Annotated in this window: 52 protein-coding genes, 1 tRNA gene and 1 riboswitch (2 of these 54 running past the window's edge); of the genes, 18 read left to right on the top strand and 35 right to left on the bottom strand. The window is 40.5% G+C overall.

Translation table 11 applies throughout. The features are described from left to right. From ACTF5Q_RS04535 to ACTF5Q_RS04525, 3 genes are all read right to left on the bottom strand, one after another. A protein-coding gene (locus ACTF5Q_RS04535) for a sarcosine oxidase subunit alpha family protein (protein ID WP_438953487.1) crosses the window boundary here: on the bottom strand, nucleotides 1-1,612 show its 5' portion. The gene continues 1,400 nt to the left of window position 1, outside the view; 1,612 of the gene's 3,012 nt are visible here — the first part of the coding sequence; it begins with the start codon at nucleotides 1,610-1,612; its stop codon lies beyond the left edge, outside the window. Nucleotides 1,613-1,673: 61 nt separating this feature from the next. Continuing rightward, complete coding sequence (locus ACTF5Q_RS04530) at nucleotides 1,674-2,003, bottom strand: sarcosine oxidase subunit delta (protein WP_154033728.1); 330 nt, start codon at nucleotides 2,001-2,003, stop codon at nucleotides 1,674-1,676. 11 nt (nucleotides 2,004-2,014) lie between these two features. Beyond that, nucleotides 2,015-3,262: a sarcosine oxidase subunit beta family protein gene (locus ACTF5Q_RS04525; protein ID WP_438953486.1), complete on the bottom strand. Its 1,248-nt coding sequence runs from the start codon at nucleotides 3,260-3,262 to the stop codon at nucleotides 2,015-2,017. A gap of 178 nt (nucleotides 3,263-3,440) precedes the next feature. Here ACTF5Q_RS04525 and ccmI point away from each other — a divergent pair, with 178 nt between their 5' ends. Genes ccmI through ACTF5Q_RS04510 form a run of 3 tightly spaced genes read left to right on the top strand, consistent with a single transcriptional unit; the run spans nucleotide 3,441 to nucleotide 5,370 of the window. Next, nucleotides 3,441-4,655 carry a c-type cytochrome biogenesis protein CcmI gene (ccmI, locus tag ACTF5Q_RS04520; protein WP_438953485.1) on the top strand — a complete coding sequence of 405 codons (1,215 nt, stop codon included), beginning with the start codon at nucleotides 3,441-3,443 and terminating at the stop codon, nucleotides 4,653-4,655. Then, complete coding sequence (gene ruvX, locus ACTF5Q_RS04515; RefSeq protein WP_438953484.1) at nucleotides 4,655-5,131, top strand: Holliday junction resolvase RuvX; 477 nt, start codon at nucleotides 4,655-4,657, stop codon at nucleotides 5,129-5,131. Before ccmI ends, ruvX begins: the two co-directional genes overlap by 1 nt. A gap of 8 nt (nucleotides 5,132-5,139) precedes the next feature. After that, nucleotides 5,140-5,370: a DUF1289 domain-containing protein gene (locus ACTF5Q_RS04510; protein WP_438953483.1), complete on the top strand. Its 231-nt coding sequence runs from the start codon at nucleotides 5,140-5,142 to the stop codon at nucleotides 5,368-5,370. Here the strand turns inward: ACTF5Q_RS04510 and ACTF5Q_RS04505 are convergent. The 19 genes from ACTF5Q_RS04505 to mraZ form a co-directional block, all read right to left on the bottom strand. Continuing rightward, nucleotides 5,367-6,143: a hypothetical protein gene (locus ACTF5Q_RS04505; protein ID WP_438953482.1), complete on the bottom strand. Its 777-nt coding sequence runs from the start codon at nucleotides 6,141-6,143 to the stop codon at nucleotides 5,367-5,369. The two genes, ACTF5Q_RS04510 and ACTF5Q_RS04505, sit on opposite strands and share 4 nt — an antisense overlap. A 69-nt stretch (nucleotides 6,144-6,212) precedes the next feature. Further along, a complete protein-coding gene (locus tag ACTF5Q_RS04500; protein WP_438953481.1) occupies nucleotides 6,213-7,010 on the bottom strand; it encodes a 3-deoxy-manno-octulosonate cytidylyltransferase in 798 nt (265 codons plus the stop codon). 188 nt (nucleotides 7,011-7,198) lie between these two features. Continuing rightward, the gene (gene lpxC, locus ACTF5Q_RS04495; protein WP_438953480.1) at nucleotides 7,199-8,149 is read right to left on the bottom strand and encodes a UDP-3-O-acyl-N-acetylglucosamine deacetylase; all 951 of its coding nucleotides are present in this window, start codon (nucleotides 8,147-8,149) and stop codon (nucleotides 7,199-7,201) included. Nucleotides 8,150-8,264: 115 nt separating this feature from the next. Beyond that, entirely contained in the window at nucleotides 8,265-9,872 is a 1,608-nt protein-coding gene (gene ftsZ / locus ACTF5Q_RS04490; RefSeq protein ID WP_438953479.1) for a cell division protein FtsZ, read from the bottom strand. 173 nt (nucleotides 9,873-10,045) lie between these two features. Then, complete coding sequence (ftsA, locus tag ACTF5Q_RS04485) at nucleotides 10,046-11,383, bottom strand: cell division protein FtsA (RefSeq protein WP_438953478.1); 1,338 nt, start codon at nucleotides 11,381-11,383, stop codon at nucleotides 10,046-10,048. A 2-nt stretch (nucleotides 11,384-11,385) separates the two neighbouring features. Beyond that, nucleotides 11,386-12,258, bottom strand: coding sequence for a cell division protein FtsQ/DivIB (locus tag ACTF5Q_RS04480; protein ID WP_438953477.1), 873 nt, complete (start codon nucleotides 12,256-12,258; stop codon nucleotides 11,386-11,388). After that, nucleotides 12,246-13,166, bottom strand: a complete 921-nt coding sequence (locus tag ACTF5Q_RS04475; protein WP_438953476.1) for a D-alanine--D-alanine ligase — start codon at nucleotides 13,164-13,166, stop codon at nucleotides 12,246-12,248. Before ACTF5Q_RS04475 ends, ACTF5Q_RS04480 begins: the two co-directional genes overlap by 13 nt. Before the next feature lie 50 nt (nucleotides 13,167-13,216). After that, a complete protein-coding gene (gene murB, locus ACTF5Q_RS04470) occupies nucleotides 13,217-14,137 on the bottom strand; it encodes a UDP-N-acetylmuramate dehydrogenase (RefSeq protein WP_438953475.1) in 921 nt (306 codons plus the stop codon). Nucleotide 14,138: 1 nt separating this feature from the next. Continuing rightward, nucleotides 14,139-15,542, bottom strand: coding sequence for a UDP-N-acetylmuramate--L-alanine ligase (gene murC / locus ACTF5Q_RS04465; protein ID WP_438953474.1), 1,404 nt, complete (start codon nucleotides 15,540-15,542; stop codon nucleotides 14,139-14,141). Nucleotides 15,543-15,544: 2 nt separating this feature from the next. Beyond that, complete coding sequence (locus ACTF5Q_RS04460; protein WP_438953473.1) at nucleotides 15,545-16,678, bottom strand: UDP-N-acetylglucosamine--N-acetylmuramyl-(pentapeptide) pyrophosphoryl-undecaprenol N-acetylglucosamine transferase; 1,134 nt, start codon at nucleotides 16,676-16,678, stop codon at nucleotides 15,545-15,547. Nucleotides 16,679-16,681: 3 nt separating this feature from the next. Next, nucleotides 16,682-17,842 carry a peptidoglycan glycosyltransferase FtsW gene (locus tag ACTF5Q_RS04455; protein ID WP_438953472.1) on the bottom strand — a complete coding sequence of 387 codons (1,161 nt, stop codon included), beginning with the start codon at nucleotides 17,840-17,842 and terminating at the stop codon, nucleotides 16,682-16,684. Between the two features lie 127 nt (nucleotides 17,843-17,969). Then, the gene (gene murD / locus ACTF5Q_RS04450) at nucleotides 17,970-19,391 is read right to left on the bottom strand and encodes a UDP-N-acetylmuramoyl-L-alanine--D-glutamate ligase (protein ID WP_438953471.1); all 1,422 of its coding nucleotides are present in this window, start codon (nucleotides 19,389-19,391) and stop codon (nucleotides 17,970-17,972) included. A 67-nt stretch (nucleotides 19,392-19,458) separates the two neighbouring features. Next, nucleotides 19,459-20,541: a phospho-N-acetylmuramoyl-pentapeptide-transferase gene (gene mraY, locus ACTF5Q_RS04445; RefSeq protein ID WP_438953470.1), complete on the bottom strand. Its 1,083-nt coding sequence runs from the start codon at nucleotides 20,539-20,541 to the stop codon at nucleotides 19,459-19,461. A gap of 32 nt (nucleotides 20,542-20,573) precedes the next feature. Beyond that, nucleotides 20,574-21,962 carry a UDP-N-acetylmuramoyl-tripeptide--D-alanyl-D-alanine ligase gene (locus ACTF5Q_RS04440; RefSeq protein WP_438953469.1) on the bottom strand — a complete coding sequence of 463 codons (1,389 nt, stop codon included), beginning with the start codon at nucleotides 21,960-21,962 and terminating at the stop codon, nucleotides 20,574-20,576. Beyond that, nucleotides 21,959-23,446, bottom strand: a complete 1,488-nt coding sequence (locus ACTF5Q_RS04435) for a UDP-N-acetylmuramoyl-L-alanyl-D-glutamate--2,6-diaminopimelate ligase (protein WP_438953468.1) — start codon at nucleotides 23,444-23,446, stop codon at nucleotides 21,959-21,961. The genes ACTF5Q_RS04440 and ACTF5Q_RS04435 overlap by 4 nt, the downstream gene beginning before the upstream one ends. A 40-nt stretch (nucleotides 23,447-23,486) precedes the next feature. Continuing rightward, nucleotides 23,487-25,283 carry a peptidoglycan D,D-transpeptidase FtsI family protein gene (locus ACTF5Q_RS04430; protein ID WP_438953467.1) on the bottom strand — a complete coding sequence of 599 codons (1,797 nt, stop codon included), beginning with the start codon at nucleotides 25,281-25,283 and terminating at the stop codon, nucleotides 23,487-23,489. After that, the gene (gene ftsL, locus ACTF5Q_RS04425; RefSeq protein WP_438953466.1) at nucleotides 25,276-25,635 is read right to left on the bottom strand and encodes a cell division protein FtsL; all 360 of its coding nucleotides are present in this window, start codon (nucleotides 25,633-25,635) and stop codon (nucleotides 25,276-25,278) included. Before ftsL ends, ACTF5Q_RS04430 begins: the two co-directional genes overlap by 8 nt. Beyond that, entirely contained in the window at nucleotides 25,628-26,629 is a 1,002-nt protein-coding gene (rsmH, locus tag ACTF5Q_RS04420; protein WP_438953465.1) for a 16S rRNA (cytosine(1402)-N(4))-methyltransferase RsmH, read from the bottom strand. Before rsmH ends, ftsL begins: the two co-directional genes overlap by 8 nt. After that, the gene (gene mraZ / locus ACTF5Q_RS04415; RefSeq protein ID WP_438953464.1) at nucleotides 26,622-27,131 is read right to left on the bottom strand and encodes a division/cell wall cluster transcriptional repressor MraZ; all 510 of its coding nucleotides are present in this window, start codon (nucleotides 27,129-27,131) and stop codon (nucleotides 26,622-26,624) included. Before mraZ ends, rsmH begins: the two co-directional genes overlap by 8 nt. Nucleotides 27,132-27,681: 550 nt before the next feature. Further along, nucleotides 27,682-27,882: riboswitch (cobalamin riboswitch) on the top strand. A gap of 108 nt (nucleotides 27,883-27,990) precedes the next feature. Here mraZ and ACTF5Q_RS04410 point away from each other — a divergent pair. The 9 genes from ACTF5Q_RS04410 to ACTF5Q_RS04370 are packed head-to-tail and all read left to right on the top strand — an operon-like array spanning nucleotide 27,991 to nucleotide 35,590. Then, nucleotides 27,991-29,793, top strand: a complete 1,803-nt coding sequence (locus ACTF5Q_RS04410) for a TonB-dependent receptor plug domain-containing protein (protein WP_438953463.1) — start codon at nucleotides 27,991-27,993, stop codon at nucleotides 29,791-29,793. A gap of 46 nt (nucleotides 29,794-29,839) precedes the next feature. Then, nucleotides 29,840-30,607: an ABC transporter substrate-binding protein gene (locus ACTF5Q_RS04405; RefSeq protein ID WP_438953462.1), complete on the top strand. Its 768-nt coding sequence runs from the start codon at nucleotides 29,840-29,842 to the stop codon at nucleotides 30,605-30,607. Then, entirely contained in the window at nucleotides 30,604-31,581 is a 978-nt protein-coding gene (locus tag ACTF5Q_RS04400; RefSeq protein ID WP_438953461.1) for a FecCD family ABC transporter permease, read from the top strand. The genes ACTF5Q_RS04405 and ACTF5Q_RS04400 overlap by 4 nt, the downstream gene beginning before the upstream one ends. Next, a complete protein-coding gene (locus ACTF5Q_RS04395) occupies nucleotides 31,578-32,330 on the top strand; it encodes an ABC transporter ATP-binding protein (protein ID WP_438953460.1) in 753 nt (250 codons plus the stop codon). Before ACTF5Q_RS04400 ends, ACTF5Q_RS04395 begins: the two co-directional genes overlap by 4 nt. A gap of 27 nt (nucleotides 32,331-32,357) precedes the next feature. Then, nucleotides 32,358-33,170 carry a cobalamin-binding protein gene (locus ACTF5Q_RS04390; protein ID WP_438953459.1) on the top strand — a complete coding sequence of 271 codons (813 nt, stop codon included), beginning with the start codon at nucleotides 32,358-32,360 and terminating at the stop codon, nucleotides 33,168-33,170. Between the two features lie 4 nt (nucleotides 33,171-33,174). Further along, nucleotides 33,175-33,807, top strand: a complete 633-nt coding sequence (locus ACTF5Q_RS04385) for a MotA/TolQ/ExbB proton channel family protein (protein ID WP_438953458.1) — start codon at nucleotides 33,175-33,177, stop codon at nucleotides 33,805-33,807. Beyond that, the gene (locus tag ACTF5Q_RS04380) at nucleotides 33,800-34,186 is read left to right on the top strand and encodes an ExbD/TolR family protein (protein ID WP_438953457.1); all 387 of its coding nucleotides are present in this window, start codon (nucleotides 33,800-33,802) and stop codon (nucleotides 34,184-34,186) included. The genes ACTF5Q_RS04385 and ACTF5Q_RS04380 overlap by 8 nt, the downstream gene beginning before the upstream one ends. Nucleotide 34,187: 1 nt before the next feature. Beyond that, nucleotides 34,188-34,574, top strand: a complete 387-nt coding sequence (locus ACTF5Q_RS04375; protein ID WP_438953456.1) for an ExbD/TolR family protein — start codon at nucleotides 34,188-34,190, stop codon at nucleotides 34,572-34,574. Further along, a complete protein-coding gene (locus ACTF5Q_RS04370) occupies nucleotides 34,571-35,590 on the top strand; it encodes a TonB family protein (protein WP_438953455.1) in 1,020 nt (339 codons plus the stop codon). Before ACTF5Q_RS04375 ends, ACTF5Q_RS04370 begins: the two co-directional genes overlap by 4 nt. Nucleotides 35,591-35,655: 65 nt before the next feature. Here ACTF5Q_RS04370 and ACTF5Q_RS04365 read toward each other — a convergent pair whose 3' ends face one another. After that, nucleotides 35,656-37,995, bottom strand: coding sequence for an ATP-dependent helicase (locus ACTF5Q_RS04365; protein WP_438953454.1), 2,340 nt, complete (start codon nucleotides 37,993-37,995; stop codon nucleotides 35,656-35,658). A 268-nt stretch (nucleotides 37,996-38,263) separates the two neighbouring features. Between ACTF5Q_RS04365 and ACTF5Q_RS04360 the strand changes: the two genes are divergently transcribed. Then, nucleotides 38,264-41,701: a pyruvate carboxylase gene (locus ACTF5Q_RS04360; protein WP_438953453.1), complete on the top strand. Its 3,438-nt coding sequence runs from the start codon at nucleotides 38,264-38,266 to the stop codon at nucleotides 41,699-41,701. A gap of 98 nt (nucleotides 41,702-41,799) precedes the next feature. Then, nucleotides 41,800-41,874, top strand: a tRNA-Gly gene (locus ACTF5Q_RS04355). Nucleotides 41,875-41,953: 79 nt separating this feature from the next. Here ACTF5Q_RS04355 and ACTF5Q_RS04350 read toward each other — a convergent pair. From ACTF5Q_RS04350 to ACTF5Q_RS04300, 11 genes are all read right to left on the bottom strand, one after another. Next, a complete protein-coding gene (locus ACTF5Q_RS04350) occupies nucleotides 41,954-42,580 on the bottom strand; it encodes a hypothetical protein (RefSeq protein WP_438953452.1) in 627 nt (208 codons plus the stop codon). Between the two features lie 47 nt (nucleotides 42,581-42,627). Beyond that, nucleotides 42,628-44,121 carry a mannitol dehydrogenase family protein gene (locus ACTF5Q_RS04345; protein WP_438953451.1) on the bottom strand — a complete coding sequence of 498 codons (1,494 nt, stop codon included), beginning with the start codon at nucleotides 44,119-44,121 and terminating at the stop codon, nucleotides 42,628-42,630. Next, a complete protein-coding gene (locus tag ACTF5Q_RS04340) occupies nucleotides 44,121-44,894 on the bottom strand; it encodes an L-iditol 2-dehydrogenase (RefSeq protein ID WP_438953450.1) in 774 nt (257 codons plus the stop codon). Before ACTF5Q_RS04340 ends, ACTF5Q_RS04345 begins: the two co-directional genes overlap by 1 nt. Further along, a complete protein-coding gene (locus ACTF5Q_RS04335; protein WP_438953449.1) occupies nucleotides 44,891-45,895 on the bottom strand; it encodes an ABC transporter ATP-binding protein in 1,005 nt (334 codons plus the stop codon). Before ACTF5Q_RS04335 ends, ACTF5Q_RS04340 begins: the two co-directional genes overlap by 4 nt. Before the next feature lie 11 nt (nucleotides 45,896-45,906). Then, a complete protein-coding gene (locus tag ACTF5Q_RS04330) occupies nucleotides 45,907-46,737 on the bottom strand; it encodes a carbohydrate ABC transporter permease (RefSeq protein ID WP_438953448.1) in 831 nt (276 codons plus the stop codon). A gap of 12 nt (nucleotides 46,738-46,749) precedes the next feature. Continuing rightward, on the bottom strand, nucleotides 46,750-47,616 hold the full coding sequence (locus tag ACTF5Q_RS04325; RefSeq protein ID WP_153691197.1) for a carbohydrate ABC transporter permease: 867 nt from the start codon (nucleotides 47,614-47,616) through the stop codon (nucleotides 46,750-46,752). 106 nt (nucleotides 47,617-47,722) lie between these two features. After that, the gene (locus tag ACTF5Q_RS04320) at nucleotides 47,723-49,027 is read right to left on the bottom strand and encodes an ABC transporter substrate-binding protein (RefSeq protein WP_153691196.1); all 1,305 of its coding nucleotides are present in this window, start codon (nucleotides 49,025-49,027) and stop codon (nucleotides 47,723-47,725) included. A 116-nt stretch (nucleotides 49,028-49,143) separates the two neighbouring features. Next, nucleotides 49,144-50,175 (bottom strand): LacI family DNA-binding transcriptional regulator, encoded by a 1,032-nt coding sequence (locus tag ACTF5Q_RS04315; protein WP_438953447.1) that lies wholly within the window; start codon nucleotides 50,173-50,175, stop codon nucleotides 49,144-49,146. A gap of 178 nt (nucleotides 50,176-50,353) precedes the next feature. Continuing rightward, the gene (locus ACTF5Q_RS04310; RefSeq protein WP_438953446.1) at nucleotides 50,354-51,505 is read right to left on the bottom strand and encodes a hypothetical protein; all 1,152 of its coding nucleotides are present in this window, start codon (nucleotides 51,503-51,505) and stop codon (nucleotides 50,354-50,356) included. Then, nucleotides 51,505-52,287 carry an outer membrane lipoprotein-sorting protein gene (locus tag ACTF5Q_RS04305; RefSeq protein WP_438953445.1) on the bottom strand — a complete coding sequence of 261 codons (783 nt, stop codon included), beginning with the start codon at nucleotides 52,285-52,287 and terminating at the stop codon, nucleotides 51,505-51,507. The genes ACTF5Q_RS04310 and ACTF5Q_RS04305 overlap by 1 nt, the downstream gene beginning before the upstream one ends. Before the next feature lie 19 nt (nucleotides 52,288-52,306). Then, nucleotides 52,307-54,628, bottom strand: coding sequence for an efflux RND transporter permease subunit (locus ACTF5Q_RS04300; RefSeq protein ID WP_438953444.1), 2,322 nt, complete (start codon nucleotides 54,626-54,628; stop codon nucleotides 52,307-52,309). A 298-nt stretch (nucleotides 54,629-54,926) separates the two neighbouring features. Here ACTF5Q_RS04300 and ACTF5Q_RS04295 point away from each other — a divergent pair, with 298 nt between their 5' ends. The 3 genes from ACTF5Q_RS04295 (at nucleotide 54,927) to ACTF5Q_RS04285 (ending at nucleotide 56,126) form a co-directional block, all read left to right on the top strand. Further along, a complete protein-coding gene (locus ACTF5Q_RS04295) occupies nucleotides 54,927-55,364 on the top strand; it encodes a hypothetical protein (protein ID WP_438953443.1) in 438 nt (145 codons plus the stop codon). 124 nt (nucleotides 55,365-55,488) lie between these two features. Further along, complete coding sequence (locus ACTF5Q_RS04290) at nucleotides 55,489-55,815, top strand: nuclear transport factor 2 family protein (protein WP_438953442.1); 327 nt, start codon at nucleotides 55,489-55,491, stop codon at nucleotides 55,813-55,815. A 122-nt stretch (nucleotides 55,816-55,937) separates the two neighbouring features. Further along, on the top strand, nucleotides 55,938-56,126 hold the full coding sequence (locus ACTF5Q_RS04285; protein WP_438953441.1) for a hypothetical protein: 189 nt from the start codon (nucleotides 55,938-55,940) through the stop codon (nucleotides 56,124-56,126). A 9-nt stretch (nucleotides 56,127-56,135) separates the two neighbouring features. Here the strand turns inward: ACTF5Q_RS04285 and ACTF5Q_RS04280 are convergent, their stop codons facing one another. After that, nucleotides 56,136-57,311, bottom strand: a complete 1,176-nt coding sequence (locus tag ACTF5Q_RS04280; RefSeq protein WP_438953440.1) for an iron-containing alcohol dehydrogenase — start codon at nucleotides 57,309-57,311, stop codon at nucleotides 56,136-56,138. Nucleotides 57,312-57,482: 171 nt separating this feature from the next. Between ACTF5Q_RS04280 and speB the strand changes: the two genes are divergently transcribed. Next, nucleotides 57,483-57,671: the 5' end (the start) of an agmatinase gene (gene speB / locus ACTF5Q_RS04275; RefSeq protein ID WP_438953439.1), read on the top strand. 762 nt of this gene lie beyond the right edge of the window; 189 of the gene's 951 nt are visible here — the first part of the coding sequence; the start codon lies at nucleotides 57,483-57,485; its stop codon lies off the right edge, out of view.

Below are 57,671 nucleotides of genomic sequence, written 5' to 3'. Positions count from 1 at the left end.
GCTCGACATCGCTTATTTTGACATCATTTTGGAAGTCTAAAAACGTTTTATTTCGTAACTTTCTTTTAGCTTTTCTGGGCGTAAGCCAAAATGGTTCAACAGGATTCTCAAGGTGTGGCTTCACCTTAGGCACATTAGATCGAATTTGTTTTCCTCCAAATTTTCTACCAATGGACAATCCTAATTCAGTAGCTTCTTTTACAATTTCATTGAGTTGAGTATTGCCAGAAGCAGCTCCAGCTGTTTCCATAAAACCTTCGCCATTTTCATTTGTAGGTGGCCGAGACTTATCGGGACAAAACATTGAGCTTTCATCATTCCACTCCAATTTGCCCCCACAATGCGACCACAAGTGAACTACTGGTGACCATCCACCTGACATCGCAACCGCGTCACATCCTATTCTCTCTGTAGTTTCGCCTTCACCAGAACTTAAACACACATTTACGCCCAGAACTCTTTTTCTGCCAATGACCCTGGAAATCACCTTGCCATTCTCGACACGTATTCCAATTGCGCGCGCTCTAGCAGCTGCCTCACCACCCCCATGTTCTCGTGCATCCAGTATAACAGGGACTTCCAAACCACTTTCTTTCAGAAAAATAGCGGTTTTGTATGCATCATCATTATTGGTAATAACAACCGTTTTTTGCCCAATAGATACCCCAAAATTGATAGCATAATCCCTTACTGCTGATGCCAGTAGAACTCCGGGAATATCATTACCTGCGAAACTAACTGGACGCTCAATTGCACCAGTGCAACATACAATTAGCTTAGATCGAATTTTCCATAATCTGTGCCGCGGCCCATCCTTGTTTGCTTTATGATCATTTAACTGCTCGTACCCTAAAAAATAACCATGATCATAAACTCCCACACCAGTCATACGAGTTCTCAGCGACACATTTGGCATGGAAGCCAACTCTTCTAAAACCTTATTGACCCAACTATTTACAGGAGCATCATCTATTTCGTCTTCATCAATCTGAGCGCGCCCACCCCAGCTCGCGAGCTGTTCGATTAGAAGTACTTTAATCCCACTTCTACCAGCAACTAAAGCAGTCTGAAGACCCGCTATTCCACCTCCAACAACCACAACATCGTAGAAAGCGTGAAAATGCTCATAGGTGCTCCCGTCTTTTTCCTTTGGTGCTTGGCCTAGACCGGCCGACATTCTAATTAATGGCTCGTATATATACTTCCAAAACGGACGTGGATGAATAAACATCTTGTAGTAAAAACCAGCGGGCAAAAATCGAGCTAGCCAACTATTTATCTCACCAAAATCAAATTCCAGCGCCGGGAAATGGTTCTGAGACGTCGCGGTCAGACCTTCAAAAATATTCGTCATAGTACCACGTTGATTGGGTTCAAAAAAATGGTCTTTCCCTAAATTTACTAAAAAATTTGGTTCCTCTGGTCCGGAAGAAACAACCCCTCTCGGCCTATGATATTTAAATGAACGCCCAAGCAATAATTTACCATTGGCCAACAAAGCAGACGCAAGAGTGTCACCCTGATAACCGGTGAATTGCACTCCATTAAAATGAAACTTAATTGGCTTATCAGCCTGAATTAATCTGCCTTTATTGGAAAACCTCCTACTCACAACCAGACCCCCTGGAGCTTATGAAGTACATCGGTTATGTCTATTTTAACATTAAAACTTTTCATGAAAATTCTTTCCATTTCCAACCGGGTCTTTTTATCGAAATATTATTTGTAATCTCTGTCGGTGGCTCTAATGTTTGTGCTGGATATGTCCCAAAAACTTCCATAGTTACGGTACAGCGGGCTGCATTAAACCACTTGCCACAACCATTTATATGTCTCCACCGTTCGAAGTGGACACCTTTTGGATTTTCACGATTAAATAAATAAGCTTCAAATTCATCATCGCTGGAACCCGGGCCAAATCTCTTTAAATGCGCCTCACCACCAGCGGCTAGGTCCGTTTCATCGGCGAGTACGCCACAATATGGACACTCAAAAATAAGCATACAAATCCTCTTTAATGCGCAACACCGGCTGCTACACTTTCATCAATAAACTGACCCTCGCGAAAGCGAGTGACCCTGAAATCTTCCGCTAAAGGGCCAGGTTCACCTGTAGCAATAAGCTCTGCCATCGCCCAACCTGAGCCAGGTATTGCCTTGAAACCTCCTGTTCCCCAACCACAATTTATAAATATATTTTTGACCGGCGTTTTTGAGATGATAGGCGATCGGTCACCAGTCATGTCAACAATACCCCCCCACCACCTTAACATCTTAAGTCTCGAGATAATTGGAAACGTTTCAACTAATGCGCGTACTGTCTCTTCAACATGATGAAACGACCCTCTTTGAGAATAATTATTATATCCATCGGCACCACCACCGATTACCATTTCGCCTTTATCAGATTGGCTCATATAGCCATGAACGGTATTTGCCATTACGACAACATCCATGCAAGGCTTAATAGGCTCAGATACTAAAGCTTGCAATGCAACCGATTCTATTGGCAGACGAAACCCAGCCATATCGGCCAAAACACCAGAATGTCCAGCGACCACAATACCTATTTTCTTGCAAGCAATCGCACCTTTTGTTGTCTCCACTCCGACAACTTTACCATCGATAGTATTAACACCGGTTACCTCACACTGCTGGATAATATGCATACCCATATCGGAGCAGGCTCGAGCATATCCCCACGCAACCGCGTCATGTCTCGCCGTTCCTCCTCGAGGCTGCCACAGCGCTCCTAGAACTGGGTACCTAGGCCCATCTATATTTATAATTGGGCAAAGCTTCTTAACCTTTTGCGGGCTTATAAACTCTGTTGAAACCCCCTGTAGAGCGTTGGCATGAGCGGTCCGCTCATAACCTCTTATCTCATGTTGCGTTTGAGCCAACATCATAACACCTCTAGGACTAAACATAATGTTATAGTTCAAGTCTTGACTCAAGTTCTCATAAAGCGATCGAGCTTTTTCATATATCGCGGCTGACGGATCTTGAAGATAATTAGATCGAATTATGGTTGTATTTCGGCCAGTATTACCGCCTCCTAGCCAGCCCTTCTCCAGAATAGCTACATTTGTAATGCCATAATTTTTGCCAAGGTAATATGCAGTAGCTAACCCATGCCCACCTGCACCAATAATAATAACATCATATTTCTTTTGAGGTTCGGGTGAACTCCAGGCTCTCTCCCACCCTAAATGATCGCGTAATGCTTCACGAGCAACTGCAAACGCTGAATATTTCTTCATAAAACCAATTCCAATTTTCAGTACTGCAATAGTTTAATAAAAAGGGTATCAGGCTTCGTTTCAGAGCGCCACGTTAAAACAATTTTGCGCCATTGAATTATGAATATTTATTTTTGGGCTTTTTAAATAAACCCTCAAAGGTTACACATTTCTTAAATTAGTTACGATGGGCTTTTTTATGACGTTTTGGATAATAATATCAATAATATGCATACTAATTTCTATACTTTTTTATTTAAGCATAACGCAAGATACGCCTAACCTAGTACCCAATTCAGATTTAGAAGTTTATAAGGATCAACTTATTAATGTCGCGCGAGATCTCTCCAGAGGTATAATTACAAAGGACGAAGCCGAAAGAATACGGGCGGAGGTTAGCAGGCGTATTCTAGAATTAGATAAAAGAAAAGAAAGATCATTAGAAAAAGAAACAAAAGTAACAGGTCTGCTTTTTAGTATAGTTTTTCTTTTAATTTTTATAGCTGGAGGTTCTTTTTTATATCAAAAATTTGGCGCTCCAGGTTATGAAAATTTATCTCAGAGCCAAAGAATTAAAAATTCAAATGAACTTCTTTCAAAAAGAGCCACGCAAGAACAATTGTTAGAGCTTCGGCTCGTTGAAAAAAGCCTGATAACTCCAGAAGGCAACTATGGGGAATTAGTAAAAAAACTAAGACAAAAGGTTTCCGAGCGCCCTAACGATCTGGAAGGTTTAAAATTACTTACAGGCATAGAAGCCAAGATTGGCAATACTGATGAGGCTGTAAAAGCTCAGCAGCAATTCCTACAATTATTGGGAGATAAAGCGTCGGATTTAGACCACTTTAATTATGCCGATTTACTTATAAACCAAGTCGAAGGAGTTGTGTCTCCAGAAGCTGAAAAAGCATTGCGAGCGTCACTAGAAATAAATCCTGAAAATGGTGGGGCAAAATATTATATAGGCCTCATGTTGGCACAGAATGACCGTCCCGACTTGGCACTTAGAGTTTGGAAACAACTACTTAGGGCTGACGAATTGGACGCCCCATGGATACCATTAATTAGAAACGATATAGAGAGGTTAGCAGTCTTAGCGGGCGATACAAAATTTGAATTACCCCCCATTGATTCAACTGCGGGTCCAACAGCGGAAGATATCGAAAATGCATCACAGATGAACGACGAGGAAAGACAAGAAATGATAAAAGGAATGGTTTCCAGATTATCAGAGAGATTGTCGACTGAGGGTGGAAGCCCTAACGAATGGGCAAGGTTAATAAATGCATATGGCGTTCTTGGAGACTTTCAAAACGCCCAGTCAGCATGGGAAGAGGCGAAAAATATTTTTAAAGGAGACGCCAGTGCTCTGGAGAAACTAAGTGCAGCAGCCATGAATATAGGCCTCAAATAATGATTTATGAAAATATTTTAGATTTTGCTGGATCGATATCTAAAGACAAAGCCTTGATGGGTTTAGATTTAGGTAGTAAAACGATCGGAGTTGCTATTTCAGATAGCCTTAAAACTGTTGCCACACCAATTAAGACGATTAAAAGAACCAAGTTCAGTGAAGAAGTCACCACCTTGTTCACACTAATATCAGAGAGAGATCTATCAGGAATTATTCTTGGACTGCCCAAAAATATGGACGGATCAGAGGGAGCACGATGCCAGTCTACCCGGGCGTTCGCCAGAAACATAAACAAATTCCAAGATTTCCCGATAACATTTTGGGATGAAAGATTATCAACTGTAGCCGCAGAGAAAGCATTGCTTGAGGCGGATATAACCAGAAAACGTCGCTCTGAAGTAATCGATCATGTCGCAGCATCTTATATCCTTCAAGGAGCCTTGGATAGGATGTCGCATAATAAGTCTTTAAAATAAACGCCAACATGACCGAATATATTTGGAAAAGAAACGAGATAGATTCTCCATGCGTTAATATTTGCATCGTACACACGCAGGCAAATATATGTGCTGGCTGTTTTAGGACAATTGATGAAATTTCGGGCTGGTCAAACATGAGCGCAGCACAACGAAAAGAAATAATAAAAGAACTTCCCAATAGAGCTTTAAAATTAAAAGTAAGACGCGGCGGAAGAGCTAAGCGTTTAGGAAATTAGTTGATGGCAAGCCAATCTTGAACATTTTGTAACAATGGTCGAAAATAAGCGACTTGTCTGCTTTCACTTTCCGGACCCTTAATAGGATAGACCCAAGACGCAATCCCGTGGAGCAACAAAGGGTGCAAGGCATATCCTGTGCCAACTGAGCCTGTTATGGTTATTCGGTTACAATTCTCAAAACAGTACTTTCTAGCTTTTTTGTAAGTATCAGTCAGATCGACATCTTTCCAATCAGATGGATTTATATTAGAAAATAGTTTTGAGAACTCTTTTTGCATTATAAAATGCGATCCTTCCCAAACAACTATTGGGCTGGCACCTGGATGCGTATTATTTAAGGGAATGCCCAAAATTACACCGTGGGGCTCGACAAGATATCGTCTTTTTTCTTCACCAATTGGTAGAAGCCCATCAACGTGAGCCGCATCTCTCTTCCTTCTATATTCAAAAGCGGCTTCACTGTCTCCTTTCCGCGGCTTTGGATAGCCAGGAAATATTACAGAAAGTTGAGCTTTATGATATGGTTTTAGATTAATTTTACCCAAAAAGCTCTTAAAAACATTAGGTAATTCGGTATTTGTGAAGTCGCCTCTTGAGTTATTAGGCAGGACATCAACTCCAACAAACCATGTGCCCTCGCATTGGAGCCACTTTTGCAATTGAGCTGGATCGGCAAGAATTCCATTACCCTTTTTTTTTGCACATTCAGCCCATTTTGCTATTTGCTTGTCATATCCAAATTCTATGTATCCTGTTTTACCAAACAACATAAATCTAACTCATAATTATTCTTCATAACAAATTCCAAAAACTTCGACCCGTTAGATTAGAAACTATTCCTACAGCGAACCCTCTATCACTTTTTCTATCCGTTCAACATCGTCAGGATTATTAAGTTCCCAAAAAACTCTGCCTCGCGTTGAAACTGATACACATTTCACTAGCTGATTGTTTTCAAGAAACCTAAGTTGTTCTAGTCCTTCGAACCTCTCTAATTCCCCAATGGGCCATTCCACGTAAGAACTCAAAGCATTTGGTCGGTATGCGTAAACTCCAACATGATGGAATACCGGAATATCAGACTCAGCACTTAGTTTTTCCATATCTACAAAGGGAATAACCTCCTTGGAAAAATACAGCGCATATTTATCAACTCCAAATACTGCAGTGGTCCCACCGACAAGTCCTTTTTTTCGATCTTGCAGGAAATGACCATAAGTTACGCGATCAAGTCTTACGACTGGTGTTGCCATAGAAGATTTGTCGTCCTCACCCATTGCGTGGATAAGATTTTCTACAAACCAAGGAGGAGTAAGTGGAGCATCTCCCTGAAAATTTATTATTAGATCAGAATCTAACCTAGCATTTTCAACAGCTTCAGCGCATCGCTCTGTGCCATTCCGGCAATGTGAAGACGTCATAATAACTTTCGCTCCAAATGCCCTGACCGCATTAGCTATTCGAGTATCGTCAGTCGCAATGAAAATATCATTAACATTTTTAACCTTGCCTGCGGCGCGCCAAGTTAACTCAATTAATGACTTTTTTTCTCCAGTTGGCAACTTGAGCTTAACCAAGGGCTTACCTGGATATCTGCTGGACGCATAACGCGCAGGTATAATAATTGCAGTTTTCATAGGTTATTCATTCCAACAAGGCTTGGGGACTTTTAATTAACAAGATTCAGTATTTATATGTTTATAAATCCCACGTTAACGACTTTATAATAACATAGTTTGAGAAGTTCCACAGCGAACTGGTTTTTACAAAATTCATACCAAACATCTATCTGTAAACTAGTTAATTTTAATTGATGAAATCAGAATTAGGCTACTGCTGTAAATTCCGTTAAATCTACACCGGAACCTGGCAAAACATTAAAAATTTCTTCACTACAATCTTCTACAGTGTAACTATCTGGCTTTGAAAACAACTTACGAAGTAGTGAATTAGTGATAAAGTGTCCAGCCTTATGACCCTCGTATTTACCTAATATTGGGGCTCCGGCCAGAGCCAAATCACCGAATGCATCAAGCATTTTATGACGCACTGCCTCATCTTGATAACGCATACCGCCCGGTGACAAAACCTTATCACCGTCAACAACAACTGCATTAGTAAAATTTCCGCCCAAAGCCAGACCGTTCTCTCGCATTGTCTCGACATCTTTGTTACTGCAAAAGGTCCTACTGCTACAAAGCTCTTTTACAAATGAGCCGTTAGACATATTGAGTATCTTACTTTGTTTGCCAATCACACAATCATCGAAATCAATAAAATACTCCATTTCTGGACGATCATATGGGGTTAAACTTGCCCAGCCAGACTGATTTTCAAAAATCACTGGACGGGTAATCCTTATAATTCTCGACGAGGAACTAATTGTATTTAGACCCACCTCTAATATTTGCTTAACGAAAGGGGCTGCACTCCCATCTAAAATAGGAACTTCCTCACTATCAATCTCAATCAACGTATTTGTGACACCGCAACCGGCAAGTGCCGCCATAAGATGTTCTATAGTTGAAATTGCAGTACCATCTTCATTCATTAATTTGGTACAAAGTGTGGTTTCCGACACATAATCCCATCTCGCTCGCACTACCGGATTTCCGATTTGAATATCTCTCCGTTCAAATAAAATTCCATGATTTTCAGGTGCGGGCTTAAGGGTAAGTGTTACGTCTCTTCCTGAGTGCAAACCTATTCCAGAAAATGTTATTGAGCTTTCAAGAGTTGTTTGCAACGTACTGCCTTTGAGTGATACAATATGCATAACGTATATCGCAAAAATACAGTAGACAACTCAAACTTTGTAACTGATTGTTACAGAGCATGTTTACAAAGTCATTTGCTTCTTAAAACGCATTTTGCCTGAAATTATAGGTCACTTAGTTTGCTTGGCGTCTCAAAAACGCGGGAACTTCTATCTTTTCCTTGTTAGAATCTAATTCTTCATTTTCGGCATTATAATTATTCTGGCCATTATCTTTATGAGCCTTTGGAATATCATTTTGCGTAGGCTCTGCCTGACCGGTACCTGCCATTCTATTAATTAGCGAGCCTATACCAAAACGCGGTTTGTCTTTAATCTCTAGGTTCTTGGTGGCAACCATCGGTTTCGAAGTTAAGGTCTGATTATTTGGTGATTTTGATACGGCAGCACGAAGACGCTCCATGGTTTCTTTGGACGGAGTACCCGGCGGCGGCGGGGTCAAATTATCAGCACTGGTTTGCTCATTACTACTTTGATTACTTTGCGAGGCATAAACAGAATTAACTTGCTGATTAAAGGACGTATCTTCACCGGCTATAGTAGGGTCGAATTCAGTTCCAGCTAACTTATTTTGTGTCTTGAATAGACCTGGTTCTGTTGAAGGCATAGATACTTCTTTCTCATGATCCTCCATTTTGGCTGAATTAGCCTTCTCTACCAATCCATTTATATTTTTACTCTCTTCCACAAAGGAGACCCGCCTTGGCATGTACGAAGATCGTTCTCTTATACTATCAGAAATAGGATTAAGTTTACTAGCAGCGTCTATGCCTGTTGCGACAACTGATACACGCATAACACCTTCCAAATTTGGGTCAAGAGTTGAACCAACAATGATATTTGCCTCTGGATCAACCTCTTCTCTAATCCTATTCGCAGCCTCATCTAATTCAAAAAGAGTCAAATCATAACCACCTGTGATATTAATGAGAACACCCTTTGCTCCTCTTAGGCTAATCTCGTCAAGAAGTGGATTTGCAATAGCCTTTTCGGCCGACTGAATTGCTCGGTCTTCACCGTCAGCTTCTCCAGTGCCCATCATTGCTTTACCCATCTCATCCATGACTGCCCGCACATCTGCAAAATCTAGATTTATTAAACCGGGACGAACCATTAAATCCGTCACGCCTTTTACACCCTGATACAAGACGTCATCTGCCATACTGAAGGCTTCAGTGAATGTTGTTTTTTCTGTGGCAATCCTGAATAAATTTTGGTTTGGAATTATAATTAGCGTATCAACCATTTTCTGAAGCGCTTCTACACCTTCCTCTGCCTGACGCATGCGCTTAACGCCCTCAAATTGGAACGGCTTTGTTACAACACCAACGGTCAACACACCTAACTCTCTAGCAGCTTGGGCTATAATTGGGGCAGCCCCAGTGCCGGTACCGCCACCCATTCCGGCCGTTATAAAGCACATGTGAGAACCGGCAAGTTGATCAACAATCTGCTCAATGCTTTCTTCAGCGGCAGCTGCGCCCACAGATGCTCTGGCGCCAGCCCCTAGACCCTCGGTTACTTTAACTCCAAGCTGTATTTTGCTATTCGCACGGCTCTGCTGAAGCGCCTGAGCATCAGTATTTGCAGTGACAAAATCAACTCCGTCCAGACTTTTTTCAATCATATTGTTGACGGCATTGCCCCCAGCACCGCCAACGCCGCAAACAGTAATTTTAGGTCGCAGATCATTCTGCTCTGGTATCGATAAATTTAAAGTCATTGTCAGGTCCGCCCGTTATCCAATAATGGATTTTATTTTTTCGAAATTAATATATGACTCGTTTATAACTAAAAATTTATAAAAGGTCACTAAAAAATGACAGATTTATACATAATATAGTATCCACTATTTATAAAAGGCTGTTATTTTGATAAGATACCTATATATAGATCCTACCAATTTTCGCGTAGCCAACGCACAGCTTTCCGAACAGTTCGGGATGAATAACTGGAGTTTGGCAATTCAAAATCCCACCACTCATCTTGGGGATGCGCCGCAAAAAGTGCTAGCCCAACCAAGGCCGAACAGCTTGATCCAGAATAAGCTTGAGGTAAACGATGTATTCTAAGTGGTCTGCCAATGCGAACTTGCTGTCCAAGAATACGACTTGCAAGGGTATCTAGGCCAGGAGTCTGACTTGTTCCGCCAGTTAAAACAAACTTTTGACTTTTTAGCTCGTAAAAACCTGCTATTTCCAATTGAGCCCGAACATCCTCTAAAATTTCTTCAATACGTGGCCTCATGATACCTATAAGCTCACTGCGGGTTACGGTGCGTCGATCATGCTCCCAATCACCTGTTGTTTCGCCCCCAACTTCGATTAAGTCACGATCATCAATACCAGTAGCTATCAAACCCCCATTCTTAGTCTTAATTTTTTCAGCAACCGCCATAGGAACCTGGAGACCTAACGAAATATCGCGGGTCACATGATTGCCCCCAAGCATTATCGAACCTGCGAAAATCATATGCTTTTTCAGAAAAATAGAATAGCTTGTGGAGCCGCCACCAAAATCAATACAAACTGCTCCGAGCTCCTGCTCATCTTCTACCAATGTTGATCTGCCAGAAACATAAGCCGCTGACGCCACCCCAGCCAACTCTAAATCACACCTTTTTACACAATGAGCCAAATCCCTGATTGTTTTAGCTCTCACAGTAAGTATGTGTAAATCCACGTCCAAATTGTTTCCGATTTGGCCCCTAGGGTCTACCAGCCCAGATCGGTGATCTAACGCGAAATTTACAGGCTGTGCATGTAATATTTCTCTGCCATCACCTATATCAGGTAAATCGCATGAGCTCAGAACTCGTGCAATATCTTCGTCTCGCACAATTTGATTTTCAATTTTAACAACACCGTTTAATCCATACGAGCGCGGACCACCGCCTGAAAAACATGCAATCAAGTGATCAACTCTTAAATTAGCCATTTTCTGAGCAGATTGTAGAACCGTCCGAATTGCCCTCTCTGCTTCTTGCATCGAGGATATTTCGCCAAATTCAATTCCACGAGAGCGGGTTATTGCAGATCCAACAACCTGAAACGATGACTGGCCGGCTAAAGATCCCACTTGATCCGAGGCGAGACTAGGATCCAGACCATCAAAACGTAAAATTAAACACCCAATTTTTGTACTGCCTAAATCTAGTATCGCCAATGCACCACGTTGCAATGCTGATTGGCGCATTGCTCGCATTGCTCGCTGCAGCTCGTATAAGTCAGCCATTATTATAAATCCCCACTGCTATTGTACATTAAAGTGTCCATGGACACTCCGCGCACCCTCACTGTTGGCCGTTCTATTAGTCTCAGATCAATAGTTGATAAATGGCCAGAAAATAACGAGCCCGAGTCATTCATTAACATCATGCGATCAAATGCGGCTAAAAACTCCCTTTGAGGGAGCAAAATTCGCAGATTGTTGTCTAAGACAAGGTCCCACCGACGTTCCCCAACTCTTATGAAAGCCCTCACCTGATCCAAAAATTTTCGATTATCTTTCATCAAACTCGATACCTCTGAAACTGCCAGATTTGCGGCTTCACCTATGATCAAGGGAAGTTCAGGATAATCAATCCGCGAGCTTGCTAATCTTATAAAATTACCATTAACATCAAGAACAGACATCAAATTATTCTTCCGCCAAATAAAAGCCGGCGTGCGCTCCAAAACTTCAATCTGAAGAACACCGCTTACTGTAATTTTTATAGACGCGGAGGCAACCGCCGGAATATCGTTAACAACTTTGTGGAGGTATTTTATGTCTAAATCAAAATAGCTCACCGGAAAATCTAATGGTATTATTTCTCTAATTTCGTTTGCCAACTCATCAGAAGCACCATCGATCGCAGCTACTTGTATCATGAATTCAGGTCTTTCAACGATTAAACGTTTCAAGTCTTTTTTTAATACATCAATATTTTCCTGAATATTAGTATTAAGAAAAAAAACTAAGGTACCACAAAAAAGAAAAAGCGATGGCAGCCCTAAAGTGAGAATTAACCGTAATCGGGGCGAAAGCAATAATCGCATTAGGCGGTACGAGACAATCGAAGGAGCGGGATCAATTTTTCTTCCCAGCTTATATTTCAACGATCGCATGATGCGTCCTCCACGAGCCAGTGGCATAGATCATTAAAATTAATCCCACAGATCTTTGCTTGTTCTGGGACAAGAGAGGTAGGTGTCATACCAGGTTGAGTATTAATTTCCAGGAGAATTATTCCATCCAATCCCAAACTTTCATCCCAACGAAAATCCGCTCTACTTATTCCTCGACATCCGATCAATTCATGAGCACTGAGAGCATATTCAAGGCATTTTTCTTGGATTATTTTTGGAATTTTGGCAGGCACCTCGTGAATGGATCCGCCTTTTTTGTATTTGGCATCGTAATCATACCAATTTTGTGTGATTATATCCGTAACAGCTAAAGCTTTTTTACCCATCACAGTTACTGTAAGTTCTCTGCCTGGAATATATTCCTCTACCATAAGAATACTTGGCATGTCAGAAGCAACTTTAAGTGGCGGATCTTCTTTTGGATTTACAAAATAAACGCCAATAGAAGATCCTTCATTAATTGGTTTTACCACATACGGCTTGTCCAGTGGATGCGAAGTCAATAAACCTGATTTTTCAATCATAAAACCTGGTGCCGTTGGTAAACCAGAATTGGAGAAAATATGCTTACTTCTCTGTTTATCCATGGCAAGTGCTGACGCCATAACTCCAGAATGAGTATAGGGAATTCTCAACCATTCCAGCAATCCTTGGATAGATCCGTCCTCCCCCCATCGACCATGCAGAGCATTAAAAACAACATCAGGTCTTAATTCAGATAAGCGCTGAACAACATCGCGCCCAGCATCAAGCTCTATAACCTGAAACTCTTTGCCCCTTAAAGCTGCAGAACATGCCTGTCCAGAAACGAGCGAAACCTCCCTCTCCAAGGAATGGCCACCCATTAGTACTGCAACTCTGGGACCTTTTCCGCTCGAAATGCCCATCGCCTCACTTGCCCTTTTTAGGCCTTTGCGCCTTTTACATGACGTCTTTTTTAAGGATCTCCGACCCTAATAATTTCCCACTTTAAATCAATTCCAGAATTTTTGAAAACCTTTTTTCTTACAAGCTCACCCAATTCCTCAAGTTCCAATGCTGTGGCGCCACCGGTGTTCGTTAAAAAATTTGGGTGCTTTTCATGCATTTTGGCCGCACCCATTTGATAGCCTCTAAGCCCAGCATCCTCAATTACTTTCCAAGCTTTGAGCTTATGATCTTCATTCCCCTGGCCTGAACTCGAAAATCCACAAGGATTACGAAACGTACTTCCTGCGGTAACATCCTTAGTTGGCTGCTCATTATCTCTTTTTTGTTTCTGTATACGCATTTTTTCATGCAAGACCTCAACCTCACCATAAGGCGGTGCAAATGTGACGTTAACTATGACAAGATCAGCTGGTAGAGCTGTATTCCTATAGGAGAAAGAAACATCAGTCTTATCTAACTTTACAAGTTCACCACTTCGGTTCACGGCATTTGCTGATACAAAGTAATCTGAAATATATCTTCCATAACACCCCGCATTCATTTTTAGGGCACCGCCTATAGAGCCAGGAATAGTGCGGAGGAATGTTAGGTCATAACCATGATCAGCAGCTGTTCGAGCAACAAAAGCATCCAAAGCTGCGGCGCCTGCTACCACTAAGCCATTTGACACCTCAACAGAATTAAATCCCCTACCAAGCCTAACGACTACACCTTTTATACCACCATCCCGAACAAGAAGATTGGAGCCAACACCTAATGGGAAAAATGAAATATTGTCCGGTAAATTTGACATAAATCTCATCAAATCTTCCAGGTCAGCGGGTTGGAAAAAATATTCAGCCGGGCCACCTACTCTTAACCACGTCAGTTCAGAAAGCATCCGATTTTTATTAAATTTACCACGAGCTTTAGGAAATTTTACTAGCATGCTAACACTCAGAATCTAATAATTTTGGAAGGCTATTGGCCCAAGAGCTTATAGTACCAGCCCCAAGACATATCACAATATCGCCAGATTTAGCATTTTTTGCGATCAGTTGTGACAAGTCTTGTAAATTAGAAACCGCAACAGCATGACGATGGCCGTGACTAACCAAGCCAGTTACGAGATCATCTCTACTTGCTCCTGGTATTGTCTTTTCTCCAGCGGAATAAACATCCCCAATTGCAACTATGTCGGCGTCATTAAAACAGGAACAAAAATCTTTGAATAGAGCATTAAGACGGGTATACCTGTGAGGCTGATGAACGGCTATAACTCGTCCCGAACTTATCTGCCTTGCAGCCCTTAATACTGAGGATATCTCAACTGGGTGATGACCATAGTCATCAATTATAGTGACACCGTTGACTTCACCCACCTTAGTAAACCTACGATTAACACCCTTAAATTTCGCTAAAGCCTCACGGATTTTAGCATTTTCAATACCTAGATGGTGTGCGACCGCAACTGCGCCCAATGCATTTGAAACATTATGGTCGCCAGGCATAGGAAGAACACAGTCCTTAATTGTAAACTTCTCCTGCTGGAACCAAATATCAAAATAGGCTCGACCATTTTTATAATTTATATTTATTGCCCGAACGTCAGATTGGGCATTTAGGCCAAAGGTTTTTATTCGGCGATCAGAGATTTTGCCAATAAGTTTTTGCACTTCGGGATGGTCGCTACAGCAAATGGCTAATCCATAAAAAGGAATATTAGAAATAAAATCCAGAAACCCTTTTCTTAATGACTCGAAGTTACCCCAATGCTCCAAGTGCTCAGGATCTATGTTAGTGACAACCGCTATGGTTGCGGGTAGCCTAGTAAAGGTTCCATCGCTTTCGTCGGCCTCCACAACCATCCACTCACCATCTCCAGCCCTTGCATTAGAGCCGTACGCATGAATTATTCCTCCATTAATAACTGTGGGATCAAAATCACCTTCGTCTAACAAAGTAGCGACCAAAGTGGTAGTGGTGGTTTTACCATGTGTGCCAGCTATCGCCACGTTTGATTTCATTCTCATTAGCTCTGCTAACATTTCGGCTCTTCGTACGACCGGCAAACCTGCGGAACGAGCATAGTTCAACTCAGGGTTTTCCTTATTGATTGCAGACGAAATCACGACAACAGCCGCGTTCTTGAGGTTATTTTTATCATGGCCAATTTTTATTGACGCACCCATTCGCTCTAATCGTGAAGTAATTTCTGTTTCCTTCAAATCCGAACCTTGAACAGAATAGCCTTGGTTAATTAAAATTTCCGCAATACCAGACATGCCGATACCACCAATTCCAATAAAATGTATTGGTCCAATTTCTACCGGAAACTTTGTAGAGACATTCATTACTAAGTTCCCTTTTTTGATGGCTTGGCCGCAAGTGTCGATACTTCTTTTTTTCCTTGTGCCAGATTAAGTATTAAATCAGACAGCATTTTAACAGAATTTTTAGAAGACCTATTTAATGCCGCTGCAGCCATTGCCTCAGCTTTCTTTGGGGAAGATAAAAACTTAGTAATGCAATTTGCAAGCTTATCTACAGTGAAATCATCTTCTGCAAAACTTATGGCTGAATTTACGCTCGTCATGCTTAAGGCATTCACGGACTGCTCATCTCTAATAGCAGATTTTAAAGGAACCAGAATTGATGGGCGACCAATTGTAGCAATGTCTGCAATAGAAGACGCTCCTGACCTACTTATAACTAGTTGGGCTTCTGAAATTCGCCTAGGCGCATCATCAAAAAAGCTAGCAACCTCTGCTTTGATGTTGTTTTCAGTGTACAATTTAATCACTCGATTTATATCTTCGGGTCGAGCCTGATGACCGACTCTTATATTTTTTATATTCTTTTCTGACAATTTTGATAAAGCAATAGGTACGATGTCGGACATAATTCTGGCACCCTGACTACCTCCAATAACCAATAAATTTATTGGATAATCGCCGGGAGGAATGTAAGGAGATGCACTAAATTTTAAAACAGAATTTCTAACGGGATTGCCAACATATATGGCATTCCTAGGGTTGAGCTGTTCTGATGCTATACCATAAGCCACAAAATCCACCCTTGTAGAGAAAAGTTTATTGACCTTCCCTAAAACGCCGTTTTGCTCATGCAAGATTGTTGGAATCCGCCAAATAAAAGCTGCCAAAACGGCAGGAATGCTCGGATATCCACCAAAACCCACCACACAGCTTGGTTTGTTATTTTTAAACCAAAGCAAGGACTGCAACACTCCATAAAATATAACCAATGGAACCAATATCTTTCCTAAAAAAGAGCCTCCTGAAAAGGTTGCAGATTTAATAATCGAAACCTCAACTTCTGATGGAAAGTTTTTGGCGTAACGTGCGCCTCGCTTATCCGTGGACAGCTTTACTCGCCAGCCGATTGATACCATTTCCTCAGCAAGTGCCTGTGCCGGAAACATATGGCCTCCCGTTCCACCAGCGGCTAAAACCAACAAGGGAGCACTCATAAATTAACGCCCATTAAAAATATCGCCTATATCTTTTTGAGGCCTTACCCGCGTTAAGGCCAAAAGCATACCTACAGTAATACCCATGGCAATTATTGAAGAGCCGCCATAACTCACAAATGGCAATGTCATACCCTTAGCAGGAAGCAATCTTACAGCAACGCCCACGTTTATAATGGCTTGAATTCCAAACATTGCAACCAGACCAGAACCAGCCAAACGGTTAAATGCATCTCTTTCCTTTAGAAGTCTAATTAATGAAGCAAGCACTATCCAGGTAAAAAGAAGTATAATCAAGACAACTAAAAGCAATCCATACTCTTCGGCAGCGACTGAAATTATAAAATCTGTGTGAGCATCAGGCAAAGACCATTTAACCTGTCCTTCACCAACACCCACTCCAAAAAAACCACCTTCCTGTATCGCGTTAGTTGCGTAGCCAAGTTGCGTACGCGGATCAATATCAGGCGACAAAAAACCATCTATCCGCTTCGCAAAGTGCTCTGAATATGAATATGCCATTGATCCTGCAGCCAAAACCAACAAGGCTAACGCTGCTAACAAAATAAATGAAGCGCCTGCAACAAAATAAATAATACCCCAACCGAAAAGTATTAGGCATGCTTGCCCAAAGTCTGGTTGGATAATTAACAAAGCCACAACGAGCATTGTAATAATAAATGACCACAAACGCCCGGGTGGCCCATTAATTTGACCGTTCGCCGAAATTAGCCAGGCAACAGTCACAATAAAGCCAGGTTTTAAAAATTCGGAAGGCTGGACTGATGCAAAACCCAAACCGTACCATCGTACGGCGCCCTTCCCAAAATCAGTACCAAAAAAAGGTAGCAAACCTAATGCTACGAAACATAATAAAAATCCAATTACACCGAGTCTTCTAATGACTTTGGATGGCAGCATGGAAAACACTACCATTACAAACAGCGCAAGAGAACCGAATATAGCCTGCCGATACACATAATGAAACGGTGCTAACCCATTTTTTTCCGCTAACGGCGGCGACGACGCAAGACCTAATAACAATCCAATACTGAAAAGAATAAGGATGGCGGTAAGAACAGACTTATCTAATGTCCTCCACCAGCGCGAAAGAACTGCCTCTCCTTCTACAGTTCCAACGGAACCATATGCCATTTCCGTCATTTTACCTGCCTAGCTCTGCCTATTGTCCCATTTACTGGGATCTGATTATTTATATTACAAATTTTTTATAAAAAATACTAGTCTTAGTTTGCTTTAAATCGGCAAGTGGATGTCAAAAGTGTCACATTTAGTAAGCAGTCTTTTCATGCAAGTTGTTAATAATTCTCTCTACCTGCCCCGCAAAATCCTCACCACGGCGCTCAAAATTATCATATTGGTCGAAACTTGATGCTGCAGGAGCCAATAAAACCACATCGCCGCTCTCCGAGTCTTTTACAGCGCATTCAACTGCCTGTCGCATATCGCCACAAACGATATTTTCACATGTTAATTGCTTTGATATATTTTCTGCTTCAGCTCCGATAATATAAGCACGCCTAACTTTTTGTGTAACTGAGTTTAGTTTGGACAAGCCCCCATCTTTTTGCTGGCCACCACATATCCAACGAATATTCTCATATGCATTCAAAGACATCATGGCACTCTCTACGTTGGTAGCTTTGCTATCATTTATGAACGTAATGCCGTTAAACATGGCAATTTTTTGGGATCGGTGTGCGAGCCCATCAAATCCTTTCATTGCTTCGATAATTTTACGAGGTGACAGCCCAAGCGCCCTACAAGCAGCGTATGCACTGGCCGCATTCTGGTAACTATGAAGACCAACAAAATTATCAAAAACCTTTAAGTCAATTGAATTTATTTGTTTTCCTTTTCGGTGTTCTACCAAGTAGCCAGCGTCCAAAAAAATAGACCAATCAAATCTTCTCATTTGTTTTGTAGCAGAAACTCGAATGATACTTTCATCACCTATGCTTGCAGAAAGCTGTTGAGCCAAATTAAGTCCTGCCAATTCATCAACTCCAATTATAGAGTAATCTGGGCAGCCTTCAGTAAATAATCGGCGCTTTGCAGCCAGATAACCTCCAATGCCTCCATGGCGCTCAAGATGATCAGCACTAAAGTTTGTAAAAATAGCAAGGTCAGGTGATAAAATTCTTGCAACTTCAGTTTGATACGACGATAGCTCGAGCACGATTAACTCATTATTTTCAGGTGGATCAATATCCAAAACGCCGCGCCCAATGTTACCAGCGAGCTGTGATTTATATCCAAGCTCTGAAAAAATATGATGCAATAATGATGCTGTAGTGGACTTTCCGTTAGAACCGGTAACCGCAACTATTCTAGGTCGTACTGAAAACTTGTCCCAGCTCATAGTTGCAATAGACTGGAAAAAAAGTCCTACATCATTATCAATCAAAACGCCAGCAGAAACCGCCGCCGATACTATCGGATGCGGTACGGGAAAATGATGTGGGACCCCAGGACTTATAATTAAGCGATCGATGCTTTCCCAATCAAAATCCGGAACCGAGCCTATAACTCTCAAACCCTGTGATGATGCTAAACTTCTTTTTTTCGGGTCATCATCCCAACAAATCACGTTGGCACCGCTCGCATTTAAAGCGTGAGCAGATGTCATCCCAGACCGACCAAGGCCTAAAACTACGAAATTTTCATTACTAGATCCCTGTAATTTTATCACAGGTTTCCCCTTTGACTACGCATATCATAAACTCACTTACTAAATGTCTTGATATTTTATATCCGCATTATCTTACTTTCAAAGTCGCCAAACCCACCATTGCAAGAATGAGTGAAATTATCCAAAAACGAATGACTATTTGAGGTTCCGCCCATCCTTTTTTCTCAAAATGATGATGGATTGGCGCCATCAAGAATACTCTTTTACCTGTCATTTTGAAGTAAAGTACTTGTATAATTACTGAGAGCGCCTCAACGACAAAAAGCCCCCCGACAATCGCAAGAACTATTTCATGTTTCGTAGCAACGGCAACTGCACCGAGAGCGCCCCCGAGCGCCAAAGACCCTGTATCGCCCATAAAAACGGCAGCTGGTGGTGCATTATACCAGAGAAAACCTAATCCGGCACCAAAAATCCCAGAGCAAAGAATTAGAATTTCTCCCGTACCATTGACATAATGAACATCTAAATATTCTGTAAAATCTACTCTTCCCACAGCATACGCAATTACCCCAAGAGCGCCGGCTGCAATCATCACCGGCATTATGGCTAATCCGTCCAAGCCATCAGTCAAATTTACGGCATTCGCCGACCCAACAATTACAATCATTGCAAAGGGAACAAACAAAAATCCAAGATCAACCAGCAAATTTTTAAAAATCGGGAGGGCCAACCTATTTTGCAATGCGTCTGGATGATTAGTAGCAATAAAATATGCTGCAACGGCGGCTACCAAGAAACCAGATAACAAACGTATTTTACTTGATACACCCTTCGGATTCTGGCGACTTACCTTAAGATAGTCATCGATAAACCCTATCCCACCAAAACAAATTGTTACAAAAAGGACTATAATTACATAATTATTATCAAGCCTGGCCCACATAACTGTTGAAAAAACCAATGCCGATAAAACAAGTAAGCCTCCCATTGTAGGAGTCCCTGACTTTGCCGCATGCGCTTCAGGACCATCGTCACGAATAGGTTGTCCCTTGCCCTGTCTACGTCGTAGCACATTAATTAATGGCCGGCCAAAAACAAAACCAAAGATTAGAGCCGTAAAAAAAGCTCCCCCAGCTCGAAAGGTAATATAACGGAAAAGATTAAAGAAATCTCCTCCATCTGACAGAGCCGCAAGCCAATACAACATTTATAAATCCCTTTCGCACATCTCGACTTAATTTATTTCTTCATGGCGCGAATTGCGTCCACTATAGACGACAACCCGACACTCTTTGACGATTTAACTAAAACTTTATCACCCGCTTGTAGTATATTTTCCAAGTCAGCAATTAACTCATTTTTGCTCTCATAATGGCAACCTTTTATATTAGAAGGCAGTTTTTTATGTAAATGATACATTAAAGGTCCCAAAGTATGAATAATATCGACATCGGCTAACTCTGGCCAGGATATTATTTCCTCATGAAGCATAACTTCATTCTCACCGAGCTCTAACATGTCACCCAAAAAAGCTACTCTTCGACTGCAGTTTAAAGTTCTTTGAGTCAAAAGCTGCAAAGCAGATTTCATCGAGGATGGGTTTGCATTGAAAGCGTCGTCAATCAAAAAAATATTACCGGAGGGTAGGAAAATTTTTTCAAAAGAACCCCGACCACTCGATGGCTCCCATTTAGCCAGATCTTGCGATGCCTTTTCAATGTTAGCCCCAAGACAGTCAGCACAAAGTAGAACACCTAAAGAGTTTTCCACAAAATGGAAGCCAGATGAACCAACAATAAACTCTAAATCTCTATCATTAAATTGGCACTGGACCTTAATTCTGCCGTTAAGTTTTTGCATTTTTTTAGCTCTAAGATTACTGTCTATTCCACCAAAAGAAATAAACTGGCTGCCATTTTTTATAGTTTGTTTTTTCAAAATTTCGTAACCGGGAGTATCAGCATTTAATACCGCAATCCCTGTACTTTTTAGGCCCTTCACGATTTGGGCTTTCTCATGAGCAATTCCAGCTATATCTCCAAAAGCTTCCAAGTGAGCTTTGCCAATTGCAGTTATTAATACTACGTCCGCAGCAGTCATTCGTGCCAATGGCTCAATTTCACCAGGTTTATTCATTCCAATTTCAACTACGGCATAAGTTGCGTCGATTGGTAAGTTCGCTAGCGTCAAAGGAACACCAAGATAATTATTAAAACTGGCGGGCGAAGCATGCGTTTTACCCTGAACCTCTAGAATGGTTTTGAGCATGTTTTTTGAGGAGGTCTTCCCAACTGATCCAGTTATAGCAACCAATTTTGCTTGACTTCTTTCTCTTTGATATTTGCCCAAGTTTTCGAGTGCTTCTTGTACAGATGGGACCAAAAGCAAAGGAGTGTTTGAGGGAATTTCAGCAGGAACATGATCAACCAGAGCACCTTTCGCCCCCAATCTTATAGCGTCATTAATAAAATTGTGACCATCACGTTTTGCCTTAACGGCCACAAATAGTTCATCTGATTTGATCGATCTACTATCTATCGAAACCCCTGCGACGCCATCATTTCGCCAGTCACCGCTCAGGTCACCAGCAGTAGCTTTAACTAAGTCACTCTGGGACCACAACATCATAAAGCTCCATCCAATGCTTCAACAGATATTGAAGCCTGTTCGGCATCATCAAATGGAAGAGTATCATTACCAATGACTTGCCCAGTTTCATGTCCTTTTCCACATATTATTAAAGCATCACCCACATCAAGCATATCAACTGCTCTTAAAATTGCTTCTGCCCTATCGCCATATTCATGAATGGCATCACGACTAAGATCTTTGATAATCATTTGCCGAATTTTTGCTGGATCCTCGCTTCTAGGATTATCATCCGTAACGATTACAACATCTGCGTTTTGAGAGGCGGCAAGTCCCATGAGAGGCCTTTTGGACTGATCACGATCCCCACCTGCACCTATCACAGCAATTATTCTTCCAAAAACGTGCGGTCTTAGCGATTTAATTGCAGTCTCGATTGCATCCGGAGTATGGGCGTAATCGACAAATACATTTGCTCCATTTGCTCTTGAGGCTGCAAGTTCCATACGACCTCTAACTGTGATTAAATTGTGAAGAACATTGAAAACATCTTGCGGCTCAGAACCAAGGGAAATGACCAATGCGGCTGCCATAAGGACATTTTCAGCTTGAAAACCACCTATTAAATTTAATCTTTTTTGGTAAAGAATTCCATCATATTTAAAGAAAACTTCCTGACCAGAACTATCGAAAGTTTGCCTTTCTAATTCTATATTTGAGCCTTTGGATTTGCCCAAAGTGACAACTAAGTTACCCTGCGCTTTAAGTTCTTCCGCCAATAATTTTATTCTGTTGTTATTTACATTGAATACTGCAGTCTTATCGCTTGTGAGGAGTTGTCTAAACAATAATGCTTTAGCTTCAAAATAGTCATCTTTAGACTTATGGTAATCCAAATGATCTTGAGAAAAATTGGTGAAACAAGCCCCCGAAAATTGAACACCATCTAGCCGGCTTTGATCAAGCCCATGGCTCGAAGCTTCTAGTGCAACATGATCTATTCCATTCGCTTTCAAATTGAAGAGCAATTGATGCATTTCCAATGCGTCAGGGGTTGTATGCCTTAATGGCTGCGTCCACGCTCCACGAACTCCATTGGTTCCAATACTAACTGCCTCAATATCTAAATTACTCCAGATTTGTTGGCAGAAACTGGCCACAGATGTCTTACCGTTTGTACCAGTAACTGCCACTATTTGAGCGGGCTGCTGTTCAAACCAAAGAGCAGCACAGCGAGCCAGTGTTTCTCTTGGATTTTCAACCACAACAAAAACAACATTTGAAGTGTTTGAATTACTGAAATAATTAGAGTATCCGATTTTATCAGTTAGGACAGCGGAAGCACCAGCGTGAATTGCCGAGGACACAAAATTAATTCCATGCGAATTTACGCCAGGCAATGCTGCAAACAAGAAGCCATCGCACACTTTTCTGCTATCATTAGTTATGCCAGTTATTGCTGGATTTTCACCACTTTGAGAGGTAAGGCCTAAATCGGACAATGTTTTATTTTGCAACTTCATAGAAAATACATGTTTTTAATTCGATTGTAATAAAGATATCTTAGTTCATTTTTGCGGGCAAAACTCTAAATAAGTTATCTTTATTATTTTGAGGCCTCAATCCTAGTAACGGAGCTATTCTAGTGATTATTTCTGCCGCTACTGGTACAGCCGTCCATCCCGCGGTACGCCGAACTTCTTCTCCGGTATTATCTTCAGGCTCATCCATGGTTACAACTAATACATATTTGGGGTTGTTCGCAGGAAACAATGCGGCAAAATTTGTTATGACCTTGTCTTCATAGTATCTACCCGTTGGGCTGGGCTTATCAGCGGTTCCCGTTTTGCCAGCCACTGGATAACCTGGTACTTCCGCCATTGTAGCCGTGCCTTCCGTGACGACGCTTCTCAACATAGTCAAAGCTTGCTTTGCGACTTTTTCAGAAATGACTCGATCACCATATTTTTGATTTTCCTGAATTTGCAGTGTTGGTGTAACCTTGTATCCTCCATTGCCTATGGCAGCATAAGCTGTAGCTAGATGAAGAGGAGTAGCTGACAAACCGTGCCCATAGGAAATTGTCATCGTTGATAATTCGGACCACTTCTTTGGAAGCAATGGCTTGCCTCCTGACGCTTCGACCATTTCTAATGGCACAATATCAAAAAATCCTAATGATTTTAAAAAATTTTGCTGTTCTGAAGATCCTATTTCCTGGGCAATTCTAGCGGTTCCTATATTAGAAGATTTTGAAATTACTTTTTTAACTGACAGCTCAGATCCGTAATTGTGGAAATCTCGTATTTTAAATTTCCCCCATCTTAATGGGCCACTTACATTAATCATAGTTTCTGGAGAAACCAGGTTAAGCTCCAGTGCCTGTGCTATGGCAAAGATTTTAAATGTGGAACCCAACTCGTATACGCCTTGGATTGCCCGATTGAACAATGGACTGTTTCCGGGATCGCCACTAGAAGGTAATTTCGGTCGATGATTAGGATCAAAGTCGGGGAGTGATGCAAGTGAAATAATTTCGCCGTTGTAAACATTCATCAAAATCGCGGCAGCTCCTTTGGCATTCAGAAGCGACATCCCGCTTTCTAAAACACTCTCTACTGCTGCTTGCACAGATAAGTCGATTGAAAGTTCAAGAGGGTTAGCTGATGATGCTGGACTCCTCAATCTCTCGTCAAATGTTTTTTCTACACCTGCGACCCCAATTACCTCAGCAGAGTGCACACCCTCCCGACCGAAGCTTGCTCCCCCAAGAACATGCGCAGCTAATTTACCATTTGGATAAAGTCGCATTTCTCGCGGACCAAAGCGTAACCCAGGATCTCCCAGATCGTGTACCGCTTGATAAGCTTCCGGACTAATACGTTTTTTTATCCATAGAAACTTTCTTTTTCCCGTAAACTCCTTGTATAGTTTATCCGCTTTCAAGTCTGGAAAAATTTTTTCCAGCCCATCTGCGGCTCTTCTAGGATCTGTTAAATGAGCCGTTTCAGCGTAAAGCGAATGAGTATCAAGATTTGTGGCCAAGATACGCCCCCGCCTGTCAACAATATTTGCTCTTTGGGCAACAATAGATGAGCCTATTGACTGAATTTGGGCTTCGTGTGGATTTGAAGCTGCCAAATGCCCCATACGAACGACTAGCACTCCGTAAAGACACAGAAATACTGCTGCAAGAACTACCAAACGGCCTTTTGCTTTTAAATGCTCTTGGCTGTCAATTTCATGGTTTCGTCGTCTGGTATTTTCTTGTTCGATTACATCAGTATTTTCGCCTCTTTCTCGTGCTGCAAGGACTTTACCAAGCGGCCGCAAAGGTATTCGGCCGCTTGGCTCAATCATTGGTATAAACCCTTACTTCAGACTGGGATATCTCGGGATTTAAAGCAGAGCTCCATTTAATATTACCTGTTCCATTGCTTAAACGATTAAACTCTCCAAAATTTGTCGCTCTAATAGGGGCCAATTTTAATTGATCAAAACCAAGGTTTGTTAAATGAATAAGACGTTCAGGCCTGTTTAGGTATGCCCACTCCGCCTTAAGTACAGCCAGCTTTGCTCGAGCTTTGCCAATTTCTATCTGAAATTCTTCTGATTTTTTAATTGCCATCTGGGTTTTTACATTTTCCTGATAGGCCCAATATGCGAGAGTAATAACCAAACCGAATATGACTAGATAGAAAAAGTTACGCATAATGTTTTCCTTGTATTGCTGGTATACCAAGTTGACTTGGTAAAAGAGTTGAGCCTGGCTCGGAACTCAGTCTCTTTGCCATTCGAAGTTTTGCAGATCTTGATCTTGGATTATTCAATAATTCTTGATCTGGAGGAATAATTGCTTTTCGATTAACTATCTGAAAATGCTTAACTTCATTTTTTAATTCTGGTGCATATCTATTAGAATTTCCCGCAGAACCACTTCGAAGTTGAAAAAAGCGTTTCACTATTCGATCTTCAAGCGAGTGGAAAGTTACTATCGCTAAAATACCTCCACTCCGAAGTGCTTTCTCTGCTGCAAATAAAGCTTCATATAGCTCGGTGAATTCGTCATTTATGGCTATTCTGAGCGCCTGAAATGATTTTGTTGCGGGATGACTTGCACCAGGTTTTTTTCTAGGCAGACAATTTTCAATCACATTAGATAGATCCAGCGTCGAGACGAATGGCCTCTCAGCTCGCCTTGTAACGATAGCATTTGCAATGCGCCGGCTAGATCTCTCCTCACCAAAGAAATATAGTATATTTGCAATCTCACTTTCGGGTGACGTATTCACCAGATCTGCAGCGCTTGGTCCACTTTTAGACATTCGCATGTCCAAGGGACCGTCTTTCATAAAGGAGAAGCCACGAGAAGCCTCATCTATTTGCATTGAAGAAAGACCAAGGTCTAAGACTATGCCATCTAAATCTGATCCATACTTACCTAAATTGGAAAATTTATCGTTGTGAAGCTGAATTTTATCCGGGTAATTGCTCACCCAAGGCTTTGCAAGATCGAAAACCTGAGGATCGCGATCGATCGAAATAACCTTTTCTGCTCCTGCCTCAAGTAGCGCCCGGGTATAACCACCTGCGCCAAAAGTCCCATCAAGCCAGTATCCTGAAACTGGAGAAATTAGATTTATAATGGGCTCAATTAAAACAGGAATATGCGGCGAGTTAGAAACTGGAAACTGTATATTAATCATCAGATTGACGATCCGAGGCATCTAAATATATCAGAGGATCAAAATCTTCTGGAAGAGACTGCAACCAAGCATTCGCCTTTTCCTGGTCTTCTTTAAATGTTTCTGGGTTCCATATTTGAAACGTATCTCCAGAAGCAATAAAATATGCCTCTGCTTTTATTCCTATTTTTTCCCTTAATCTTTGGGGAATAACTAATCTTCCAGTATCATCAACAGATGTAGGGAAACTCTGACCATGAAAAAGCCTTTCAAGCATCTTCCGTTGAATTGACCCTCTCGGTAAATCACTGATCTTCTGATCAACTTCGTCAATTGCTTGAATAGTATAGCACTCAAGAAAGTTTTTCCTGCTGTCGCCGTAAACAATAACGAGTTCCGGCTGTAGCCCATCTGTCCACCCTGGATCACAAGACTCAATTACTCGCCGAAACAGGGCTGGAATTGAAACCCGACCCTTACTATCAACTTTATTAAGTCCTTCACCTCTGAATCTACGCACCAACTTCAATCACCCAATTAATCTCATTCCGCGGAACAGAAACGAAAAGGCGGACCGGGCTACTGCCACTGCCCAATCCGCCGAATTCGTGCCCGACCACTTCAGGCTCTACCGGAGCGCGACATCTGGGGGGGAAATGTGTCTGCACTCCAACTATTAGATGAAACTGGGGCCTGTATGAAACCTGACTTTCAATTTAGGATCTTAGCGTCCTTTATAAATCCCTACTCATCTTGAAACTATATCTGCACGACAAATCCCCATAATGCAAGAAAAAAATGGGATTTTATGGGAATTTAATGCACAAATATAAGAAAAATGAAATTACTTTTCTTGACGGCACAATATATAGTATTGTAATTCATTTAGTTAACTATATACAGACTTTTATCTAAATAAAAAAAATCATAAATATCACAGAATTTTTTACTTTCATTAATATATTCATCAGAATATGCCAACAAATGATTATATTACCACGTATTCCCAAAGTGATCTTAAAAAAATTTATAAATGCGAAATTTGTGACATTGCAATGATAGCCCTCCGATATTAGGATAATACCAAGTTTGGTGTGGAAGAGATTCCACTTAATAGGGAATCCGGTAAGGTTTATTGTGTTCAAGCCAATTCCGGAACTGCCCCCGCAACTGTAGGCGGTTAGCAACGTTAGAAAAGCCACTGGATAATCTGGGAAGGCCTAGCGAAGCAAAGATCCGCAAGTCAGGAGACCTGCCAAACTGTCACCTTATCCGTGAGCGGGGCGCTCTATGGGTTGCGGTAGTTCCGTTGTGGTGAAAATTACACATCGGAAAGGTCAGTCCTTTCTAGAAATTAAAACGATAGTGGTACAGGAGTGCCAATGAAAGGCGTTATTATGAATAAAATATTATCAATAACTGGTTTATTAATGTTTCAAGCCAGCACTTGCTTTGCTCAGGAAACCTATGACCTCGGTGAAATATATGTAAGCGCTGGCTTTCAGGACATTGATATTAATAAAACCGGATCAAGTGTTAAAGTTTTGCAGTCCGATGAGTTAAAAACAAACGTGTTTGATGCAGTAAATTTATTGGACGCCCAGTCAGGTGTAGCAATGTCATCGTCAGGTGGAGTGGGCTCCCAAACAGGTATCAGGCTTCGGGGTTTATCCCAAAGCTACGTTGCTGTTCGTGTGGATGGTGTGGATATTTCTGATCCGACTGGGACTCAAAATAGTTACGATTTCGGTGGTATTATGACATCAGGATTTGATCAAATTGAAATAATGAAAGGATCTCAGTCAGCAATTTACGGATCAGAAGCAATAGGCGGTGTAATCAATTTCAAAACAAATAATTCAAAAACCATTGGTAATAACACTGAAACAAATATTACTTTGGGTTCAAACAACACTGTAACGGCAAATATTAAAATCACCCAAGCTGAGGACAGTAGCAGTTATGCACTGTCCATCAATAACATGACCACTGAAGGTTATTCGGCGAAATCAGATAACGACGAAACCGATCCGTACAGCAAAACTGAGATCCGATTAGTTATGGATCGAAATATAAATGAACAACTAACTCTCGGAGCGACAGCTTTATATTCTGAGGAAGAAATTGATTATGATGGCTTCAATCATGAGTTTGATCATATTGACAGAACTCGATCAGCCGGAAGCATATATGCATCATTTGATTCAGGATCAATTACAAATAAAATCAAAAGATCATTTTCTAACACTGATAGGTATGATCGTAACGGTTGGAACAAGAGCTTCATCGGAAGCCGAGATGTTTGGAATTACACAGGACAGACCATTTTTAATGGAGCAAATGTTACTTTTGGTTATGAAGAAAGCACGGAAGAAGCTGATATCGATGGACAAATCAAAGACTATAAAGAAACAGCAGTAATTTCTGAGGTAAATTACGCGCTGGGAAAAAACAGTGATATATCATTAGCTGCACGGCGCACTAGCTCAAAGAACTACGGAAATGATACCACCTACCGTCTGGCGGCTATTAACAGACATCAAGATGAATTAACCAGTCGATTAGTTTTGAGCAGCGGCTTTAGAGCACCATCACTTTACGAACTTTTTGACAGCTACTACGGAAATTCAACATTTACCCCAGAAACAAGCCTGAATGCTGAAATCGGGTTAGAGAAAAAATTAAATGAAACTTCAAAATTAAGTGCAACGATTTTCAATAATACCGTTGATAATTTAATCGAGTTTAACAACGATACTTTTGTTTATGAGCAATATAATGGCAGCACAAAAACAAGTGGTTTGGAACTTTCCTCAAATTTGAAGGTAAGCGATAAGTTCAATTTAAACGCAAATTATACTTACACCAAGGCTGAAACAGGTGACGTTAAAGCGGTAAGAGTTCCAAAACATGATATTGTTTTGAATATTAAAAACCAATTTAGCGAAAACTTTTACAGTTTGCTATCTGTAAAAGTTGCAAAAGATATTGAAGATATTGTCTGGCCATCTAACGTTCAGATGCCAGACTACGAAGTTGTTGATGTTTCATTTACATACGACATGAACGATAAATCATCTATATATTTCAAAGTGCAAAATTTAGCAGATGAAAAGTACGAAACGATAAAAGGATATAATACAGGAGGCCGTCAGTTTTTTGCAGGTATCCGTGCATCTTTTTAGACTTATCGCCTTTTACTCAGTTCTTTATTTTTTTGGGACTATTACATTGGCCACTGAAAACAACCCAAAGGTTGTTTCACTTAATGTATGCACAGATCAATTTGTTATGCTTCTCGCAGATGATAGTCAGATTATTTCATTGTCTGAAATTTCAACAGATATACTTTCTTCTGCAATGGCCCAAGAAGCTTCTAAGTATCACCAGAACAATAGTGGTGCTGAAGAGGTATATTTACTCCAGCCTGATATAGTATTTGCTGGTATCTATACAGCAAAAGCTACTGTAAATATGTTGGAAAGTTTGGGCATTCGTGTCGAAAAATTCGAGCCAGCGAATACAATAGAGCAGATCATCCTCAACATGCAAAGGACTGGTAAACTGCTAGGGCATACTGACCGCGCCAACACACTAGTTGCAAATTTTGAGGCCAGGTTAACAGACCTTACAACGGGTATAAACACTAGACCACGAGCGGCACTATATTACGCGAACGGTTACACAACTGGTGGAAACACTCTCGCAGGGCAAATTTTAGATCTGGCAGGTTTTTCAAACATAGCTTCAGAAATTGGTATACACTGGGGTGGGACGCTGCCATTAGAGTTATTAATTATGTCGAAACCTGAGGTGATTATAACCGGCACGACCTATCCTGGCTCATCTAGATCTGAAGAAATTCTAAAACACCCTGCGCTCAAACCTTTAAGACACGTTTCTTCCACCGATGCAAACTGGGTTTGTGGTACACCACATATTGTGAAGGCGATAGAGGACTTACAAACAATACACCCGGACAAAATGAGCACGAAATGAATTTAAAACTTACATTACTGATATTTCTAATTGCTCTTTTTATTTTTTCACTGAGCACAGGTCATACCACAACCAGTTTCAGCCAGGGCATCACAGCTTTATATTATGGTGATGGCCCTTTAGGCACAGTGATGAGGCAAATAAGACTTCCACGCGCTATTTTGGCGATATTGGTCGGCGCATCGTTGGGTGTATGCGGTGCAGCCCTGCAGGGCTATCTGCGAAACCCCCTTGCAGAGCCAGGTTTAATCGGTGTGTCAGGATCTGCGGCACTTGGCGCGGTTATTTCCTTACAGACAGGTTTCGCGACCTATGTTTGGATGGGTCTACCTATTGCAGCGTTTTCTTTTGCCACCTTAGCAGTATTGCTTCTCCTGTTGTTGGCAGGCCCTCGCGGAAGCTCCTTGACGCTTATTCTAGCTGGAATTGCGGTAAGCGCCTTAGCCGGCGCATTTACATCACTTGCTCTTAATCTATCACCAAACCCATATGCAACTTCTGAAATCGTATTTTGGTTAATGGGATCTCTAGCAGACAGATCTTTCGAACACGTATGGCTAGCTTTACCTTTTTGCGTGATCGGTTGGCTAATGATTGGGTCCATAGGAAAAGCACTTGATGCATTAACCTTAGGCGAGGATGTGGCCTCTTCTTTATCCATTTCATTAACAAAGACAAAATTACTTCTCGTATTTGGCGTTGCTTCTTCGGTCGGGGCAGCGACAGCTGTTTGTGGCGCAATTGGTTTTGTTGGGCTGGTAGTACCGCATTTATTAAGACCACTAGTAAAGGGAAAACCATCAACTCTCATATTAGTTTCTGGTCTTGGGGGCGCCGTCATGGTTCTAGCGGCGGATATAGCAGTCAGGGTAATTTTGCCCGATCGCGACTTAAAACTGGGAGTTTTGATGGCAATTATTGGCGCCCCATTGTTTTTACATCTTATTTATAAAACGAGGTCGGCTCTACAATGACACTATTAACTCTCAAAGATCTTTCGGTAAGAAGAGGACAATGTCCAGTCGTAGATAATGTATCTTTAGAAATCAGAAGTCATGAATTGGTAGGTCTAGTCGGACCTAATGGCGCAGGCAAAACTACGCTTCTTAAAGCTGCCCTTGGTTTGATTGAGCACAGTGGCGATTCATCCTTAGCAGCGTTACCACTAAACGAGCGCTCATCAACAGCCGCTTGGATGCCACAAGAAAGGGAGATAAACTGGCCTATCTCAGTTTTGGAAACAGTCGCACTTGGTCAGCTTTTACCAACTAAAAATCTGGATAAAAATCAAATAATAAATGATGCCTTAGACAGAACGGGGTTAATAAATTATCGCGACCGAATTTCAACCGAACTATCAGGCGGAGAGCAGGCAAGAGTACTGCTTGCCCGTGCACTGGCACAAAACACACCACTGATTTTGGCCGACGAACCAATAGCTGGTTTAGACCCAGCGACTCAATTAACGACCATGAAAATGTTTGCAGACATGGCTAAAGAAGGAAAAGGAGTTTTAATATCACTGCATGACCTAAATTTAGCAGCAACATTCTGCAATAAAATTATAATGTTAGACAGAGGCCGATTGTATGCAATTGGTGACCCTGCACAAACAATGACAGATGAGAACCTGGAAAAGGTTTTCAACGTAAGAGCATATCACGCACGAACTGATAATGGAATAATTTGTCAACCAATAGAAGTATTAAGTCATTCAAATTAGGAGAAAAGCTACATCCTCTGGGGTCAGATGGATGCACTAAAGAAAATGAAAGACTTTAAACCAAATCGTATCGTTTGCTTAACTGAGGAAACCGTGGAAACATTATACTTACTTGGTGAGCAGGACAGAATAGTGGGAGTAACAGGTTACGCTGTAAGACCTCCAGAAGTACGCAAAGAAAAAGTTCGTGTTGGTGCGTTCACCAGCGCTGACATTCCCAAAATACTATTGCTGAACCCTGACTTAGTTCTAACATTTTCAGATCTTCAAGCAGATATCGCAGCAGAATTAATTTTAAAAGGTATTGATGTCCATGCATTTAATCAAAGAAGTGTAGAGGGCATTTTATCAATGATTGCAATGATTGGCTCACTTGTTGGAGCAAACAGGAAAGCTGAGAAATTAATAGCAGATTACACAAAAAAGCTAGAAACCCTGAGAAAGAAAAAAACAGAGGTTTTAAAGGTATATATAGAGGAATGGGATGAACCTTTGATATCAGGCATTTTATGGTTTTCAGAACTTGTGCAAATAGCGGGCGGCGTCGATGTTTTTTCAGATAAATCAAAAAATAAAGATGCAAAAAGTAGAATACTTAACTCGGAAGAGGTAATTAAGGCTAATCCAGACGTTATAATTGCTTCTTGGTGTGGCAAAAAAGTTAGAAAAGAAAAAATTGCTGCAAGAAGTAATTGGAAGTCAATAAACGCAGTCAAAAATGACTTAATTTTTGAAATCAAGTCGCCACTAATTCTTCAGCCGGGACCCGCTGCACTTGGACCAGGATTAGATCAAATTTGCTGTATTTTAGACAATGCCAGAGATAAATTACGAGGTTAGCTTAATGACTGAAATTTTAAATTTTCTAAATAAAGGGGGTCCAGCCTTATGGATAATTTTTCTGCTATCCATAATTCTACTGGCAATTATTTTTTATAAACTATCACATTTAATGAAACTTGGCGTTTGGAATTCCAAGCGCACTAGATTAATTTTAGATGCTTGGAAATTAAATAATATTGAGTATTTGAGAAAAGTTTTTCTAGATACAAAAGGTATTAGAGAGACTCTGGCTAAAAAGACTATAGTCTCAATTATTGACGAAGCTTTAGCAGAAGAAAGTGCTAGAGAAGAATGTGAGGCAGAGGCAAGGAATAGCCTACACCAAGCCAATAAGGGCCTTAGAATTATAGAGCTAATTTCTCATATAGCACCATTGTTGGGCCTTTTGGGAACCGTTCTAGGCATGATAGAGGCTTTCCAAAGATTGCAAGAAAGTGGAAATGAAGCCGACCCGAGTATATTAGCTGGAGGTATTTGGGAAGCCCTTCTTACAACTGCTGCAGGCATGGCAGTGGCTATTGTAGCAACAGTATCTTTAAGTTTTTTTGACAATATAATAGACAAACTTAGAAATGACCTAGAAGATTTAGCAACTCAGATATTTACTAGAAAGCCTGGTGGTTTCGGTGTTTGATTTCGAGCGGTCATTTCATCGACGCAGGCCTTCGTTAACGCCGATAATTGATGTTGTGTTTCTCTTATTGGTTTTCTTTATGTTGGCGTCAACTTTTACCGTGGACAAGAAAGTAAATCTTTTATCTGAAACCATTTATGGCAGCTTGAATTACGATGAGCATCCCAGACTTATTGAAATCAAGAGTGACAAATTGCTAATAAATGGAGTAGAGGCAGATGATACTGTTGCAATAAAAAGGTTAGAAGAGATTACTCTAGATCTTTCTCAAATCATAATTGTACAAGTGCTTGAAGGTACCTCAACCCAGAGAATGCTGGATGTAATTGAGTTACTCAAATCCAGTGGTTTTTCAAATTTAAAAGTGAGCGGCAAGTAATATGCGTTTTGCTGTACACCCCGGTAGAGTAAAAAAAGAGTCCATCATCCCTATGGTAAACGTTATTTTTCTATTACTAATTTTTTTCTTGATGACTTCTAGTTTCATTATTCCCGATCCTTTTGAACTCGACAAACCTTACGCCGATAGTTCAAATAAAGTTAGTACTGAAGAACGACTGTATATATCGAAAATAGGAAAAGTGTTTATATCAGATAAAGTTAATGAAAATGCTTGGAGGTATTTAGAACAAAGCAAACCAGAAAAATTACTTTTGATAGCAGATAGTAGTTTCCCAGCTAAAGATTTGTTAAGTATTTCAGAAAAATTAAAAGAGTTAGGTATTATTGAACTAAACCTATTGACCAACCAGAGGATTGAAAAATGAAATTGCAAGCCTGGTTGTTCTTCATAAGCGCCTCAATCATTCTGCACATGTTTGGTGTGTCGCTTTACTTATCATTCCAAGACAAAATTACGCCTAACATAGAAGGCGCCACTTCGAATCTAGAAATTATAAGTGACACAGAATTATACTTGCTGGAAAAATGGAGCACTCAACCAAGTTTAAACTCGGATAGTCAACCGCTTTCTCCTAAGGCAAACAATGATTATCCACCAGCCCAACAGTCAAACGCTAATTCAAAATTGATTTATCAAAAAAAACCCAACGAGTTAAAACTACCGATCGGTAAAAATAATAGCATTCCCAAAATTAGTAAAAATAACATGCCAGTATCAGAATTAAACCTCACTTTGAGAAAGCCAATCAGGCCAACCGCCATGGCAAATTATGATAAAGCATATACAGCGATATCTTCAGTCACTGGGATAGATATACCAAAGACTTTAAAAAGTAATACCAAGAAAGACATTTATAGGCAGAGTTTTGAACCAACAACTAACTACCTTCCTCAAATAGACATTTATAAAGACCTTTCCAATTATGAACCAAATAACCCTGAAGACCTACTCCCAAAAAAATCATCGCAAATTGATCATAGGCCTGATCAAAAAATTAATAACTTAGATCAGACGCAATTTTCTTCATTGCAAGTAGCAGATCAAAAACCAATTCTAGACAGTGCAAACCAAAGTACCCAAATACAAAATAATAAAAGCAAAATTGACGATGATATTGCTCGAGAATGGGGTTTCAAAATTATAAAAGCACTAAAACGCGCCGTTGATAACCCAATTGGAGTTAGAGGCGAAGCCAGTATTTCAATGGAGCTAACTATTTCAAAAAATGGTGATCTATTAAATGTGAAAATTATTCATAGCTCAGGTAATTCAAGGTTTGATTCAGCAGCTCAAAGAGCCACTCAACTGGCAAACTTTCCAAGAGCTCCTTCGTCTTTCAACAAAGAGAAGAAAATTTTCAAAATTAAGTTAATTCTATAATTTGACAATTTCAAAAAAAACATTTGCCTCAAGATTTACTATAATTGGAAAATAAATTTCAGCTATTAAAGAATATCCTCTGGTCTGCAAACAAATTTTGAAACCACTCGTTTTGAACCTGCCTTTTCAAATTCAATCTGCAATTTATCCCCTTCAATATCTAAGACGGTCCCATATCCAAATTTCTGATGAAATACACGCTCGTTAACTTCATAGATTGGGTTGGAAGTACTATCAATTATGATCGCCTTACTTTCACTAGGCTGAGTAAGAGAATGCTGATTTTTATTTTTTTGCAGTCGCCTCCAACCGGGGCTATCATATCCATCTGCCTGACCCGCCTCATTATCCAACGTCGAATAATTCACACCAAAATCAGATGGTCCACTATACAAACCCGAAGGTGTAAGTATATCAACATGCTGCTCCGGTAATTCATCAATAAATCTTGATGGCATTGAAGATTGCCACTGGCCAAAAACACGACGATTACCCGCAAAAGAAATATAACAAGCTTGCTCTGATCTCGTTATACCAACATAAGCCAATCGTCTTTCCTCTTCTAGGCCGTTCACCCCACTCTCATCCATGCTTCGTTGTGATGGGAAAAGTCCATCTTCCCAGCCTGGCAAGAAAACAATTGGGAATTCCAGACCTTTGGCAGCATGAAGTGTCATTATAGAAACCTTTTGCTCAAACTCTTCACTGTCGTTTTCCATTATCAGGCTCACATGTTCTAAGAAGCCATGTAAATTTTCAAATTCCTCGAGTGCTTTAACAAGCTCCTTTAAGTTTTCTAATCGCCCACCGGCTTCCGGTGTTTTATCATTCTGCCACATGTCAGTGTAGCCACTTTCATCAAGAATTATTCCAGCCAATTCGACATGATTGCTATCGCCTTTCGAGATGATCGAACCCCAACGATCTAAATTCTTCAGAAATAAACCAAGTTGTATGGCAGCTTTTCCAGAAAAGCCTCCTTCGTCTAATAACAAACGAGCACCTTCAGCTAATGAAATTCCATTATTTCTTGATACCTGCTGAATTTTTTGCTGAGCTTTTTCGCCAATTCCTCTTTTTGGAGTATTAACAATTCGTTCAAAAGCCAAATCATCACTTAAGCTCAAACTCAAACGGAAATAAGCCATGGCATCGCGTATTTCCATGCGCTCATAAAATCTTGGACCACCAATAACTCGATATGGCAAACCTATGGTTAAAAATCTGTCCTCAAATGTACGCATTTGATGGCTCGCCCGCACTAAAATAGCAATTTCATCCAAACCGTTTATTAGATAATTTCTATTTGCCGATTGAATTGACTCGATTTCTTCACCAATCCATCGAGCCTCTTCTTCTCCATCCCAATGACCAATTAAGCGAACTTTTTGCCCCTCTTCATTTTCAGTCCAAAGTTTTTTTCCAAGACGATCTTTGTTTCCTGAGATTACTGCACTAGCTGCGGCCAAAATGTGTGGGGTGGATCGATAATTTTGCTCCAAACGTACAATCTTTGCGCCAACAAAATCTTTATCAAATCTAAGAATATTACCTACCTCTGCACCTCGCCAACCATAAATAGATTGATCATCGTCACCAACACAGCAGATATTCTTGTGATTTTGAGCTAGCAATCTAAGCCATAAGTACTGAGCCACATTAGTATCTTGATACTCGTCAACCAGTATGTACTTAAACCACTTTTGATATTTCGACAGTATCTCTGCATTTTCTTGAAATAGCTCTACAACGAGTAAAATTAAGTCACCAAAATCTACGGCATTTAACTCACGTAGCCGCTGCTGGTATTGAACGTACAATTCCGTTCCAATATTATCGAATGCGTTTGCTTCTGATGTCGGAACGGCATCTGGCAACCACCCTCTATTTTTCCATCTATCAATTAAGCTCGCTAAATGTCTTGGCGGCCATCTTTTTTCATCTACATCAGCTGCTTTTATTAACTGCTTCAAAAGTCTTAACTGGTCATCAGTATCAAGTATTGTGAAATTAGTCTTTAAATTTACTAGTTCCGCGTGACGTCTTAAAAGCTTAACACAAATTGAATGAAACGTTCCCAGCCAGGGCATCCCCTCAACAGCTCGCCCCAATGTGTGTGCAACTCGATTTTTCATTTCTAAAGCGGCTTTATTGGTGAAAGTCACAGCCAAAATTTCATTTGGCCTAGCACTACCCGTATTCAACAAGTGAACAATTCTCGCAGTTAGCGCTCTCGTTTTCCCTGTCCCCGCTCCTGCCAACATCAGAACGGGACCCTCTAATGTTTCCACAGCAATTCTCTGAGCTTCATTTAGCTCCTTTAAATAAGGCTCAGATCTTGCTTTTATTGCTCGGGCAGAGAGCCCTGAAGATGACTTAATCATGTTTTGAGGGTTTTTGCTCATAAGAATGTTTTAGACAAGTATGTTAAATTTGCAAAGGTATGTTCATAATTTGTTCTTTCATATTCTGTAATTTAATCAACATAGAAGACGTTTATTTCCTCAAAATAGTTTTCCACATAGGCTCCGTGTATCTAAAAAAATTAATATAGTTGTAGATAAATAGATTTTTTTTATTAAAAAGGCACTGGAAATGTATTGACACTTTTTTTTCATTCTGCGACGCAGAAAAAAAGCGTAAGTCGCCAATTTAGTACTTAAGGATTATTAAATGCCTGACTTCAATAAGATCCTGATAGCAAACCGTGGTGAGATTGCAATTCGTATTATGCGAGCTGCAAATGAAATGGGCAAAAAGACTGTGGCAGTGTTTGCTGAAGAAGATAAGCTCGGTCTTCACAGATTTAAGGCGGATGAAGCATATAGAATAGGCCACGGAATGGGGCCCGTCGCTGCATATCTTTCAATTGACGAAATAATACGTGTAGCAAGGGATTGTGGAGCAGATGCAATTCACCCAGGTTACGGACTGCTTTCTGAAAATCCCGACTTGGTTGATGCCTGTGAAAGAAACGGCATAGTATTTATCGGACCACAAGCGACAACAATGAGAGCGCTAGGTGACAAAGCTAGCGCTCGCAGAGTTGCGATAGAAGCCAATGTCCCAGTGATACCAGCCACAGAGGTCTTGGGAGATGACATGGATGCCATAAAGGCCCAGGCTGCTGAAATTGGATATCCATTAATGCTTAAAGCCTCGTGGGGCGGTGGTGGACGAGGAATGCGTCCAATCGAACATCAAAATGAATTGGAGGATAAAGTCTTAGAGGGACGACGCGAAGCCGAGTCAGCTTTCGGTAATGGTGAAGGTTATCTTGAAAAAATGATTACCCGAGCGCGTCACGTCGAAGTACAGATCTTAGGTGATAAGCATGGTGAAATTTTTCATCTTTGGGAACGAGATTGCTCTGTACAACGGAGAAACCAAAAAGTGGTTGAGAGAGCACCAGCACCATATTTAACACAAAAGCAGCGGGAAACTCTGTGTGATTTGGGCAGGAGAATATGTGCTCACGTAAACTATGAATGCGCAGGTACAGTTGAATTCTTAATGGATATGGATACCGAAGAATTCTATTTCATTGAAGTAAATCCACGAGTGCAAGTTGAACACACAGTTACTGAAGAAGTGACAGGCATCGATATTGTTCAAGCGCAAATTCTGATCGCTGAAGGGAAAACAATGGCCGAGGCCACCGGCAAAGCAAACCAGAGTGAAGTGACACTTAACGGACACGCCTTACAAACAAGAATTACTACAGAAGATCCACAAAATAATTTTATTCCAGACTATGGTCGAATAACTGCCTTTAGATCAGCCACGGGTATGGGAATAAGGCTTGATGGCGGTACTGCGTATGCAGGCGGCGTAATTACTCGCTACTATGACTCGTTGCTTGTAAAAGTGACAGCATGGGCACCAACACCTAGTAAGGCTATCGCCCGAATGGATCGTGCATTAAGGGAGTTCAGAATTCGTGGTGTTTCTACAAATATAGCGTTTGTCGAAAATTTATTAAAACATCCCATATTTCTATCAAATGAGTATACAACAAAATTTATCGATACAACGCCAGATCTTTTTGATTTTGACAAGCGACGAGATAGAGGGACTAAGGTCTTAACATATATTGCGGATGTGAGCGTTAATGGTCACCCGGAAACCAAGGACAGACCCCTACCCAATTTTGATACACCCACTCCTGTATCTCCAAGTCCAGTTGGAGAAATGAGCTACGGCACCCGAAACCTATTGGAACAAAAAGGCGCCGAGGCAGTTGCCGATTGGGTTTTGAAACAAAGGCAACTTCTGCTTACTGATACGACCATGCGGGATGGTCATCAGTCGCTACTTGCGACAAGAATGCGTTCCGTTGATATGATTAGGGTAGCACCTGCATATGCATCAAATTTACCCTCGCTTTTTTCTGTTGAATGCTGGGGCGGCGCAACCTTTGACGTTGCTTATCGGTTCCTTCAAGAATGCCCATGGCAGCGTTTGCGAGATTTAAGGGCCCAAATGCCAAACCTGATGACGCAAATGCTACTACGTGCCTCAAACGGTGTTGGCTATACAAATTATCCAGATAATGTCGTTAGAGCATTTGTAAAAGAAGCATCAAAAGGTATCGATGTATTTCGAGTTTTCGACAGCCTCAACTGGGTTGAGAATATGCGCATTGCAATGGATGCTGTAATTGATAGCGGAAAAATCTGTGAAGGAACAATATGCTACACAGGTGATATTCTTAACCCAGACCGATCGAAGTATAATCTTAAATACTATGTAAACATGGCTAAGGACCTTCAGTCAGCAGGCGCACATTTTCTTGGACTCAAGGATATGGCGGGTTTATTGAAGCCGGCCGCTGCACGTCAACTTGTGAAATCATTGAAAGAAGAGGTGGGATTACCAATTCATTTTCACACACACGATACTTCTGGAATTGCGGGCGCTACCATTTTGGCAGCAGCAGATGCTGGTGTTGATGTTGTTGATACAGCGATGGATGCTTTTTCTGGAGGAACGTCACAACCTTGTATGGGATCGATTGTAGAAGCTCTGCACAACTCGGAGCGTGATACTGGAATAAACATCGAAAATTTAAGAGAGATAAGTGATTATTGGGGGCAAGTTAGAGCTCAATATGCTGCTTTTGAAAGTGGACTATCGTCACCGGCCTCGGAAGTTTATTTGCATGAAATGCCGGGAGGACAATTTACAAACCTAAAGGCTCAAGCCCGCTCAATGGGCATGGAAGAAAAATGGCATGATATAGCAGAAACATATGCAGACGTTAATCAAATGTTTGGTGACATCGTAAAAGTTACTCCATCATCAAAGGTGGTAGGCGACATGGCCCTTATGATGGTTGCTCAAAATTTAAATCGTGATGATGTCGAAAACCCGAAAACTGATGTGGCTTTCCCTGAAAGTGTTGTTGATATGCTCAGAGGAAATCTAGGACAACCGCCTGGAGGGTTTCCGAAACACATAGTTAAAAAGGCCTTGAAAGGCGAAAAACCAAATTTAGCCCGGCCAGGTAAAAACCTTGAACCAATAGATCTCGAAAAAACACGTCAAGAAATTTCTGATAAGCTCGATGGCATGAAAATTGATGATGAGGACTTAAATGGTTACTTAATGTATCCAAAGGTTTTCCTAGATTACATGGAACGGCATCTCACATATGGCCCAGTCCGAACTCTACCAACAAAAACTTTTTTCTACGGCATGAACTCAGGTGACGAAATAAGTTTAGAGATTGATCCAGGTAAAACACTAGAGATCCGCATGCAAGCAATCGGTGAGACGGATGAGAACGGCGAAGTCAAAGTTTTTTTTGAACTAAACGGACAGCCGAGAGTAATTAGAGTTCCTAATAGATTAGTAACTTCTGAGACAATATCACGACCAAAAGCGGACCCAAGTAATTCCAACCACATTGGCGCCCCAATGCCCGGTGTGATTTCTACAGTTAGCGTAAATGAAGGTCAAACTGTAAAAAAAGGTGACCTGCTTTTAACAATTGAAGCTATGAAAATGGAAACTGGTATTCACGTAGAGCGGGATGCTAAAATAAAAGCTGTTCACGTCAAGGCAGCCACCCAAATTGATGCAAAAGATTTAATCATAGAGCTGGAGTAACCGTATCGACTATATAAGGTAACATATTTTAAATATGTAATCCATTTTATGCTTGCGGTTGCAAACGGATCTTTATAAACAACTTTTTAGTGATTTATGCGGGCGTAGCTCAGGGGTAGAGCGTTACCTTGCCAAGGTAAATGTCGTGAGTTCGAATCTCATCGCCCGCTCCATTACTAGGAATTAGATACTCATTTTCAGTCATAATCGCTTGAAGGCTCGGCAACCCAAGATTTCAAGCCGGTTGTCTACCTAAACTTGAGCAACTCTATAATCAGGAAGAATGGAGTGCTCTTTCACATATTTTACATTAGCCATATCGTTACTTAGTGCTCTCGCACTCGCACTAATTGGATCCAATCCGTGTGCGGTCCACCTATCAGTTAATCGTTTTTCCAGATCAATATCTGAAACTTCCAAATAAACGGATAGATCAAACTCACCTTTTAGATAAGACCAAGGATATTTTTTCAATAAAAGATAATTCCCTTCGACAATTATTATTTTGTGTTCAGGACCCAAATTATCTGCATCCATAATTGTTTTATCGGCATCTCTATCAAAAACTGGAAATGACAAATTCTCTGTTCTTCGTATATCTTTTACAAGCTCAAGAAATCCAAAAGCATCAAACGTTTCCGGCGCACCTTTACGATGGAGTAAACCTAGATTTTTTAATTGGCGATTATCTAAGTGAAAACCGTCCATAGGTACAACCTTTGCACATTCACCAAGTCCTTTTAATAGTAAGCCTGCAAATGTAGATTTTCCAGATCCAGGAGGACCACAAATTGCGACAATAAACCGTCCAGCCAAAGAATTCTGCTTAGCAATTAACCCTAAAAGCTCTTTGATATTTATATAATCAATCGAGGGCATAATTAGGACTTAAATCTGGAAAATAGTAAAATATTCTTCGAATGGAATTATTGTAAATAATCATCAATAGCCGCCTCTACTCCGCTATTCCATATTTTTCTTAACCAATTTGCGAATGTATCAGAAAAAATTTTATTGGAATTAAGATGACCATAATACTGTCGTTGATCCAACCAAGCTGATGGTTTTTCTTTAGCAACTCTGGCCGTTCGCTCTAAATCAAACCAATTCGGATCATTAGGCTCAATTTTGCTACCATCCTCACGGGTTCCCTCACACATGCGAGCCCAAATCGCTTCGGCAAGAGCAAGTCCAGATATAGACGAACCAGTCTCCACTGCTTTATTTATGGATGGAACTAAAAACCCAGGATGCCTCGATGATCCATCAAAAGCTACCCTTCGAGTTGTATCAACTACCGTAGGATTAGAGAAACGCTTCTGAATCAATTCAATATATTCTGCCGGCGTTTTATTAGGAACTGAGTCTACGTGCGGTGCAATTTCTTCACTAAGAATCTTAACAAAAAGAGATGCAATTCTGGTGTCTTGCATGCAATCTGATATAGTGACTAATGATAACAATTCTCCAACATTTGCGATTATTTGATGGCCACCATTCAGCAATCTTATTTTCATTGTTTCGTAATAGTGAACTTTTTTTGTGAAGATAACACCAACTTTTTCTAGATCGGGTCTTCCAGCGCAAAAATCATCCTCAATCACCCATTGGCGAAAATTTTCATGAGTAACTGGGACATTATCATTCAAACTATACGCTTGCACCAACTCCAATTCGTATGCTCCAGTACTGGGAACGATACAATCTACCATTGAACACGGAAAACTACAGTTTTCACTGATCCATTCAGCCAAATCAGGATCGATTTGCTCTGCAAGTTTAGTGACTGCCCTATGTAAAACAACACCATTCTTCTCAAGATTATCGCAACAAAGTCCTGTTACAGGACCATATCCTAGCTGCCTTCTCAAACGCAGCGCTTCCACCATTACACCGAAAACTGTTCTTGGAGAAGTTGGGTTTTCGATATCCTTTTTTATATCTGGGTGATCAATATTGAAATCTTTCGATGTTGTATTCATATAGTAGCCGCCCTCAGTAACAGTTAGACTAACTATCCTTATTTCAGGGCTTACCATTGCCTTTATTAATGCTTGATTTGTTTCTTCAACTTCAACATAGTCTATGATCGATCCAATTACTTCAGCTGAAGTACCACTTGGATCCAATTCAATTAAGGTCGAAAGAAAATCTTGTTTTTTTAATTTTTCTCTTTGAATCTTGTCAAAAGCACAAACGCCACCACCAACTATCGCCCAGTCAAAATTCAATCCTTCTTCAAACAATCGGTGTATGTACCAAGCCTGATGTGCACGATGAAAGTTACCAACTCCTATATGTAAAATTCCAGGACTCAAGTCAGAGCGATTATACCTGAAACCTTTCACCTTCTTGGGTAGTTGTGGAATAAGGTTATTATTTAAACTTTTTAATTCAGTTATTTCGCTATACTCATCCATCAGCTCATCCAATTACCGCCATCAACGCCAAAAGTTTGCGCCACGATGTAATCTGCTTCACTTGTAGCCAAGAATACCGCCATTCCAATTAAGTCAGAGGGCTTGCCCATACGACCAAATGGTACCGCAGCGCCCACAGTTTTTTTCTTTTGTCCTAAAGGAAGGCCTTCTAATTGTGAAAAAGCGGCATCGACTCCATCCCAATGCACTCCATCAACAACACCCGGTGCAATTGCATTAACATTAATACCGTACTTTATTAGATTTAATCCTGCCGACTGGGTAAGGCTGATAACAGCTGCTTTAGATGCGCAGTAAACTGCCACCAACGGCTCACCTCTTCTTCCAGCTTGGCTGGCCATATTTATTATTTTACCGCCATTACCACGACCTATCATATGTCGTGCAACAGCCTGCATGGTAAACAACACACCTGAAACATTAACAGAAAAAACATTTAAGTAATCGTCTCGATCAATATCGGTAATTGGAGCAGCCGTAAATAAGGCTGCATTATTTATTAATATATCTATACAGCCCATTTCATCGATTGCCTGCTCAACCGCTAGGTTTATACTTTCTTGATCTCTAACATCTAATTCTACTGCAAAAGCTGTATCGCCCAGTTCCAATGCAGCTTTTCTTACTTTTTTCTGATCTATATCGGCCAATGCAACTTTTGCACCTTCCGCCACGTATGCTTTCGCTAACTCAAAGCCAATGCCCTGAGCAGCTCCCGTAATAAATGCAGATTTTCCAAATAAACGGGTCATTTTATTCTCAAGCCATCCTTGTCAAAGCGGTGGAGATGTTCTTTCTCAGGTGTTAAAAATACGGTTTGGCCATATGCTAGTTCCAAACCCCCGATTGCTCTTACAGTAATGGACTGATCTTGAAACTCACATTTGACGTGAAAAAATGTATCAGAACCTAGCTGCTCTGAAACACCAATTGTGCCCTTCCAAGTTCCAGTACTATCCGATATTGCTATATGCTCTGGCCTTATACCAATACTTGCAGATTTATATTTTGAAGCTTGAGGCCCTTCAATTATGTTCATTTTCGGACTACCAATAAAACCAGCGACAAATACATTAAGTGGGGAGCGATATAAATCTAAAGGGGTACCGACCTGCTCAATCCTGCCATTTTGAAGCACCACAATTTTGTCAGCCATAGTCATTGCCTCAATTTGGTCATGGGTGACATAAATCATGGTTGTAGCTAAACGCTTATGCAGTTCTGAAATTTCAACCCGCATTCCAACTCTTAATGCTGCGTCAAGATTTGATAGTGGTTCATCAAACAGAAATGCTTGCGGTTCACGGACAATTGCTCTGCCAATTGCAACCCTTTGCCTTTGACCTCCAGACAATTGGCCAGGTTTTCTGTCAAGGTACTCGCTTAGGTTTAATACTTTTGCGGCATCTTCCACTTTCTTGCCCTGCTCAGTGCTGCTTAAGCCAGCCATTCTAAGCGGAAATGCTATGTTTTTTCTAACTGTCATATGTGGATAGAGCGCATAAGACTGAAAAACCATTGCTAACTTTCGTTTAGCAGGTGATACCTCGGTTGCATCTTCACCATTAATTAAAATTCTTCCAGATGATACATCTTCCAGGCCAGCAATTAATCGCAGCAAAGTAGATTTTCCACAACCACTAGGACCAACAAATACAACAAACTCACCATCCTTGATTTCTAAGTTTAACGGAGGAATAACTTCCGTATCACCGAATTTTTTTGAAACATCTTTTAAGTGAATGTGGCTCATTAGTTCATTCCTTACTTAACTGCGCCAAAGGTTAGTCCACGCACAAGTTGCTTTTGGCTGAACCAACCCATTATTAGGATCGGAGCAATGGCCATAACGGAGGCAGCACTAAGTTTTGCATAGAACAAACCCTCAGGGCTCGAATAACTCGCTATAAATGCCGTTAGAGGAGCAGCTTTAGCAGCCGTTAAGTTTAATGTCCAAAAAGCCTCATTCCAAGCCAAAATAATATTGAGCAGGACTGTTGAAGCTATACCTGGTAAAGCCATTGGAGCTAAAACAAAAAGTATTTCTTCTCGCAATCCAGCCCCGTCCATTCTGGAAGCTTCAAGAATTTCTTCAGGTATTTCTCGAAAATATGTATAGAGCATCCAAACAATAATTGGCAAATTCATAAGCATCAAAACCACAACTAATCCTATACGGCTATCTAAAATCCCCAGCGCAATGAAAAGTATGTAAATCGGATATAGAACGCCTACGGCTGGAAGCATTTTTGTTGATAGCATCCATAAAAGAATACCTCTGGTTCTTTTGGAGGGAACAAAAGCCATTGACCATGATGCAGGCACAGCTATCAAGATTCCTAAAAAAGTCGATCCTAGAGCTATAAATACCGAGTTGTAAAAGTGTTTGAAATAATCTGAACGATCTTGAACCACAAAATAATTATCAAAAGTCCAGTTTGAAATAACTACGGCAATTGGACTTCTTATTGCATCACCCTCGGTCTTGAATGATAAAATTATGATCCATAAAATTGGAAAGAATATAATCAAACCAAGTGTCCAAGCAATCAGAGAATTAATTATCTTACTTCGTTTTGAACTAGCACGGGCCATAATAATTAATCCTTAGTCACTCAAATTTTTTCCAACAATGCGCATAAGAAAAATGGCTATTATATTTGCGAGGATAATCGCATATACGCCTCCAGCGGAGCCCAAACCAACGTTTTGACTTTCTAGTACTCTTTGGAAAATTAAATAGGTCAAAGTTTTTGTTCCAAAAGCACCAGCGGTTGTAACAAATATCTCAGCAAAAATTGCGAGTAAGAATATAGTTTGGATCAAAATAACTATAGTAATTGCACGTGCCAAATGTGGAATAATTATAAACCAAAACCTTCCTAATAAACGAGCACCGTCCATTTCTGCTGCTTCAATCTGTTCACTATCTAGCGATTGTATCGCTGTTAAAAGGATTAGAGTGGCAAAAGGTAACCACTGCCAACTTAAGATGATCGTTAATGATAAAATAGATTCTTGGCTTAACCATTGGATTGGTTCTGATCCAAAAGCCCTGGATAAGTGCGCAAAAAAACCATTTACTGGATCCATGAACATGTTCTTCCAAACCAACCCAGAAACAGTAGGCATTACAAAAAATGGGGCAATAAACATAATTCTTACAATACCTTGGCCCCAAAAAGGCTGATTGAGCAGTAACGAAAAAAGAATTCCCAAGGTCACTGTAATAAACAAAACACCACCAACTATAAGAAGTGTTGTACCAATCGCAGGCCAAAAAGAACTTGAAGAAACGAAACGGGTATAATTATCAAACCCCACCCAACCTAAATCTCCCCCTCTCAAAGGAAGGTATTTTTTAAAAGAGAAATATAAAGTCATTGAAAGTGGGACCAACATCCAAGCCATTAGCAATACGACGGCTGGAGCCAACATCACTTTTGCAGCTGATCTAGATTGCTGTGTAGACATTGCCATCCCTTCTTAACTGATGTCGCAGATGTCTTAATTATTAGATAGAAAATTGCACTAGCCAAGGGGCGAAAATACTTTCGCCCCTCGACAATTGGGAGTACGCCTAGCGGTAACCAGCGGCTTCCATTGCATCGTTAGTAATTGCTTGAGCTTTTGCCAGAGCATCTGCTATCGATTGCTGTCCAGCATAGACCGCGGAGAACTCTTGACTTACCTCCGTAGCTATTCCTGCAAATTCTGGAATTGCTGCAAACTGAATGCCGACATATGGAGAAGGATCAACTGTAGAGTTATTTGGATCAGCTGAAAGAATCGAGTCCAAGGTCATTTTTGCAAATGGTACGGATGTATAATTTGGATTCTCATACAAAGAAGTTCTTGCACCAGGTGGAACATTTGCCCAGCCTTCATTTGCCGCAACCAACTCTATATAGGAGTTAGAAGTCGCCCACTCGATAAACTGCTTTGCTGCAGCTTCTTTCTGCGTACCTGCCGGCACGGCAAGAGCCCATGCCCATAGCCAGTTTGACCTGACCCCCATTCCATTATCGGGTGCCAGCGCAAAACTTACTTTGTCAGCTACGGTAGAATCTTTAGGATTAGTTACAAAAGATGCCGCAACTGTTGCATCAATCCACATTCCACATTTACCCTGCTGAAATAGTGATAAATTTTCGTTAAAACCATTTGTTGCATACCCTGCAGGGCCAGAGTCAGTCATCATATTAACAAAGAAATTAAGAGTATCTGACCACTCACGAGTATCGAATTGTGCATTCCAATCTTCATCAAACCAACGAGCGCCAAATGAATTCGACATAGCCGTTATGAAAGCACCGCCTTCACCCCAGCCTGCTTTACCACGAAGGCAAATACCATTTATTCCCTTGTCACGGTCAGTCATGTGACGTGCTGCCTTGGCAATGAATGACCAACTAGGCGCCGCAGGCATTTCCAACCCAGCCGCCTTCATTAAATCAGTCCGATACATAATCATAGAGCTTTCGCCGTAAAATGGTGCAGCATAGAGAGTACCATCATGACTTAAACCACCGGACATAGCAGGTAATATATCACCGACATTATATTCAGCACTCAGATCATCGAGTGGTACTAACCAACCATTAGATCCCCAAATTGGCGTTTCATACATGCCGATAGTCATTATATCGAATGCACCACCCTTTGTTGTAATATCCGTTGTCACGCGCTGCCTTAGAACGTTTTCTTCTAAAGTAACCCATTCAACCGTGTGACCAGTTTTTGCAGTAAAATCATCCGTTAAACCTTGCATTCGGATCATATCACCGTTGTTAACCGTAGCTATAACCAGATTATCAGCTGCTGCTGCGCTAACGGTCAAAACCGAAATAGCAGTGGCTGCTTTAAGTATGTTTTTCAAAGACATACGACTTCCTCCCAAAATTAAATCATAATTTCAGCCTACTCACCAACTGCATCAGGCGTCAATATTTTTCTTTACGCGCGTAAATTTATTATTTTATATTGTTTATTTTCAGTTAGTTAAGCAGATGCCCTCATTATGAGCTCACCATCAAAGAGAGTTGTTTTTCTTTCTTGGCTACGCTCTCCTGATTCGATTAGGTCCATAATTGTATCAACGCTCTTCTGCGCAATTGCTGCAAAGTTATGCGAGATAGTGGTCAATCGGGGACACGTAAAATGTGAAACTGGATGATTATCATGAGCAGCCACGCGCAAGTCACAATCAGAACCTAACCCAACCTTTAAACCCAACTCATAAGCTGCTGTTAGAAATCCGATAGCAAGCCGATCATTACTACAGAACACCGTAGAACGAGATAACTCTTTTCCTTTGATAGCCTTGACCGCACCACGGTAACCAATTTCTTCTAGCTGCCAGCCATCTCCATCAATTTGAATTATTTGTTGGTCTAGTTCTTTTTTGCTCATGGACTCGAGGTAGGCTTTTCTTCTCTTTCCAGCATTAGGGTTAGGTGGATCTCGCATTTCGAAAAAGACAGGAGGTTCTCCTGTCCTCGTTAAATATTCAATCATAACTGATGTTGCTTGAAAGTTATCGTGCCCCACAAAAGCTTCCCCTACCCCATCTATATTAGAGTCAAATAGAACTGTTGGCACATCTAAACAAAATTTTTCAATGGCCGATATATCAGAGCTTCGTCCCAATGGCGCGAGCAGAACACCCGCAGGTTTAATTGCACGAAGGGAATCTAAGTTCTCAATTTCAAGACGCGTATCACCGTGCGAACTCAATAATATTGGCCGATAACCAGCAGCAATTATCAAAGTTTCTATACGTCTTGCAATTTCAGCAAAAAATGGATCTGCCAAATATGGAACTACAATACCCAAATTTTTAGTTAATTTTCTATTTTGGTTAATTGCAAATATATTTGGACGATAATCACACCTTTCTAACGCTCGCTCAAGTTTTTCTCTTGTTACCCGTCGAACACTGTCTGGATCATGAAAAAACCTTGAAACAGTTGGTCTTGAAACCCCACTGAAAGCAGCAAACTCCTCCATATTACGTATTTTTGTACTATCCATAAAAGTATTTTCAAAATTCTTTCCCAAAACTTACATAATCTTTCCGCGCGATAAAAATCAATATGAAAAAAGAAAGTTCATTTTGAATAACACAAATCAGGTAAAATATTCGAGTATGCCCATTCAACCTAGAAAATTTAAAAAGTACCTATGAACACGAAATCTATCTAAAATACTTTTAGAAATAATACCCAAGGGTTAAACTTAGCTCACTGTCATCCACGAGTGAGTAGAATGGTAAATTTTGTCTGTCAGACTGATAAAGTAAATAATTTATATCTAAAGTCATCCCATTACGGAGCCGCCTAGAAACCTCCAAACCAAATAGAGACTGGCTAAAAGCATCATCAACCGTATATAAAACAAGAAAATTAGTGTCGAACTCATCGTTAGCTGTTAATCTAACTCCAGAGACAATCATCCGGTCTATTAGCGCTTGAGCCCTGTCATCATATTGGTATTCGAAAAGTACGCCCATATCCCATTGAGTTTCGAAAACCGAATAAACAGTTTTTTCTGTTCCCAAAACTACTGCATCGAAATCTTTTCCACTTTGAGTTCCCATTAAACCCTCGAATTTATACAGGATCGATTCTCCAGTATACTGCAACTCTAAACCGACTGAACGCATTCGCTCATAATATGGGGCAATAGTTGGCGGGTCTAATTCTTGAACTATAAATAATGGCTCTCGTGCAGTTCCGTCAAATATACTTAGTGCATAGTCAATATCACCAATCGAGTTTGCATACCTTAATGCTTGATCTCTTGCTTTAGACCCTTTTACGTGTGCAAACTGTGACGGCGAAACTGACATTCCAAATCCTGGATGGGCATTTGCATCGTTAAAAGTTCTTTCACGGAACCGAGGAATATACCAATATTGCAACTCTCCAGAACCTAAGTAAGTCTCAATCGAAATAGAGGGTGCACCCAATTTATTGTCAGCAGAAATACCTGCAGCCAAGTCTTGCTGGTTTATCAAGTCAACAACATTTCTACTTTCGGCAACTCCCCAGAACGTATGCCTATAGCCGAGATAAACATCTATATCGCCGAACGTCTTCGAAAGAAAAAGTTGACGCGGCTCAATGATATCCTTGCCATTATCGTTGAGACTTTTTCTTATAATAATTTCATATTCAAGCTGAAAGTCATCTAACTCTTCATAGCCTATGACTTTGGCTTCAGCAGTAATATTTGTATCGAAACTAGCACCTAAAGACTTGGGAAAATAAGATCCCGTAATTTCTAGTGAACCGCTTGTCTCTGCTTTAACTTGTATGGCCAGCAGGAGCCAAACACATGATATTCTTGCAAAATAGCCCATCACCGAACTTTTTTAAGCGATTTCTTATTGAAGTCTTTTGCAGACAATCCAGTTTGGAACTTCCAGTCGTCGAATTCCAATATAGTCTTTTTTCCCGTTTGATGGTTTTCCATCTCAAATACATCCGCTCGCCAAAATTTACCAATATATTTAGAATAGTTTTTATAGACTAGCGTCTTAAGCAAACTTTCCTTTCGATCATAAAACTCGATTTTGTGAGATCTATATTCATTTGTATCAATCCAAACAATTTGCTTCGAGTAGCCACTCTTGCGATCGATTGGATCATACTCCAAAACAAAGCAATCCAATCCTTGGTAATCCTCATTTCGCAAGTATTTGTACGTGTACTTTTCGAGTTCCTGGCTTGAAATATCTTCGTAGGCAAACTCGCTGCCCATAAATGGTCCTGCTTGGTTCGATGAAGCAATTCGTTTTACTCGCTTAAGAGCTGGCAAATATAACCACTGGTCATCCGATCCTGATTTCTTAGTATGCGAAAGGAAAGCTGTGCCCTTAACGTCGGCGGGAGTATCAAAAATTACGAGCGACAAATCGCCCTCATCTGTACCTTCGAGAGTTCTATTTCTGATTTTCCTTGATGTAGAGTTTCCATATTGATCAAACAAGGTCATCGTCATTGTAGACGTGGTATCGCCAAACCCCCGATCCCTAACATCTACCTCTGTCGCTATTTCAAGTCCCTTACCTTCAGAAGCATAAACGCTCCCAATAAACAGATAGGATAATAAAACTATAAGAATAATTCTAAAAGATTTCATGATTTTTCCTTTTATCAAATTAAGCGGTAACGACATTATCTGAAGCATTACTTTTGTTAATTTTTCTATCTAACAGGATGAGTAATGCGGGTAAAATAGTTAAGTCTGCGACAAGCGCCATAAACAGCGCTATGGCTGTTAAGCTAGCCATTGCACTGTTCAGCCCAAAACTTGACTGTGCCAAAATAGCAAAACCAGCAACTAAAATAATCGTGGTAACTAGCAGTGCGGTACCGACCCCACTAAATGCAGACACCACGGCCTTTTCTGCAGACAAATTATCATTTTTTCTTGCCAGCTGATATTTTGTTAAAAAATGTACACTATCATCCACTATCACTCCAAGTGCCATACCAGTTACTACCGCTACGGCCATATTTACCTGACCAACAAAGAGACCCCATACTCCGAAAGCTAGTGCAGCAGGAAGTACGTTTGGAACCAAGCTAAGTAGTCCCAGCCTTACATCTTTCAAAGCAATAAGAATAATGCCTGAAATAATCAAAACAGCATATAAAGTTCCCCACAACATGCCTTGAATATTTCTCTCAGCTATGTACGAAAACATTACAGTCGGGCCTGCGGCGACAGTATCCATTCCCAACTCATTCTCTAGAAAAGTTTCTGCTTCCGAGATCCAAGCTTTGATTTGATTTGTAGTCAAATCGTCAATTGTTACAATTACTTGTGTCGATGACTTATCAATATCAATTTGATTATTGAGATCCAAACCAAATGGAAGTGACAATTCATATAGAAGAAGATACTGCGCAGACAGTTCACGGTTTTCTGGTATTCTATAAAACTCTACGTCTCCTCCATTTAGATCTCTATTCAAGCGCTTGAAAACATCAGTTATACTCTGAACATTTGTTACAACTTCATGATTTCGAGCCCAATTAGCAAATCTTTCAAGTTTATTCAGAAACACGGGATCGCTTATACCATTTGGCTTTTTTGACTGCATATCAAATTGTATTTGATTGAGACCGGTTAAGTTTTGGCTAATCCAATCAGTATCTGCTCTAAAGGTTATATCTTCATCAAAATATTTGAGAAAGTCGTCATTGATTTCGTTCCTTGTAATTGCTGCTGTTACAAGCACCGAGATAAAAATTGATACAAGTAGAACTGCCTTATATTTTGAAGAAATAAACTCACCCATCTTTCCCATATAATTGTTTAGAAAGCCAAGCGTTTCTCTAGGTTTTACAGTCACAAAACTCATTAAAATAGGAAGCAACATAACGGAAAAAAGCCAAGCTGCCATTACGCCCGCGGCTGTGATATTTCCTAAATCGTGAAACGGCGGCGAGTCAGAAAAGTTTAAGGATAAAAAACCAACAGCCGTTGTGATTGATGTTAAAAAAATAGGCTTACCGTTAACACTCAAACTGTAAATAATTGAGTCACGTTGACTATGCCCAGCTTTCATTCGCTGGAACATTGTGACAAGAAAATGAATAGAGTCTGCGACGGCTAATGTCGTAATCACCGTTGGAGCACTCGCTGACGGTGGCGTTAATCCAACGCCAATCCACCCACCAAACCCCATCGCAAATGTAATACTTGGAACGATAATAAGCACGACCATTGCCGTTGCGTAAATTGATCTTATCATCAAGTAGGTAACCACAAGAATGACCAAATACATGGCAGGCATTAACGTCATCATATCATTTTGAGATGCCTCCAGAAAGGCGTTGTTGAAAACTGCAATACCCCCGAGCCTTAACTTTACATCATGATTTCGTTCGATTGTCTCCTTGAGCAATCTAGATGCTTCTACAACCTCAACGACCTCCATAGGATCTTTTCCTGGCAGTTGAACGGTAGCCGTCACAGCAGTAGATCTATGTTTGGGATCATGAATTCTGCCAATGATAGAAGGTTCCGTTGAAATTATCTTGCGTATTGCCTCTAGTTTTTGTTCGTCCAACTCTTCTGCGAATTCATAGAGATCTTCCACAAGCAGATCGTCTTCATCTACCTCTGTGTGCTGATAATTAGATATACTGTCGACACGCAAGGAATACGGGATCTGCCATGCTAATTCAGTTAACTCTTCAATAGCAGATAGTATTTGAACGGAACTGGCATTACTGCCTGGTTTTGGCTCAACAGCAAATTGAACATTGTCAATTTTAGTATACGTTTTCTGGAGCCTCTCAAAAGCGTCAAGTTGTGGATTAGTCTTACCAAAAAATGCTCGATAATCATTATCAAAATAAAGATTCTTAGCGCCAAAAGACATTCCAACGGTAAGTAGTAGTAGAAAAATGATTGCTACTAGACGATTATTCAGCAGCGTTTCTCCATAAGAAGAATTTGTTAAAGTCATATTAGCTCCATTTCAGTTTACAAACTTGTTAGACAACAATAATCGCCAGTTCTCATGACAGTGGTATGACAGACCACTTCTTATTTTTCAAAGGCACAAAATATCTATAAAAACCAACACAAAGTTTAAGTTTTCCACAATTTGTGATGATTTGCCCAAAAATGAATCAAACTTAAGTCGGAAGATAATTAGCTGACCACTGGAGGAGTTATGCAGCAATCTTGTTGTTTGCAAGACGAAAACTAGATAACCTTGCGTAAAGACACAAAAGTATCTTTTGCAAATCGGGACTGCACATTTGAACTTAATAATTGCATTAAAAATTTTACACTACGTTGCACTATTTTTGGCAGGCGGTGCAGGGGTCGCTAATCCATTGCTTATAAAAGCGCATAAATCTAGCGGGATACCTCCCTCCGATGAAGTGCAAGAGACAATGTTAAAATTGGTTAAACTATCATTAATTGCAATGATTTTAATTTGGATTTCTGGCGTGTGGCTAGCTATAGAGATTTATGGAACTTTGAATATGGGTTGGGCTTTTACCTTCAAAATTATTGGTGCCAGCATTCTTCTAATTTCAACGGTTATTGTTAACTTATACCTGGTAAGAAGAGCTAAGATAAATGCACCGCCTAAAGAGAAATTTCTCAAGAATTTAACTGTTTTAAACCGTTTAGCACTGTTGGCAGTTCTAACGGGTATATCAATAACAACGACCAGAATTGGTTTTTGATATGCTGCCAATTTTAAATGTCAGAGTTATCTTCTAATTAGTAATGACATTATAACAGATACAATTCATGTACTTGTGCTAAATATTTTCAATCTTAAACTTAAAATTCAGAAGGAGATTTATAATGCTATATGATAAAATGGTTAAAACTAATGAAACAAGGGACGTGGACGCCTTTCTTTCTATGATTGACGAGGATTTTGTGATGGTAAGCCATCAAAATCAAACGGAACGCAGCAAACAAGAATTTGCCGAAATGGTTCGGGGTATGATGTCAAGCGATAGTCTAGAAGTCACAGACCAAAGATGCGTATATGAAAACGATGATATTCTGGTAGAACATAGTTTTATGTCTTTTCCTGATGGAACAAAAGAAGCAGTCCTAGCAGTTTGGACAAAAAGGAATAATAAGTTCATAAAAGTCGAAACTGGGGCAACACCACTTAAATAACAAGTTTTTGCCACTTACAAGCTTGAGCCCTTATTTGTATTCTTTATCACCATGATTTAAATAATTTTTTTTGATCTGGCACGGGCTTTGCTCTCGTATATAACTTATAAACGGGGGTAAATATGCTGTGTAAAAAACAAATACAAACTAAATCAGACCTTTTTGAAACAACAAATGATATTGTCCAAAAAGCTAACTTCGCGTTCAATGAAATAATTGGATCTACGGCTGCTAATGAAATATCGCCTAATCTAGGTAGGTGGAGCCTTGAGCAGAAAAAAGAGCAATTTCTTACGATAGATCGTTTTTAGTTACTAACTCTACCTAGCTTTTTTAATAGCTTGTTCAATTAGATTTCTTAGGTCTGATGCGTCCCCAGCTACCGGATTTGTGGACGCGGCACTATCAAGCATCGCTTTATCAGCAATTCGGCCCGAACAATCGAACGGCACACCAATTTCACTCAAAGATTTAGGTATGTTAAGTCGGTCAAGCCTGGCCTCTATTTCTTTTATAAATCCATCACTGGTCTTATTTTTAATGTTTAAAGCGTGAGCCATTTGGTGACGCTTTTCCTCTAAAGAAGGAAGATTATAGCGAAGAACTGTTGGCAATACGATTGCATTTGTCAAGCCATGCTGGGTATCAAACTCCGCACCGATCATGTGCGAAATGGCATGAACAAAACCAAGCCCTTTCAGAAATGAAACTCCCGCCAAGCAAGATCCAACCAGCATGCCACCACGAGCCTCTAGGTTCTCCGGTTGCTCAACTGCAGGTATCAAATATTTACCGATTAATTTTAGTGCTTCAATAGCTGCACCATCACACAAAGGATTAAAATCAGGGACAGTATATGCTTCAATTGCATGCGTTAATGCATCAACGCCCGTCCAGGCCGTTAAGTAAGGAGGCAACCCAACGGTCAGCACTGGATCAAGGACGGCCGCACTAATCTTTAGCCTAGGATGATCAAGACAGAACTTCATACCCTTTTCAGAATCTGTTACCATTGCAGTACTTTCAGTCTCAGCACCTGTACCAGCAGTTGTAGGTATCATAATTAATTTCGGAAATGGATTTGTGACATTTACCTGTGGTACCGGTTTATTGTAATCAAAAGCCCATAAATCAATCTCATTGTTTACAGTAAGACAAATGGCTTTTGCCCCATCCATGCCGCTTCCTCCACCGATACCAATTATAGCATCATGGTTTCCATCTCTATATGCATTACATCCGGCCTCAATTTCATAACCTACTGGATTAGGAGAAATCTCAAAAAATAGCTCACTGGCAATTCCATCCCTGGATAATAGGCTGCTTAACTCCTTAATAAATGATAACTGGGCGCTTCCTTTGTCAGTCACAATTAGAGGATTTTGAATTTCTAAATTTTTACAAATCGAGCTGATATCCGAGATACGTCCCGGACCGTAAAATATAGGAACTGGAAATCCCCAATCTTTATATTCATGAAAGCTATTATAAGTCATTAAAGAATATCCTTTACCAATTTTCAGCATTGAACTTCTGATTTAAATGTTTTTGCGCATAAGCTTAAAAATGCAAGGGTAATTTCTCTCAGACTTTGCATGCATGAAGAGGTTTTAGTTGGTTTAATTTATTCTACAGCTTAACATATCGATTATTTGAAGGAGAAATTAATGTCAGATCATGGCTATGAAACCGGCAGATTAAATTTGCCATTTGTAGGTGTTTCTACATTTGCAAAGCGTGAGTTGGTTACAGACTGGTCACAAATTAATGCGGATGTAGCAGTTCTGGGCGCACCCTTTGACTTTGGCACGCAGTGGCGAGCTGGAGCTCGGTTTGGACCAAGAGGCATTCGTGAA

This window comes from Candidatus Salinivivens marinus (assembly GCF_965655845.1).
GTDB classification, from domain to species: Bacteria; Pseudomonadota; Alphaproteobacteria; order Rhodobacterales; family Rhodobacteraceae; genus Salinivivens; species Salinivivens marinus.
This window is presented reverse-complemented; position numbering and strand designations above follow the sequence as displayed.

Bases quoted from the DNA above. Each gene is read 5' to 3' on its own strand.
- ACTF5Q_RS04530 (WP_154033728.1), bottom strand. From the start codon at position 2,003: ATGCTTATTTTTGAGTGTCCATATTGTGGCGTACTCGCCGATGAAACG.
- ACTF5Q_RS04525 (WP_438953486.1), bottom strand. From the start codon at position 3,262: ATGAAGAAATATTCAGCGTTTGCAGTTGCTCGTGAAGCATTACGCGAT.
- ccmI (WP_438953485.1), top strand. From the start codon at position 3,441: ATGACGTTTTGGATAATAATATCAATAATATGCATACTAATTTCTATA.
- ruvX (WP_438953484.1), top strand. From the start codon at position 4,655: ATGATTTATGAAAATATTTTAGATTTTGCTGGATCGATATCTAAAGAC.
- ACTF5Q_RS04510 (WP_438953483.1), top strand. From the start codon at position 5,140: ATGACCGAATATATTTGGAAAAGAAACGAGATAGATTCTCCATGCGTT.
- ACTF5Q_RS04505 (WP_438953482.1), bottom strand. From the start codon at position 6,143: ATGTTGTTTGGTAAAACAGGATACATAGAATTTGGATATGACAAGCAA.
- ACTF5Q_RS04500 (WP_438953481.1), bottom strand. From the start codon at position 7,010: ATGAAAACTGCAATTATTATACCTGCGCGTTATGCGTCCAGCAGATAT.
- lpxC (WP_438953480.1), bottom strand. From the start codon at position 8,149: ATGCATATTGTATCACTCAAAGGCAGTACGTTGCAAACAACTCTTGAA.
- ftsZ (WP_438953479.1), bottom strand. From the start codon at position 9,872: ATGACTTTAAATTTATCGATACCAGAGCAGAATGATCTGCGACCTAAA.
- ftsA (WP_438953478.1), bottom strand. From the start codon at position 11,383: ATGGCTGACTTATACGAGCTGCAGCGAGCAATGCGAGCAATGCGCCAA.
- ACTF5Q_RS04480 (WP_438953477.1), bottom strand. From the start codon at position 12,258: ATGCGATCGTTGAAATATAAGCTGGGAAGAAAAATTGATCCCGCTCCT.
- ACTF5Q_RS04475 (WP_438953476.1), bottom strand. From the start codon at position 13,166: ATGGGCATTTCGAGCGGAAAAGGTCCCAGAGTTGCAGTACTAATGGGT.
- murB (WP_438953475.1), bottom strand. From the start codon at position 14,137: ATGCTAGTAAAATTTCCTAAAGCTCGTGGTAAATTTAATAAAAATCGG.
- murC (WP_438953474.1), bottom strand. From the start codon at position 15,542: ATGAATGTCTCTACAAAGTTTCCGGTAGAAATTGGACCAATACATTTT.
- ACTF5Q_RS04460 (WP_438953473.1), bottom strand. From the start codon at position 16,678: ATGAGTGCTCCCTTGTTGGTTTTAGCCGCTGGTGGAACGGGAGGCCAT.
- ACTF5Q_RS04455 (WP_438953472.1), bottom strand. From the start codon at position 17,842: ATGACGGAAATGGCATATGGTTCCGTTGGAACTGTAGAAGGAGAGGCA.
- mraY (WP_438953470.1), bottom strand. From the start codon at position 20,541: ATGTTGTATTGGCTTGCGGCTCTGTCAGATGGAGGAGATTTCTTTAAT.
- ACTF5Q_RS04440 (WP_438953469.1), bottom strand. From the start codon at position 21,962: ATGATGTTGTGGTCCCAGAGTGACTTAGTTAAAGCTACTGCTGGTGAC.
- ACTF5Q_RS04435 (WP_438953468.1), bottom strand. From the start codon at position 23,446: ATGAAGTTGCAAAATAAAACATTGTCCGATTTAGGCCTTACCTCTCAA.
- ACTF5Q_RS04430 (WP_438953467.1), bottom strand. From the start codon at position 25,283: ATGATTGAGCCAAGCGGCCGAATACCTTTGCGGCCGCTTGGTAAAGTC.
- ftsL (WP_438953466.1), bottom strand. From the start codon at position 25,635: ATGCGTAACTTTTTCTATCTAGTCATATTCGGTTTGGTTATTACTCTC.
- rsmH (WP_438953465.1), bottom strand. From the start codon at position 26,629: ATGATTAATATACAGTTTCCAGTTTCTAACTCGCCGCATATTCCTGTT.
- ACTF5Q_RS04410 (WP_438953463.1), top strand. From the start codon at position 27,991: ATGAAAGGCGTTATTATGAATAAAATATTATCAATAACTGGTTTATTA.
- ACTF5Q_RS04400 (WP_438953461.1), top strand. From the start codon at position 30,604: ATGAATTTAAAACTTACATTACTGATATTTCTAATTGCTCTTTTTATT.
- ACTF5Q_RS04395 (WP_438953460.1), top strand. From the start codon at position 31,578: ATGACACTATTAACTCTCAAAGATCTTTCGGTAAGAAGAGGACAATGT.
- ACTF5Q_RS04390 (WP_438953459.1), top strand. From the start codon at position 32,358: ATGGATGCACTAAAGAAAATGAAAGACTTTAAACCAAATCGTATCGTT.
- ACTF5Q_RS04385 (WP_438953458.1), top strand. From the start codon at position 33,175: ATGACTGAAATTTTAAATTTTCTAAATAAAGGGGGTCCAGCCTTATGG.
- ACTF5Q_RS04375 (WP_438953456.1), top strand. From the start codon at position 34,188: ATGCGTTTTGCTGTACACCCCGGTAGAGTAAAAAAAGAGTCCATCATC.
- ACTF5Q_RS04370 (WP_438953455.1), top strand. From the start codon at position 34,571: ATGAAATTGCAAGCCTGGTTGTTCTTCATAAGCGCCTCAATCATTCTG.
- ACTF5Q_RS04365 (WP_438953454.1), bottom strand. From the start codon at position 37,995: ATGAGCAAAAACCCTCAAAACATGATTAAGTCATCTTCAGGGCTCTCT.
- ACTF5Q_RS04360 (WP_438953453.1), top strand. From the start codon at position 38,264: ATGCCTGACTTCAATAAGATCCTGATAGCAAACCGTGGTGAGATTGCA.
- ACTF5Q_RS04350 (WP_438953452.1), bottom strand. From the start codon at position 42,580: ATGCCCTCGATTGATTATATAAATATCAAAGAGCTTTTAGGGTTAATT.
- ACTF5Q_RS04345 (WP_438953451.1), bottom strand. From the start codon at position 44,121: ATGGATGAGTATAGCGAAATAACTGAATTAAAAAGTTTAAATAATAAC.
- ACTF5Q_RS04340 (WP_438953450.1), bottom strand. From the start codon at position 44,894: ATGACCCGTTTATTTGGAAAATCTGCATTTATTACGGGAGCTGCTCAG.
- ACTF5Q_RS04335 (WP_438953449.1), bottom strand. From the start codon at position 45,895: ATGAGCCACATTCACTTAAAAGATGTTTCAAAAAAATTCGGTGATACG.
- ACTF5Q_RS04330 (WP_438953448.1), bottom strand. From the start codon at position 46,737: ATGGCCCGTGCTAGTTCAAAACGAAGTAAGATAATTAATTCTCTGATT.
- ACTF5Q_RS04325 (WP_153691197.1), bottom strand. From the start codon at position 47,616: ATGTCTACACAGCAATCTAGATCAGCTGCAAAAGTGATGTTGGCTCCA.
- ACTF5Q_RS04320 (WP_153691196.1), bottom strand. From the start codon at position 49,027: ATGTCTTTGAAAAACATACTTAAAGCAGCCACTGCTATTTCGGTTTTG.
- ACTF5Q_RS04315 (WP_438953447.1), bottom strand. From the start codon at position 50,175: ATGGATAGTACAAAAATACGTAATATGGAGGAGTTTGCTGCTTTCAGT.
- ACTF5Q_RS04310 (WP_438953446.1), bottom strand. From the start codon at position 51,505: ATGGGCTATTTTGCAAGAATATCATGTGTTTGGCTCCTGCTGGCCATA.
- ACTF5Q_RS04305 (WP_438953445.1), bottom strand. From the start codon at position 52,287: ATGAAATCTTTTAGAATTATTCTTATAGTTTTATTATCCTATCTGTTT.
- ACTF5Q_RS04300 (WP_438953444.1), bottom strand. From the start codon at position 54,628: ATGACTTTAACAAATTCTTCTTATGGAGAAACGCTGCTGAATAATCGT.
- ACTF5Q_RS04290 (WP_438953442.1), top strand. From the start codon at position 55,489: ATGCTATATGATAAAATGGTTAAAACTAATGAAACAAGGGACGTGGAC.
- ACTF5Q_RS04285 (WP_438953441.1), top strand. From the start codon at position 55,938: ATGCTGTGTAAAAAACAAATACAAACTAAATCAGACCTTTTTGAAACA.
- ACTF5Q_RS04280 (WP_438953440.1), bottom strand. From the start codon at position 57,311: ATGACTTATAATAGCTTTCATGAATATAAAGATTGGGGATTTCCAGTT.